57 protein-coding genes and 4 pseudogenes (2 of these 61 cut by a window edge) are annotated in these 55,120 nt (G+C 71.8%); 23 read left to right on the forward strand and 38 right to left on the reverse strand.

Going from position 1 to position 55,120, the window contains the following annotated elements; genetic code table 11:
- Positions 1 to 34: the final stretch of a DinB family protein gene (locus OG357_RS36795; protein WP_329625233.1), read on the forward strand. Its footprint begins 515 nt before the window's first position; 34 of the gene's 549 nt are visible here — the last part of the coding sequence; its start codon lies off the left edge, out of view; it ends in the stop codon at positions 32 to 34.
- Here OG357_RS36795 and OG357_RS36800 read toward each other — a convergent pair.
- From OG357_RS36800 to OG357_RS36810, 3 genes are read right to left on the reverse strand one after another with little or no spacing between them, the layout of a single operon-like run.
- Positions 27 to 512, reverse strand: a complete 486-nt coding sequence (locus tag OG357_RS36800) for a GNAT family N-acetyltransferase (RefSeq protein ID WP_329625817.1) — start codon at positions 510 to 512, stop codon at positions 27 to 29. The genes OG357_RS36795 and OG357_RS36800 overlap by 8 nt on opposite strands.
- 11 nt (positions 513 to 523) lie before the next feature.
- Positions 524 to 886, reverse strand: a complete 363-nt coding sequence (locus tag OG357_RS36805; protein ID WP_329625234.1) for an ArsR/SmtB family transcription factor — start codon at positions 884 to 886, stop codon at positions 524 to 526.
- Positions 887 to 924: 38 nt separating this feature from the next.
- Positions 925 to 1,980 carry a flavin-containing monooxygenase gene (locus tag OG357_RS36810; protein WP_329625235.1) on the reverse strand — a complete coding sequence of 352 codons (1,056 nt, stop codon included), beginning with the start codon at positions 1,978 to 1,980 and terminating at the stop codon, positions 925 to 927.
- 102 nt (positions 1,981 to 2,082) lie between these two features.
- Here OG357_RS36810 and OG357_RS36815 point away from each other — a divergent pair, with 102 nt between their 5' ends.
- The 3 genes and pseudogenes from OG357_RS36815 to OG357_RS36825 all read left to right on the forward strand — a co-directional run.
- Entirely contained in the window at positions 2,083 to 3,459 is a 1,377-nt protein-coding gene (locus tag OG357_RS36815) for an NAD(P)-binding domain-containing protein (protein ID WP_329625236.1), read from the forward strand.
- 32 nt (positions 3,460 to 3,491) lie between these two features.
- Positions 3,492 to 3,968 carry an ArsI/CadI family heavy metal resistance metalloenzyme gene (locus OG357_RS36820; protein WP_329625237.1) on the forward strand — a complete coding sequence of 159 codons (477 nt, stop codon included), beginning with the start codon at positions 3,492 to 3,494 and terminating at the stop codon, positions 3,966 to 3,968.
- A 7-nt stretch (positions 3,969 to 3,975) separates the two neighbouring features.
- Positions 3,976 to 4,155 (forward strand): annotated as a pseudogene (locus tag OG357_RS36825) (MFS transporter); the annotation flags it as partial.
- Positions 4,156 to 4,235: 80 nt separating this feature from the next.
- Here OG357_RS36825 and OG357_RS36830 read toward each other — a convergent pair.
- From OG357_RS36830 to OG357_RS36845, 4 genes are all read right to left on the reverse strand, one after another.
- Entirely contained in the window at positions 4,236 to 4,565 is a 330-nt protein-coding gene (locus tag OG357_RS36830) for a hypothetical protein (RefSeq protein WP_329625238.1), read from the reverse strand.
- Positions 4,566 to 5,235: 670 nt separating this feature from the next.
- The gene (locus tag OG357_RS36835) at positions 5,236 to 5,454 is read right to left on the reverse strand and encodes a hypothetical protein (protein ID WP_329625239.1); all 219 of its coding nucleotides are present in this window, start codon (positions 5,452 to 5,454) and stop codon (positions 5,236 to 5,238) included.
- A gap of 357 nt (positions 5,455 to 5,811) precedes the next feature.
- Positions 5,812 to 6,177: a DUF6193 family natural product biosynthesis protein gene (locus tag OG357_RS36840; protein WP_329625240.1), complete on the reverse strand. Its 366-nt coding sequence runs from the start codon at positions 6,175 to 6,177 to the stop codon at positions 5,812 to 5,814.
- Positions 6,155 to 6,814, reverse strand: a complete 660-nt coding sequence (locus OG357_RS36845) for a hypothetical protein (protein ID WP_329625241.1) — start codon at positions 6,812 to 6,814, stop codon at positions 6,155 to 6,157. The genes OG357_RS36840 and OG357_RS36845 overlap by 23 nt, the downstream gene beginning before the upstream one ends.
- A gap of 138 nt (positions 6,815 to 6,952) precedes the next feature.
- On the opposite strand from OG357_RS36845, the pseudogene OG357_RS38900 reads away from it, so the two are divergent.
- Positions 6,953 to 7,074 (forward strand): annotated as a pseudogene (locus OG357_RS38900) (IS701 family transposase); the annotation flags it as partial.
- Positions 7,075 to 7,161: 87 nt separating this feature from the next.
- Here the strand turns inward: OG357_RS38900 and OG357_RS36850 are convergent.
- From OG357_RS36850 to OG357_RS36860, 3 genes are all read right to left on the reverse strand, one after another.
- The gene (locus tag OG357_RS36850) at positions 7,162 to 8,340 is read right to left on the reverse strand and encodes a GTP-binding protein (RefSeq protein ID WP_329625242.1); all 1,179 of its coding nucleotides are present in this window, start codon (positions 8,338 to 8,340) and stop codon (positions 7,162 to 7,164) included.
- A gap of 5 nt (positions 8,341 to 8,345) precedes the next feature.
- Positions 8,346 to 8,516: a 50S ribosomal protein L32 gene (gene rpmF, locus OG357_RS36855; RefSeq protein WP_329625243.1), complete on the reverse strand. Its 171-nt coding sequence runs from the start codon at positions 8,514 to 8,516 to the stop codon at positions 8,346 to 8,348.
- Between the two features lie 245 nt (positions 8,517 to 8,761).
- Entirely contained in the window at positions 8,762 to 9,307 is a 546-nt protein-coding gene (locus tag OG357_RS36860) for a MarR family winged helix-turn-helix transcriptional regulator (RefSeq protein ID WP_329625244.1), read from the reverse strand.
- Positions 9,308 to 9,433: 126 nt separating this feature from the next.
- Here OG357_RS36860 and OG357_RS36865 point away from each other — a divergent pair, with 126 nt between their 5' ends.
- On the forward strand, positions 9,434 to 10,009 hold the full coding sequence (locus OG357_RS36865) for an NADPH-dependent FMN reductase (RefSeq protein WP_329625245.1): 576 nt from the start codon (positions 9,434 to 9,436) through the stop codon (positions 10,007 to 10,009).
- Between the two features lie 109 nt (positions 10,010 to 10,118).
- Here the strand turns inward: OG357_RS36865 and OG357_RS36870 are convergent, their stop codons facing one another.
- Positions 10,119 to 11,336, reverse strand: a complete 1,218-nt coding sequence (locus OG357_RS36870) for an MFS transporter (RefSeq protein ID WP_329625246.1) — start codon at positions 11,334 to 11,336, stop codon at positions 10,119 to 10,121.
- Positions 11,333 to 12,730, reverse strand: coding sequence for an NAD(P)-binding domain-containing protein (locus OG357_RS36875; RefSeq protein ID WP_443066780.1), 1,398 nt, complete (start codon positions 12,728 to 12,730; stop codon positions 11,333 to 11,335). The genes OG357_RS36870 and OG357_RS36875 overlap by 4 nt, the downstream gene beginning before the upstream one ends.
- A 126-nt stretch (positions 12,731 to 12,856) precedes the next feature.
- Here OG357_RS36875 and OG357_RS36880 point away from each other — a divergent pair, with 126 nt between their 5' ends.
- Together OG357_RS36880 and OG357_RS36885 are read left to right on the forward strand one after the other, a co-directional pair.
- Complete coding sequence (locus tag OG357_RS36880; protein ID WP_329625248.1) at positions 12,857 to 13,216, forward strand: ArsR/SmtB family transcription factor; 360 nt, start codon at positions 12,857 to 12,859, stop codon at positions 13,214 to 13,216.
- A complete protein-coding gene (locus OG357_RS36885) occupies positions 13,213 to 13,713 on the forward strand; it encodes a GNAT family N-acetyltransferase (RefSeq protein ID WP_329625249.1) in 501 nt (166 codons plus the stop codon). Before OG357_RS36880 ends, OG357_RS36885 begins: the two co-directional genes overlap by 4 nt.
- A gap of 32 nt (positions 13,714 to 13,745) precedes the next feature.
- On the opposite strand, the pseudogene OG357_RS36890 reads toward OG357_RS36885, so the two are convergent.
- The 3 genes and pseudogenes from OG357_RS36890 to OG357_RS36900 all read right to left on the reverse strand — a co-directional run.
- Positions 13,746 to 14,089: pseudogene (locus tag OG357_RS36890) on the reverse strand (NAD(P)-binding domain-containing protein); the annotation flags it as partial.
- Entirely contained in the window at positions 14,086 to 14,856 is a 771-nt protein-coding gene (locus tag OG357_RS36895) for an MIP/aquaporin family protein (RefSeq protein ID WP_329625818.1), read from the reverse strand. The gene OG357_RS36895 and the pseudogene OG357_RS36890, both read right to left, overlap by 4 nt.
- Before the next feature lie 40 nt (positions 14,857 to 14,896).
- The gene (locus OG357_RS36900; RefSeq protein WP_030842180.1) at positions 14,897 to 15,211 is read right to left on the reverse strand and encodes an ArsR/SmtB family transcription factor; all 315 of its coding nucleotides are present in this window, start codon (positions 15,209 to 15,211) and stop codon (positions 14,897 to 14,899) included.
- Between the two features lie 79 nt (positions 15,212 to 15,290).
- Between OG357_RS36900 and OG357_RS36905 the strand changes: the two genes are divergently transcribed.
- Positions 15,291 to 15,641, forward strand: a complete 351-nt coding sequence (locus OG357_RS36905; RefSeq protein WP_329625250.1) for a three-helix bundle dimerization domain-containing protein — start codon at positions 15,291 to 15,293, stop codon at positions 15,639 to 15,641.
- Positions 15,642 to 15,651: 10 nt separating this feature from the next.
- Positions 15,652 to 16,068, forward strand: a complete 417-nt coding sequence (locus OG357_RS36910) for an arsenate reductase ArsC (protein WP_329625229.1) — start codon at positions 15,652 to 15,654, stop codon at positions 16,066 to 16,068.
- Positions 16,069 to 16,170: 102 nt separating this feature from the next.
- Here OG357_RS36910 and OG357_RS36915 read toward each other — a convergent pair whose 3' ends face one another.
- The 4 genes from OG357_RS36915 to OG357_RS36930 form a co-directional block, all read right to left on the reverse strand.
- A complete protein-coding gene (locus OG357_RS36915) occupies positions 16,171 to 17,013 on the reverse strand; it encodes an alpha/beta fold hydrolase (protein WP_329625251.1) in 843 nt (280 codons plus the stop codon).
- An 88-nt stretch (positions 17,014 to 17,101) separates the two neighbouring features.
- Positions 17,102 to 17,797, reverse strand: a complete 696-nt coding sequence (locus tag OG357_RS36920) for an alpha/beta fold hydrolase (RefSeq protein WP_329625252.1) — start codon at positions 17,795 to 17,797, stop codon at positions 17,102 to 17,104.
- A 141-nt stretch (positions 17,798 to 17,938) separates the two neighbouring features.
- On the reverse strand, positions 17,939 to 20,209 hold the full coding sequence (locus OG357_RS36925; RefSeq protein ID WP_329625253.1) for a helix-turn-helix domain-containing protein: 2,271 nt from the start codon (positions 20,207 to 20,209) through the stop codon (positions 17,939 to 17,941).
- A 65-nt stretch (positions 20,210 to 20,274) separates the two neighbouring features.
- Entirely contained in the window at positions 20,275 to 21,531 is a 1,257-nt protein-coding gene (locus OG357_RS36930; protein ID WP_329625254.1) for an FAD-dependent monooxygenase, read from the reverse strand.
- Positions 21,532 to 21,742: 211 nt separating this feature from the next.
- On the opposite strand from OG357_RS36930, the gene OG357_RS36935 reads away from it, so the two are divergent.
- A complete protein-coding gene (locus OG357_RS36935; RefSeq protein WP_329625255.1) occupies positions 21,743 to 22,636 on the forward strand; it encodes a LysR family transcriptional regulator in 894 nt (297 codons plus the stop codon).
- Positions 22,637 to 22,664: 28 nt separating this feature from the next.
- On the opposite strand, the gene OG357_RS36940 is transcribed toward OG357_RS36935, so the two are convergent.
- Complete coding sequence (locus tag OG357_RS36940; protein WP_329625256.1) at positions 22,665 to 23,408, reverse strand: FAD:protein FMN transferase; 744 nt, start codon at positions 23,406 to 23,408, stop codon at positions 22,665 to 22,667.
- A gap of 1 nt (position 23,409) precedes the next feature.
- Positions 23,410 to 23,616: an FMN-binding protein gene (locus OG357_RS36945; protein ID WP_329625257.1), complete on the reverse strand. Its 207-nt coding sequence runs from the start codon at positions 23,614 to 23,616 to the stop codon at positions 23,410 to 23,412.
- On the opposite strand from OG357_RS36945, the gene OG357_RS36950 reads away from it, so the two are divergent.
- On the forward strand, positions 23,606 to 23,923 hold the full coding sequence (locus OG357_RS36950; protein ID WP_329625258.1) for a hypothetical protein: 318 nt from the start codon (positions 23,606 to 23,608) through the stop codon (positions 23,921 to 23,923). The genes OG357_RS36945 and OG357_RS36950 overlap by 11 nt on opposite strands.
- A 28-nt stretch (positions 23,924 to 23,951) precedes the next feature.
- On the opposite strand, the gene OG357_RS36955 is transcribed toward OG357_RS36950, so the two are convergent.
- Positions 23,952 to 25,322, reverse strand: coding sequence for a ferredoxin reductase family protein (locus OG357_RS36955; protein WP_329625259.1), 1,371 nt, complete (start codon positions 25,320 to 25,322; stop codon positions 23,952 to 23,954).
- A gap of 184 nt (positions 25,323 to 25,506) precedes the next feature.
- On the opposite strand from OG357_RS36955, the gene OG357_RS36960 reads away from it, so the two are divergent.
- From OG357_RS36960 to OG357_RS36980, 5 genes are all read left to right on the forward strand, one after another.
- Positions 25,507 to 26,196 (forward strand): response regulator transcription factor, encoded by a 690-nt coding sequence (locus OG357_RS36960; protein WP_329625260.1) that lies wholly within the window; start codon positions 25,507 to 25,509, stop codon positions 26,194 to 26,196.
- Positions 26,193 to 27,626, forward strand: a complete 1,434-nt coding sequence (locus OG357_RS36965) for a sensor histidine kinase (protein ID WP_329625261.1) — start codon at positions 26,193 to 26,195, stop codon at positions 27,624 to 27,626. Before OG357_RS36960 ends, OG357_RS36965 begins: the two co-directional genes overlap by 4 nt.
- Before the next feature lie 276 nt (positions 27,627 to 27,902).
- Positions 27,903 to 28,508 (forward strand): (2Fe-2S)-binding protein, encoded by a 606-nt coding sequence (locus OG357_RS36970; RefSeq protein ID WP_329625262.1) that lies wholly within the window; start codon positions 27,903 to 27,905, stop codon positions 28,506 to 28,508.
- A gap of 7 nt (positions 28,509 to 28,515) precedes the next feature.
- Entirely contained in the window at positions 28,516 to 29,490 is a 975-nt protein-coding gene (locus OG357_RS36975) for an FAD binding domain-containing protein (protein WP_329625263.1), read from the forward strand.
- A complete protein-coding gene (locus tag OG357_RS36980) occupies positions 29,490 to 31,637 on the forward strand; it encodes a xanthine dehydrogenase family protein molybdopterin-binding subunit (protein ID WP_329625264.1) in 2,148 nt (715 codons plus the stop codon). The genes OG357_RS36975 and OG357_RS36980 overlap by 1 nt, the downstream gene beginning before the upstream one ends.
- Before the next feature lie 42 nt (positions 31,638 to 31,679).
- Here the strand turns inward: OG357_RS36980 and OG357_RS36985 are convergent, their stop codons facing one another.
- The gene (locus OG357_RS36985; protein ID WP_329625265.1) at positions 31,680 to 32,108 is read right to left on the reverse strand and encodes an ester cyclase; all 429 of its coding nucleotides are present in this window, start codon (positions 32,106 to 32,108) and stop codon (positions 31,680 to 31,682) included.
- A gap of 260 nt (positions 32,109 to 32,368) precedes the next feature.
- Between OG357_RS36985 and OG357_RS36990 the strand changes: the two genes are divergently transcribed.
- Entirely contained in the window at positions 32,369 to 32,575 is a 207-nt protein-coding gene (locus tag OG357_RS36990; RefSeq protein ID WP_329625266.1) for a three-helix bundle dimerization domain-containing protein, read from the forward strand.
- A 67-nt stretch (positions 32,576 to 32,642) separates the two neighbouring features.
- Here the strand turns inward: OG357_RS36990 and OG357_RS36995 are convergent, their stop codons facing one another.
- The 13 genes from OG357_RS36995 to OG357_RS37055 form a co-directional block, all read right to left on the reverse strand.
- Positions 32,643 to 34,013, reverse strand: coding sequence for a sialidase family protein (locus OG357_RS36995; RefSeq protein ID WP_329625267.1), 1,371 nt, complete (start codon positions 34,011 to 34,013; stop codon positions 32,643 to 32,645).
- Between the two features lie 188 nt (positions 34,014 to 34,201).
- Positions 34,202 to 34,747: an MOSC domain-containing protein gene (locus tag OG357_RS37000; protein WP_329625268.1), complete on the reverse strand. Its 546-nt coding sequence runs from the start codon at positions 34,745 to 34,747 to the stop codon at positions 34,202 to 34,204.
- Between the two features lie 7 nt (positions 34,748 to 34,754).
- A complete protein-coding gene (locus OG357_RS37005) occupies positions 34,755 to 34,988 on the reverse strand; it encodes an acyl carrier protein (RefSeq protein WP_329625269.1) in 234 nt (77 codons plus the stop codon).
- A 1-nt stretch (position 34,989) separates the two neighbouring features.
- Positions 34,990 to 36,018, reverse strand: coding sequence for an NAD(P)H-dependent flavin oxidoreductase (locus OG357_RS37010; RefSeq protein ID WP_329625270.1), 1,029 nt, complete (start codon positions 36,016 to 36,018; stop codon positions 34,990 to 34,992).
- On the reverse strand, positions 36,015 to 36,908 hold the full coding sequence (locus tag OG357_RS37015) for a hypothetical protein (protein WP_329625271.1): 894 nt from the start codon (positions 36,906 to 36,908) through the stop codon (positions 36,015 to 36,017). Before OG357_RS37015 ends, OG357_RS37010 begins: the two co-directional genes overlap by 4 nt.
- Positions 36,901 to 37,830 carry a diiron oxygenase gene (locus tag OG357_RS37020; protein ID WP_329625272.1) on the reverse strand — a complete coding sequence of 310 codons (930 nt, stop codon included), beginning with the start codon at positions 37,828 to 37,830 and terminating at the stop codon, positions 36,901 to 36,903. Before OG357_RS37020 ends, OG357_RS37015 begins: the two co-directional genes overlap by 8 nt.
- Positions 37,827 to 38,783 carry an inositol monophosphatase family protein gene (locus tag OG357_RS37025; RefSeq protein ID WP_329625273.1) on the reverse strand — a complete coding sequence of 319 codons (957 nt, stop codon included), beginning with the start codon at positions 38,781 to 38,783 and terminating at the stop codon, positions 37,827 to 37,829. The genes OG357_RS37020 and OG357_RS37025 overlap by 4 nt, the downstream gene beginning before the upstream one ends.
- A complete protein-coding gene (locus tag OG357_RS37030; protein WP_329625274.1) occupies positions 38,780 to 40,114 on the reverse strand; it encodes an aspartate aminotransferase family protein in 1,335 nt (444 codons plus the stop codon). Before OG357_RS37030 ends, OG357_RS37025 begins: the two co-directional genes overlap by 4 nt.
- 110 nt (positions 40,115 to 40,224) lie before the next feature.
- Positions 40,225 to 40,749, reverse strand: a complete 525-nt coding sequence (locus OG357_RS37035) for a dioxygenase family protein (protein ID WP_329625275.1) — start codon at positions 40,747 to 40,749, stop codon at positions 40,225 to 40,227.
- A gap of 231 nt (positions 40,750 to 40,980) precedes the next feature.
- Positions 40,981 to 41,979: a phosphotransferase family protein gene (locus tag OG357_RS37040; RefSeq protein WP_329625276.1), complete on the reverse strand. Its 999-nt coding sequence runs from the start codon at positions 41,977 to 41,979 to the stop codon at positions 40,981 to 40,983.
- 31 nt (positions 41,980 to 42,010) lie between these two features.
- The gene (locus OG357_RS37045; RefSeq protein ID WP_329625277.1) at positions 42,011 to 42,961 is read right to left on the reverse strand and encodes an ROK family protein; all 951 of its coding nucleotides are present in this window, start codon (positions 42,959 to 42,961) and stop codon (positions 42,011 to 42,013) included.
- Positions 42,958 to 44,136: a zinc-dependent alcohol dehydrogenase gene (locus OG357_RS37050; RefSeq protein WP_329625278.1), complete on the reverse strand. Its 1,179-nt coding sequence runs from the start codon at positions 44,134 to 44,136 to the stop codon at positions 42,958 to 42,960. The genes OG357_RS37045 and OG357_RS37050 overlap by 4 nt, the downstream gene beginning before the upstream one ends.
- Before the next feature lie 469 nt (positions 44,137 to 44,605).
- Positions 44,606 to 45,403 (reverse strand): class E sortase, encoded by a 798-nt coding sequence (locus tag OG357_RS37055; RefSeq protein ID WP_329625279.1) that lies wholly within the window; start codon positions 45,401 to 45,403, stop codon positions 44,606 to 44,608.
- Positions 45,404 to 45,575: 172 nt separating this feature from the next.
- On the opposite strand from OG357_RS37055, the gene OG357_RS37060 reads away from it, so the two are divergent.
- Together OG357_RS37060 and OG357_RS37065 are read left to right on the forward strand one after the other, a co-directional pair.
- Entirely contained in the window at positions 45,576 to 46,766 is a 1,191-nt protein-coding gene (locus tag OG357_RS37060) for a serine hydrolase domain-containing protein (RefSeq protein WP_329625280.1), read from the forward strand.
- A 190-nt stretch (positions 46,767 to 46,956) separates the two neighbouring features.
- Positions 46,957 to 48,867, forward strand: coding sequence for an alkyl/aryl-sulfatase (locus OG357_RS37065; RefSeq protein ID WP_329625281.1), 1,911 nt, complete (start codon positions 46,957 to 46,959; stop codon positions 48,865 to 48,867).
- Between the two features lie 26 nt (positions 48,868 to 48,893).
- Here OG357_RS37065 and OG357_RS37070 read toward each other — a convergent pair whose 3' ends face one another.
- Positions 48,894 to 50,984, reverse strand: a complete 2,091-nt coding sequence (locus tag OG357_RS37070) for a SpoIIE family protein phosphatase (protein WP_329625282.1) — start codon at positions 50,982 to 50,984, stop codon at positions 48,894 to 48,896.
- A 133-nt stretch (positions 50,985 to 51,117) separates the two neighbouring features.
- On the reverse strand, positions 51,118 to 52,200 hold the full coding sequence (locus OG357_RS37075; protein WP_329625283.1) for a sodium:solute symporter family transporter: 1,083 nt from the start codon (positions 52,198 to 52,200) through the stop codon (positions 51,118 to 51,120).
- 26 nt (positions 52,201 to 52,226) lie between these two features.
- Here OG357_RS37075 and OG357_RS37080 point away from each other — a divergent pair.
- The 3 genes and pseudogenes from OG357_RS37080 to OG357_RS37090 all read left to right on the forward strand — a co-directional run.
- A pseudogene (locus tag OG357_RS37080) lies at positions 52,227 to 52,451 on the forward strand (aldehyde dehydrogenase family protein); the annotation flags it as partial.
- Between the two features lie 27 nt (positions 52,452 to 52,478).
- Positions 52,479 to 53,357 carry a zinc-binding dehydrogenase gene (locus OG357_RS37085; protein ID WP_329625284.1) on the forward strand — a complete coding sequence of 293 codons (879 nt, stop codon included), beginning with the start codon at positions 52,479 to 52,481 and terminating at the stop codon, positions 53,355 to 53,357.
- Positions 53,358 to 53,421: 64 nt separating this feature from the next.
- On the forward strand, positions 53,422 to 55,120 hold the 5' portion of the coding sequence (locus OG357_RS37090; RefSeq protein ID WP_329625285.1) for an ATP-binding protein. It continues 1,481 nt past the right edge of the window; the window shows 1,699 of its 3,180 coding nt (coding positions 1-1,699); its start codon is at positions 53,422 to 53,424; its stop codon lies off the right edge, out of view.

Below are 55,120 nucleotides of genomic sequence, written 5' to 3' on the forward strand. Positions count from 1 at the left end.
ACTCACCCTCGGCGGCGGGAAAGCGTTCAGTTGATCGCCGGGCTGCGGCGCTCCAGCAGGACCACGTCACGCCAGCGGCCGTGGTGCCGGCCGATGCGCTCACGCGTCCCGATGACCCGGAAGCCGGCCCGTTCGTGGACGGCGAGGCTGGCGATGTTCTCGGGGAAGATGCCGGACTGGATCGTCCAGATCCCGGCCGACTCCGTGGAGTCGACGAGCGCCTTCAGGAGCGCGGAGGCGACACCCCGGCCCCGGGCGTCCGGGTGGACGTACACCGAGTGCTCGACGACGCCGGCGTACGCGCACCGGTCCGAGACCTTGGTGGCGGCGACCCAGCCGAGCACCCGGCCGTCCTCGTCGAGCGCGGCGAAGCGGTGCTCGGCCAGCTTGGCCTTATCGAACTGCTCCCAGGTCGGGGCGGTGGTCTCGAAGGTGGCGTTGCCCTCGTCGATCCCTGCCTGGTAGATCGCGATGACCTCGTCGGCGTGGTCGGCGGTGAGCGGCACCACCATGGCGGCGGCGGTCACGCGGCGGCGGCCTTGGTCAGCAGCTGGCCCATCGCCGCGAGGACGGCCGGCTCGACTCGGTAGTAGACCCAGGTGCCGCGCCGCTCGGAGGAGAGCAGCCCGGCTTCCTTGAGCTTCCTCAAGTGGTGGGAGACGGTCGGCTGCGAGACGCCGACGTCGGAGATGTCGCAGACGCACGCTTCGCCGCCTTCGTGCGAGACGACGGCCGAGAACAGCCGCAGCCGGACCGGATCGCCCAGGGCCTTGAACATGACGGCGGTCCGTTCCGCCTCCTCCGCCGTCAGAGGCCGCTCGGTCAGCGGCGGGCAGCATGGCTGGACGGCGGGCTCCAGCAGCGGCAGCGTTCTCATATTCGACATGCGTCTATGTTGACACATGTCGAAGCAGGAGTGCAGGGTCACGAGCGGCGCAGTTGCCCGGTCAGTCGCCGTGCGGCGCGCCGGGCGTCGCGGCCGACTCCGCGGAGGGAGGCGGAGGACAGGCTCCGCTGCCACTCCAGCCCGAGGTGGGCGAGGCGGGGGTGAGCGAGTGAGGCGCCGTCGCGGTGGCGTGGCCGGCCGTCCTCGCCGAGGGCGTCGAGCGGAGCGAGGTAGTCGAGGTCGGGCCGGTAGCCGGTGGCCAGGACGATCGCGTCCACACCCTCCTTCGTTCCGTCGGCCCAGGCGACTGTCGGGCCGTCGACGTGCGTGAACATCGGGCGGCGGTCCGGTGCCTGCGCGGCGAGGGCGGCCCGGTAGCGGCCGTCGTCGATGACCGCCATCGTGGCCGGCCTGCGCTGGAAGCGGGCGAGCGGCGCCGAGTCCAGCCCTGTGGCGTTCAGCCAGAAGTGCAGGTCCCGCCCGAGCGGTCGCTGCGGGAACCACCGCACCGGTGCGCGACTGGCCAGGCTCACCCGGGCGACCCGCGCGAGCTCGACGGCCACCTGCACCGCCGAGTTCCCGGCGCCGACGACCACGACCCGCTGCCCCGAGAACGGCTCCGGCCTGCGGTACTCCGAGACGTGCAGCACCGTGCCGGTGAAGGTGTCGAGCCCGGGCAGGGCGGGCCGGTTCGGCCGGCCGAAACCGCCGGTGGCCGTGACGACCGCCCGTGCCCCGAGCTGCCGTCCGTCCACCGTCCGCAGCGCGAATCCCTCCCCGTCCGCACGTACGGAGGAGATCTGCCGGCCGGTGCGGATGTCCGCGTCCAGGCGCTCGGCGTACCTGAGCAGGTAGGCCACCACCTCGTCCCGGTGCGGATACCGGTCCGGGTCGCCGCCGAACGGCAGGCCCGGCAGTGAGCTGTGCCGAGCCGGAGAGAACAGGGTGAGGCTGTCGTAGTACCGCAGCCACGACCCCGCCGCCTGCCCCGACGCCTCCAGCACCACAGGCGTCAGGCCCTCCCGCCGCAGGTGGTACGCCGCGGCCAGGCCCGACTGACCGCCGCCGATCACGGCGACGTCGACGTGCTCCATGAACAGCCTCCATTTTGATGAATGTCTATGTTGACGCTCATCGAATCAGGTGCCATGCTGAACCCGCAAGAGATCGACAGACGTCGAAGCAAGGAGATCGTCATGAACGCCATCGCCCGCGAGCAGCTGCCCGTCCTGGTCATCGGAGCCGGTCCCGCCGGTCTGGCCGCTGCCGCCCACCTCGTCGACCGCGGCCTTGAGCCCCTGGTCCTCGAAGCGGGCGAGCAGGCGGGGGCGGCGGTGCGCGAGTGGTCGCACGTGCGGCTCTTCTCCACCTGGGGAGAGGCCACCGACCCGGCCGCCGAGAAGCTCCTGGCCCCCACCGGCTGGGTGAAGCCGGACGCGAAGACGTACCCGACGGGCGGCGACTGGGCGGAGCAGTACCTCCAGCCGCTCGCCGACGCCCTGGGCGACCGCATCCGGCTCGGCGCCCGGGTCACCGGGGTCTCCCGCTCGGGGCGCGACCGGATCGTCGACGCCGACCGCGAGGACCAGCCCTTCACCGTCCACGTCACGTACACGGACGGCCGCGAGGAGCGGATCTTCGCCCGCGCCGTGATCGACGCCTCCGGCACCTGGTCCACCCCGAGCCCGGCCGGCGGCGACGGCCTCCCCGCCCTCGGCGAGCGCGCCGCGGCCGACCGGATCTCCTACCGCGTCCCCGACCTCAAGAACCCGGCGACCAGGGCCCGCTACGCGGGCAAGCGCACCGCCGTCATCGGCTCCGGCGCCTCCGCCTTCACCGCCCTCGCGACCCTCGCCGACCTCGCGAAGTCACAGGACGGCTCCGGCACGCACGCGACCTGGATCCTGCGCCGCGGCATCTCCGGCTCCACCTTCGGCGGCGGATCCGCCGACCAGCTCCCCGCCCGTGGTGCCCTCGGCCTCGCCGCCAAGGCCGCCGTCGACGAGGGTCACGCCGACGCCGTCACGGGCTTCCGGGCCGCGGCGTTCGAGCGCGACGGCGAGCAGCTCGTCCTGGTCGCGGAGGACGGCCGCCGTCTCGACCCGATCGACGAGGTCATCGTCCTCACGGGCTTCCGTCCCGACCTCTCCTTCCTCGACGAGCTCCGCCTCGGCCTCGACGAGCGCCTCCAGGCGCCGGTCGCGCTGGCCCCGCTCATCGACCCCAACCAGCACTCCTGCGGCACCATCTACCCCCACGGGGCGAACGAGCTCTCCCACCCGGAGGAGGGCGTCTATCTGGTCGGCATGAAGTCCTACGGCCGCGCCCCGACCTTCCTCGCCCTCACCGGCTACGAGCAGGTCCGCTCCGTCGTCGCCGCCATCGCCGGCGACCAGGAGTCCGCCGAGCGCGTCGAACTCGTCCTCCCCGAGACCGGGGTCTGCGGCGGCGCCGGCCTCTTCGACGACCAGTCGGCCGACGACACCCAGGCCGACGGCGGCGGCTGCTGCACGCCGGCCCCCGCGCTCATCCTGCTCGGCGCCGGTTCCCAGGCCACCGCCGGCGGCTGCTGACCCTGCCCAACCACCCACACCTGGAGGACACGATGTCCCGAGTACAGCTCGCCCTGCGCGTCCCCGACCTTGCGGCATCCATCGCCTTCTACACCAAGCTCTTCGGCGCCGAACCGGCCAAACTCCGTGACGGCTACGCCAACTTCGCCATCACGGAACCGCCGCTCAAGCTCGTCCTCATCGAAGGCACCGAAGGCGAGGACACCCGCCTGGACCACCTCGGCGTGGAAGTCGAGAGCACCGACGCCGTCCACGCCGCCACCACCCGGCTGAGCGGCGAGGGCCTCCCGACGAGGGAGGAGAACGACACCACCTGCTGCTACGCCGTCCAGGACAAGGTGTGGGTCACCGGCCCCGGCAGTGAGCCGTGGGAGGTGTACGTCGTCAAGGCCGACGCCGACACCCTGACCAAGCAGCAGGGCAGCACCTGCTGTTCCAGCACGTCGGCCACCGCCGAGAACGGCACGAGCGAGCCGGTCGCCGCCGCCGCCGCCGGCGGCTGCTGCTGACCTCGCGATGACCGACCTTCACACGCGCGGGGCCGCGACCGGAACAGGGGACCGGTCGCGGCCCCGCGCCGTCCTGCCCGCGCTCTGCGCCACCCAGATCACCGGCTGGGGCATCGTCTACTACGCCTTCCCGGTCCTCCTCTCCCGGATCACCGCCGACGCCGGCTGGTCCACGGGAGCGACAACGGGCCTACCGGATTCACCAGTTCACCGAGTCCCCCGGAGAACGCCGACGGAATCGGTGAATACGCCTGAGGGTTCGAGTGGTCAGGGCTTGAGGAGGGCGGCTGCCTCGCGGGCGGCGTCGATGGCTCCGGCGCGGGCGGCCTGCCGGTCGTCGTCGCTGCGGGCGTAGGCCACGGAGATGACCATGTTGCTGCGGCGGAAGAAGACCTGCGCGGTGATGTTCTTGCCGGGTACGGGCGGCCGGAAGCGGAGAAGGGCTTCGTCGCCGAGGCCGAGCAGGTCTTCCTGGGTGTCCTTCTCCCAGCCCAGTTCTCCGTCGGTGCGCTGCTCGCGCATGTCCTTCTCGGCCAGTTCGACGTTGAGGCGGCTGGCGAAGAGATGGACGTTGGCCCCGGTACTTCCCCTTCTCACGCGGGGCTGCCCAGGTGCAGGAGGCCACGTCCTCGCGTCCGCCGTACGCCTCGGGCACGAGCCGGTGGATCGTCTCGGGGGTGACGAGCTCGCAGAACCGCGGATCGGCCGTGAACTCGCCCTCCTGCTCGCCGTCCCACCACCGCCATGTCCAGAAGGCGGCCAGGGTGACAACGCCCGCGCGGTCCACAACTCCCTGCCCACGGCGAGCGACGCCTACCACCGCCGGAAGTATCGCTGAGAGCGGCGGAATCCGGCTCACCTTGCCGGTGACCGGCAGCTTCACCTGCCCCCGATCCTGCAGTGGAACCCTCTGTCCCTTCGTCCTTCTCCAGCCGAGAGTGCGTTCGTGAACTTTCTTCTCTTCCTGGCGTGCAGCTTCCTCGCCGGCGCGTTGCCGGCCCTGTGGGGAAACTGGCGGGACAGGTCGCGCGGGCGTGCCTTCGCCTCGGGCAGGGCTGTGGGGGTCCCTGCAGAGGTGGTCTGGCAGGCCGGTGACGGGACCCGGGGCGAGGGCCGGCCCGCACGGGGGGGATCTCTGGGTCGTCCACCGCGTCGACGAGCCGGTGCGCTTCGTGGCGGAGTCCGCTGTGCTCGCGGTGCCCCGCGGCGGGCGGGTCAGAGATGTCGTTCCCCTGCGTTCGGGCGGGTTCACGCGGCCGTCGTTCGTTCATCGGAACACCGTGGTGTACGAGGTGCCGGGGATGGGGCGCGTACTGGAGATCACCGTGGAACGGCCGTCGACGGGGATCGTGACGAAGGCGCTCAGCGATCCTGGCGACGGCGAGCCGACGCCCTCCGGTTCTCGCTGCGGAACCACGTACGGATGCCCGGCTTCGCCGCGCTGCTGCTGACCGGCGCGCTCGCCCTGGGGCTCTTCGGCGTGCATACGTTCGGCCTGGGAAGGGACGTCACCGCGGAGGTCACCGGCGTGCGGGATGCCGAGTGTCAGGTGAAGTGGCAGGACCCGTGGGACGCGAGCCGTACCCAGCACGCGCGAGTGGACTGCTATCAGGGAGAGCAGCCGGGTGACACGTTGCGGATCAGCGCCAGGCCATGGCCGGTCCGCGGGGAAGGAGCCGGTGACGCCCTAGGAGCTGTCCGGCCGATCATGGGACTGTTGCTGCTGCGGTCGACGAGGCCGGGATCACGTCGCACGAGGAACGCCTTGAGAGCGGACTCGCATCCAAAGGTCACCCCGACCTGCGCCGGGCGCGCGAGGCCGAGTCGGTGCTGTCGGTGTCCCTCACAGGTCGTCCGGGTTTCCGTCGACGGCCGGTCCGCAACCATCGGGCAGGTTGGCCACGATGAGTCCGACGGCTTCCTCCACAGTGTCCGGTTCGCCGAGCACCGTCTTGTCGGAGTGCCGGAACACATGGAACCCGCCGGGACGGGGGAACAGCGCGGCGACGTCATGGGTCCACGGGTATTGAGTGCACCGGCTGAAGTACAGCGCTCCGTGGCTGACCATGGGAAACAACTCCCCCAGCCGAGGGTGCGCGTGGGCCGCGCGCGGGATCGCGGGGTCAATGCGCCTCTCGCTCATTTCCAGGATTCTCCGCCACTCCGCGGCTACGATCTCCGACGCCTCACGCGGGGATTCGCTGTTCATCGTGCTCCAACGTCACGTGCGGGTCGATCTCGGGGATGTCGGGCTTCGGGCCTTGATCTCTCCTTGTACCGCCCTTCGTCTCCTCGTCGCGGGTATACCAGTGGATGTCGTCCCACGACCGCCCGTCCGGGTTCGGCTCGTTGTAGATGTTGAGTTCGCCCTCGCATACGACCACGTTCCGTGCGACCACGCTCATCTCCCAGGCGGTTCCGTTACCGTACTCGGGCTGGTTCCCGTCGACGGTCGAGAACGGGGAACCCTGCTTGACCGCCGTCTGGAAGGCGTCGACGATGTCGGCCGGAGTGTTCCAGTTGCCGCGTTCTCCCCTGCTGTTCAGCATGCCGTCGAGGGTGATGGAGAGCGTGGTGTTCTTGTCCGCGACGGAATTCATGACGTTGGACATCCATACCGGCACTTCGTCCACGACGGTTCCGTACGGCGGGCCGTTGTATGTGTGGGCTCCCAGGTCCGGGTCGACCTTACGGCCGCGCAGGTGGTCGACGAAGGCTTCGCTATGGTCCTCGATTCCCAGCACCACACTGTGCGGGTGCTCGCCCTTCCTGCGGTGTGGGCACCCCGTCTCCACCTCCTCCTTCGCCAGACCCATCGGGTCGATCCACCGCGTCGGGTTCTCCACGTACGAAACCGAGTTCGGCGCCGGCACGAGGCCGAGGGGGCCGGGGAGACGTATCGGCCCACCTCGCCCCGCCTGAGCGGGCGTCGCGAACGCGGTACACAGCCGCGGCGGCGACAGCCGGCGCCTTTCGGAGGTTCTTGGCACCGGGAAGGCCGCCGTCATTGGGTGATTGCCCGCCGCAATGTACGCCGGCCCGAGGAAGTCTCCTGCTGCATCGCCTACTGCCTGACGGCACCACCCTCGACCAGCCGGCGCAGGTCAGGTCGGTTCTCCAGGGTCTGGTAGAGCCGCTCGGGGAGGCCGGGCCGGACGGTGCCGTGGCTGCGACCACCGACCGGCCCGGAGTTTCAGGCCACTTGAGGTGTGGCGAGCTCGTGCTCGCAGGCGTCGTCGATTCCGTACGTCTCCCAGTCCGGGAAGTCGTCCACGGCGGGCGCGGCTTCGTCCGGGCCGAGCAGGCAGGCTTCGTGGGCCGCCCGGAGGGCCTCGGCGCGCAGGCCCGTGCCGATGAAGACGAGCTCCTGGCCCTGCGTGGTGTCCGGTCCGAGGGCGCCCGAGGGCTCGAAGCGGGCGACGGCGCCGGCCTGGGACCAGAGTCCGGTGACGCGGGGGCGGCTGGCGAGCCGGAAGAAGCCCTTGGAGCGCAGGATCTGTCCGAAGGTGCCGCTGTCGAGGCCCTTGGTGACGAAGGTCCACAGTCGGCCGGGGTGGAAGGGGAGGTCGGCGCGGAAGACGAGCGAGGAGATGCCGTACTCCTCGGATTCCGGGACGTGGTCGCCGTTGAGCTCCTTGACCCACCCCGGGGCCTGCTGGGCACGCTCGACGTCGAACAGGCCGGTGCCCAGCACCTGTTCGAGGGCCACCTGCCCGCGGACGGCGGGAACGATCCTCGCCTCCGGGTTCAGTCGCGAGAGTGTCGCGCGCAGCCTGGACGCCTCGGTCGGCCGCACCAGGTCGAGTTTGTTGAGGACGATGACATCCGCGAACTCGAGCTGGTCCATGAGGAGGTCGCTCACGGTGCGCTCGTCGTCCTCGTACGGGGCGAGGCCGCGGGCGGTGAGTTCGTCGCCGCCGGCGAGCTCCGGCAGGAAGTTCGCGGCGTCCACGACGGTGACCATGGTGTCGAGGCGGGCGAGGTCGCTCAGGGTGGCGCCGTCGTCGCGCGGGAACGAGAAGGTGGCCGCCACGGGCATCGGCTCGGAGATCCCGCTGGACTCGATGAGGAGGTAGTCGAAGCGCCCCTCGCGGGCCAGTCGGTCGACCTCCTCCAGCAGGTCATCGCGCAGGGTGCAGCAGATGCACCCGTTGGTCATCTCTACCAGGCGCTCCTCGGTCCGCGACAGCGCCGCCTCTCCGCCGCGCACGAGGGCGGCATCGATGTTGACCTCGCTCATGTCGTTGACGATGACCGCGACGCGCAGGCCTTCGCGGTTGCCGAGCACGTGGTTGAGCAGGGTGGTCTTGCCGGCTCCGAGGAACCCGGACAGGACGGTGACGGGCAGCAGGGCGGGCTTCGTGGCGGTCATCCGGCTCAGCCCTCAGGGTGCAGCAGGCCGCGTTCGTACGCCTTCACCAGGCGCTGCGGGACCTGGTACACGGAGCCGTCGACCGTGATCGGGACGAGCTGCGCCGTCGTGGCCTTCCACTGGGCCCGGCGGTGGCGGGTGTTGCTGCGGGACATCTTCCGCTTGGGGACGGCCATCGGGATCTCCTGAGGTGTCGAGGGTGTTCGGCGTGAGCCTATATGAAAACGACGACCGTTTTCAATTAGCTGGAAATTCGCTGGCGGTGAGCTGTGCGGAGTCCAGGGGGCCGCCCATGCAAGGGGCGTCCAGGCCTACGCCGGTGCGCGGCATCCGGGCAGTTCGGCCACCGACGTGACGGTGGCAGACGGTGTGAGCCGCTCGGTCGGTGGCGGAGCCACGGCGAACGACACTCGGCGGGTCCTCAGGTGGACTGCCGGCCGGGTGCATCGTCGCGGCGGTCGGTGTCGGTGTCGGTGTCGGTGTCGGTGTCGGCGTCGCACGGCTTGAGGTCGCCGAGGCTGCGGGCGACTCGTTGCAGCAGGGTGCGGAACAGCTCGCGGTCGTCCTCGTCGATCGCGGAGAGGAGCCCGTCCTCCGCCTCTCGCACCCGCCGTTGTAGCTCCCGGGCGGTGTCGATGCCGTGACCGGTCGCGACGATCTTGCGTCGGCGCCGGTCGGCAGGGTCGAGCCGGCGCTCGACCAGCCCGGCAGCCACGAGCTCGTCGATCAGGTAGGTCATTACGGTGCGGTCGATCCGCAGATAGCCGGCCAGGGCAAGCTGATTGGGTGCGTCCCCCTCGACTACGGCGGCGAGCGTCTGGTAGCCACGCGCGCCCTGCGGGACGCTCTCGAGCACCGCGGAGACAGCGGCGCGATAGGCATGCGCCACCGCCATCAGCGAGAACCCGAAGTCCTCGGTGAGGTCGCCACACCCGGCGACTGACGCGGTCGGCGTGCTGCTGCCCATGACAGGAATCATACCTTTCGACCCGTTGTTGAATAGATCGTCTGCCTGGCAGACCATCTACCGGGCAGCACACTTCCGCAAGGTGCCTCGAAACAAGCACCGCGAACGAGGAAGGCCAGGCCCGTCATGCTCAAGATCGGCATCATCCTCGGCAGCACCCGTCCCCACCGCAACGGTGAACAGGTCGCCCGCTGGGTGCTCGACATCGCATCACGCCGCACCGACGCCGAGTTCGAACTCCTCGACCTCCGCGACTACCCACTGCCGCACCTCGACGAACCCATGCCGCCGTCGCTCGGCCATTACCAGAACGAGCACACCCGGCAGTGGGCGGACAAGATCGCATCATTCGAGGGGTTCGTCATCGTGACGCCGGAGTACAATCACGGCATCCCGGGCGTGCTGAAGAACGCCCTCGACTTCCTCTACGCCGAGTGGAACAACAAGTCGGTCGGCTACGTGTCCTACGGCGGCGTGGGCGGAGTCCGTGCGGTCGAGCAGCTGCGCCTGGTCGCCGGCGAGCTCCAGATGGCCGACGTACGCCAGCAGGTCCCGCTGTCGCTGATCACCGAGTTCGAGAACTACCGGGTCTTCAAACCCGGCGACTACAACCTGCCGGCCCTGAACGCGATGCTCGACCAGGTCATCGCCTGGAGCACCGCACTCGCGCCCCTGCGTACGGCCGCGACCGCCGCAGCCTGACCGGGCTCGCTGCAGCGCCTACCTCGCCTTCCGGTACGGGCCTGCCGAGTCGTCCTGGTAGGGGCGGTGAGCAGTGATCGACAAGGGTGCCCTCCGGTAGACCCGGCTGCTATCTCGGACCCGTTCTCATCGCCAGGAGGGTTGCCACGACTGAGCTTCCGGCCAAGGCGAGGAAGAGGCCGCTGTAGCCGCCGAGGGGTCCGGCGAGGATGGCGCCGGCCCAGGGCGCAAGGGCGGCGGCGATGGTGGCCGGGGCCGTGAGGAGGGCGGAGAGGCGGCCGTAGTGGGTGGCGCCCCAGCGATCGGTGACCGCGGTGGCCTGGAGGAGGGTGAGGTTGCCGCGGACGACTCCGGCGAGGACGGAGAGCAGGACCAGGAGCGGGAGGGGGCCGGGGACCAGGGCCAGTGCCGCGGTGGTGGCGCCGCCGAGGGCGATCAGTGCGGCGGTGCGGGTGGTGACGGTGGTGCGGGCGGCGAGGGCGGCGTAGAGCGTGCGGCCGAGGGTCTGGCCGGCGCCGCCGAGACCGAGGGCCCAGGCTGCGGCGGTCGGACTCGCTCCGCGTTCTTCGAGGAGGGGTACGAGGCCGATGACGACCGCGTACATGGCGAAGCCGGAGAGCGTGAACGCGAGGGCGAGCAGGACGAAGGGGCTGCTGCGGGCGGTGTCGTCCTTCCCGGTCGGCTGTTCGGGGCCGGGACCCGGGGGCGGGGGTGGCCAGGGGGCCCGTAGGGCGAGGGCGTGGGCAGGGATGGTGACGAGGGCGAGGACGCCCGCCAGGACGACGTACGTGCTGCGCCAGGTGAGGTGTTCGGCGAGCGCGGCCGTGAGCGGGGCGAAAACGGTGGAGGCGAGGCCGCCGGCAAGCGTGACGATCGTCAGGGCCCGGACGCGATCGGGCCCCCACCACCGGGTGAGGGCGGCGAAGGCGGGGTGGTAGAAGGTGGCTGCCATCGCGATGCCCGCGAGGGCCCAGGCGGCGTAGAAGGCAGGCAGGTTGGGGGCCGCCGCCACGGCGAGCACGGCGACCACCGCGAGGACGGAGCCCGCCGTCATGACGAGGTGCGGGCCGCGCCGGTCCAGGATCCGGCCGATGGGCACACTTGCCGCCGCCGAGACGAGAAGGGCCAGCGAGAACGCACCTGTTGTCGCGCCGACGGACCAGCCGGTGTCGGCGGTCATGCGGGAGAGCAGAACGGGGAAGGCGTAGTAGACGATCCCCCAGCCGGTGATCTGCGTCAGGCAGAGGGCGGGGAGCACGGCGCGGGGCCGCGACCCGTCCCCCGTTCCGGTCGCGGCCCCGTCCGTACGGGTGTCGAGGTCGGTCACGAGCCGCAGGAGGGCGCCGGGGTCGTGGTGCCGAGCGGGATGAGCGCGGGGGCGGGAGCGCAGCAGCTTCCGCCGTCCGCGGTCTGCTCCGTGTCCGGCTGGTCGAAGAGGCCGGCGCCGCCGCACACTCCGGTCTCCGGGAGGACGAGTTCGACGCGCTCGGCCGACTCCCGGTCGCCCGCGAGGGCGGCGACGACGGAGCGGACCTGCTCGTAGCCGGTGAGGGCGAGGAAGGTGGGGGCGCGGCCGTAGGACTTCATGCCGACGAGGTAGACGCCCTGTTCCGGGTGGGACAGCTCGTTCACGCCGTGGGGGTAGACGGTGCCGCAGGAGTGCTGGTTGGGGTCGATCAGCGGGGCCAGTTCGACCGGGGCCTGGAGGCGCTCGTCGAGGCCGAGGCGCAGCTCGGAGAGGAAGGAGAGGTCGGGGCGGAAGCCGGTGAGGACGACGACCTCGTCGACCGGGTCGAGCCGGCGGCCGTCCTCGGCCACGAGGACCAGACGGTCGCCGTCGCGCTCGATCGCCTCCGTACGGAAGCCGGTGACGGCGTCGGCGTGGCCCTCGTCCACCGCGGCCTTCGCGGCGAGACCCAGTGCGCCGCGGGCGGGGAGCTGGTCGGCCGTGCCGCCGCCGAAGGTGGAGCCGGAGATGCCCCGGCGCAGGATCCACACGGCCTTCGCCCCCGCGCCGTCCTCGGCCTTGGCAAGGTCTGCGAGCAAGGCGAGGGCGGTGAAGGCGGAGGCGCCGGAGCCGATGACGGCGGTGCGCCTGCCCGCGTAACGGGCTCGGACGGACGGGTCCTTGAGGTCGGGGACACGGTAGGTGACGCGGTCGGCGGCGGCCTTCTCGCCAAGAGCGGTGAGACCGGACGCGCCTGCCGGGCTCGGGGTGACCCACGTGCCGGAGGCGTCGATCACCGCGCGGGCGAACAGCCGCTCCTCCCGGCCGTCGGCGTGGGCGACGTGGACGACGAACGGCTGGGCGTCGCGGTCGGCGTCCACGATGCGGTCGCGGCCGGCGCGCGAGACGCCGGTGACCATGGCGCCGGTGCGGACGCGGTCGCCGAGGACGTCGGCGAGCGGCTGGAGGTAGTCGGCCGCCCAGTCGCCGCCCGTCGGGTACGTCGTCGTGTCGGGCTTCACCCAGCCGGTGGGGGCCAGGAGCTTCTCGGCAGCCGGGTCGGTGACCTCGCCCCACGTGGAGAAGAGACGGACGTGCGCCCACTCGCGTACCGCCGCACCAGCCACCGGCCCCGCCTCGAGAACCAGCGGTTCGAGGCCACGCCCGACGAGGTGGGCGGCGGAGGCCAGGCCGACGGGCCCGGCCCCGATGACCACGACGGGCAGCTGGTCGGTGGCGGTGGTGTTCACGACGATTCCCCTTTGTTTCGACATCTGTCGATCCCTTGTGCCGCAAGCATGGCACCTGCATCGACACTCGTCAACATAGACATTCATCGAAGTGGAGCGGATCCCGGGCACCCCTTGGGCGCCTGGTTCGATGTGTGTCAACATAGATACATGTCGAATGCTGCGCTGCCGCTCCTTGAGCCCGAGGTCGCCCCCTGCTGCCCGCCGCTCACCGAGCGCCCGCTGAACGCCGAGGAGGCCGAGCGGACCGCGAAGATGTTCAAGGCGCTCGGCGATCCGGTCCGGCTGCGCCTGTTCTCGGCGGTCGCCTCGCACGAGGGCGGCGAGGCGTGCGTCTGCGACATCTCCGACGTCGGCGTCTCGCAGCCGACCGTCTCCCATCACCTGAAGAAGCTGAAGGAGGCCGGGCTGCTCTCCTCCGAGCGGCGCGGGACCTGGGTCTACTACCGCGTCGAGCCCGCCGTCCTCGCTGCAATGGGTGCGCTCCTCACCAAGGCGGCCGCCGCATGACCGTCGCGACCACCGTCGTCGTGCCCCTGACCGCCGCACACGCCGACGAGGTCGTCGCGATCTACCAGGCCGGCATCGACGAGGGCAACGCCACCTTCGAGACCACCGCCCCCACCTGGGAGCAGTTCGACGTGGCCAAGCTGCCGGAGCACCGCTTCGCCGCCCTCGATGCCGACGGGACGGTGCTCGGCTGGGTCGCCGCCACCAAGGTCTCCGACCGGTGCGCGTACGCGGGCGTGATCGAGCACTCGGTGTACGTGCACCCCGACGCCAGGGGCCGGGGCGTCGCCTCCGCGCTCCTCGTCGCCCTCGTCGACTCCACCGAAGCGGCCGGCATCTGGACCATCCAGTCCGGCGTCTTCCCCGAGAACACCGCCAGCCTCGCCGTCCACCGGCGGGCCGGCTTCCGGATCATCGGCACCCGTGAACGCATCGGCCGCCATCACGGCGTCTGGCGCGACACCGTCCTCATCGAGCGCCGCAGCACCGTGGTGTGAGCGCGGCGGCGGTACTCAACGGCGTGGAGTTAGGCGCCCTTGAACTCCGTACGGCCGGGGACGGGGATGGACGGGCGCCACCAGGTGCCGGTCGCGCTGATCACCGTACGGGCCCGCCGGCTGCCGGCGTCGGCCTCCACGCGCAGGAACTCGCCGTCCCGGTGGACCGCTTCGACCCTGACCGATCGGACGACGGGAAGCTCGTACCGCCGCTCGTAGTCGGTGAGGTACGAGACGACGTGCGCCGCGTCCCGGTACGTCTCGCCCGACTGCGGCGGCGGATGGCGAAGTCGAGGTCGAGGCGGCGCAGGTGGTAGCCGGCGGCGAGCCCGGTCTGGCCGCCGCCGATCACCACAACGTTCGCGACCTGTGTCACTCGGTGGTCGTCTTGCCGCGCATGAAGATGATCGCGACCAGGGCCAGTCCCGCGACCGCTCCGATGATCTGCATGCCGATGAATGCGGGGACGGAGGCGGGAGCGATGCCCGCGAACGTGTCGGTGAAGGCGCGGCCGATCGTCACGGCCGGGTTCGCGAACGAGGTCGACGAGGTGAACCAGTAGGCCGCGCCGATGTACGAAGCCACGGCGACGGGTGCGAAGCGGAGCCGGTCGGTACGGGCCAGGCCGAAGATCAGCAGGATGAGGCCGGCCGTCGCCACGACCTCGCCGAGGAGCAGGTTGCCTGCCGAGCGGTCGTGCGTGGACCACTTCACCAGCGGCTCGCCGAACATCGCGTCCGCCAGCACCGCGCCCGCGATCGCGCCGACGACCTGTGAGGGGACGTACACGGCGAGCTCGCGCCCGTTCACGCCCGCGCCTCCACGGCGGGCGGTCCACCACTCGGCCAGGGTGACGGCCGGGTTGAAGTGGGCACCCGACACCGGGCCGAGGAGCGCGATCAGGACGCCCAACCCGAAGACGGTGGCGGTGGAGTTCGCGAGGAGCTGCAGGGCGACGTCGTCGGTGAGGTCGGTGGCCTGGATGCCGGAGCCGACGACGATCGCGACCAGCGCGGCGGTGCCGACGAGCTCGGCGGCCGCGCGGGCGACGAGCGGGGTACGGGGCGGGGTGGCGCCGGGCGCGGGCTGCGGCGACGTGTCGGTAGCTATGGCGTCGCTCGCGGCGGGCTTGGTGGCGGTCACGGGCAGGGTCTCCTCGGGCAGGTGAGGCAAGGGGGGAGGGTCAGGGACAGGAGCGCTTGAAGTTCGCCTCGGCGGTAAGGCGCGCGGTCTGCGCGAGTGCGGCGAACTGCCCGGCGAGCTGCTCGATGACGTCCGGCTTGAGCCGGTAGTACGTGAACCTGCCGCAGGGCTCGGTCTCCACGACCCCGGCCTCGCGCAGCACTCTCAGGTGGTTGGAGAGGTTGGTCTGCTTGGCACCGGTCTCCTCCACCAGGTGGGTGGTGCAGAGCGTCTCGCGGGCGAGCAGGGTCACGATCTGGAGGCGCAGGGGATCACCCAGAACCCGGATCAGATCAGTATCGACTGACGTCATCATGTGCTGATACTCTCACATCACCCGGAGCTGATACCAGCCTGGGCTGATCTCTTTGAACCCGCCGAAGGGGGTTCTCGCCATGGCCGAGTCCTCGTACCCGGTCCTTCCCGACGAACGTCTCGCGGCCGGTGTCGCCCGCCTCGCCGTGCGTCACCAGGGCCGGTACTCCGTGGAGACGGTACAGCGGCTGATCGCCGACTCCTACGAGCAGCTCGCCGCGAACGCGCACGTCCGCACCCACCTCGTCGTGCTCGCGGAGCGGTTCGCCGCCGAGCGCCCGGACGCACTGGTGCACCCCGAGAACCCCATCGCCACCGGTGGCCGGCCGCGGGATCCGCGACGCCATCGACACCCGTATCACCACCCTGCTGGACACCCTGTCCGGCACCTGAAGCTTCCCGTCCCCGCGCCATGCTCCATCCCTGCCTAAGGAAGAACCGATGACCGCTCCGCTCGCCTCCGTGCTCTTCGTCTGCGTCCACAACGCCGGCCGCTCCCAGATGGCCGCCGGGTTCCTGAACCACCTCGCCGGCGACCGCATCGAGGTCCGCTCCGCCGGCTCGATCCCGGGCGACCAGGTCAACCCGGCCGCGGTCGAGGCCATGGCCGAGGTCGGCGTCGACATCTCCGACCAGAAGCCGAAGGTGCTGACCACCGAGGCCGTCCAGGCGTCCGACTACGTCATCACCATGGGCTGCGGCGACGCCTGCCCGATCTTCCCGGGCAAGAAGTACCTCGACTGGGCCCTGGAGGACCCGGCCGGCCAGGGCGTCGATGCCGTCCGCCCCATCCGCGACGAGATCAAGGTCCTCATCGAGGGCCTCATCGCCGAGATCGACGCGAAGAAGGAGGCGTGACCTCAGTGACCGACCGGCCACAATTGTGAGCGGGCGCCGGCCGCGTTGGTACGGGCTCGCCTCGGCCCCCTCAGGGCCGGGCCGAGGCGAAGCCGTCGAGTGTTAGCCGGTGGTCCGGGCCGCGGCCTCGATGAGGCGGGTCGTGGTGCGCGGATGGCTGATCATGGCGACATGGGACGCCCCCCGCGCCTCGACGACGTGGCGGGCGCGTGCCCGGTCGTAGAAGAAGCGCTGCAGGGCGGGCGGAATGGCCTTGTCGGCGTCGGCGACCAGGCCCCAGGAGGGGATGGTGCGCCAGGCGGTGGAGGCCGTGGGGTCGGTGAAGCAGGTGGCGCTGAAGGGGCGTTGGGTGGCCTGCATGAGCCGGGTGGTGGCGACCGGCAGGTCGGCGGCGAACGCGGCGCGGAATCTGTCGGCCTCCAGATACAGGTCGACACCCGTGGTGCCGTCGGGGGCGTCGTAGGGGACGCCCCGAGTCGCGGCCTCGATGATGCTGCCGGGGTATTTGTTGATCAGTACGCCGAGCTGCTCGCCCTTGTCGGGGACGAAGGCGGCGACGTAGACGAGTGCCTTGACGTTGGAGGCACCGGCGGCGGCGTTGGTGATGGTGGCGCCGCCGTAGGAGTGGCCGACCAGGACGACCGGGCCGCTGATCGAGCGAAGGACACTGGCGATGTAGGCGGCGTCGCCGGGCAGGCTGCGCAGCGGGTTTGCGGGGGCGATCGTCGGGTAGCCGGCGTCCTGGAGCCGCTCGATGACACCGTTCCAGCAGGAGGCGTCGGCGAATCCGCCGTGCACCAGCACGACGGTCGGCTTGGCCCCGGCCCCGGCCCCGGAGGGGGCGGCGGCGGAGGCTGCCGAGGAGAGCGGTCCCAGCAGTGCTGCCGTGCTCGCCACCGCGGCGCTGCCGGCGAGGACTCGACGGCGGGTGAGCTCAGGATCCATGGGGACTCCCAGAGTGGTCGGGGTGGAGTGTCTCGTCCGGTCGCGGGTGTCGGCCCGAGAGTTCGGCGCGGAAGCCGAAAGGCAGTCCCTAGGGGGTGCTGACGCCGTGCGCGGCCTGCGCGATGACGGCGGCCACGACCGCCGGGCGGGAGACGTAGACGGCGTGGCTGCCGGGGGTCTCGGTGACGATCGCGCCGGCGCGCTCGGACATGGCGCGCTGAGCGGCCGGCGGGATCATGCGGTCGTCGGTGGCGACCAGGTACCACGACGGCTTGCTCTGCCAGGCTGGTTCGGAGACCGCCCCTTCGAGGGCGTCGACGCCCCAGGGGACCTGGGAGTCGGCCATGAACGCGGCCGTCGATTCGGGGACGTCGGCGGCGAAGGAGACTGCGAACCTGTCCCGGTCCAGGAGCAGGCGGCCGTCCGTGGGCGGCAGGATCGGCGGAACCGGCGCACCGGGCGGCGGGTCGGCGATCAGGGAACCGACAGACTCGCCCTTGTCCGGTGCGAAGGCGGCGATGTAGGCGAGCGCGGCGACGCCCGGGTGGTTGCCGGCCTCGGTGATGACGACCCCGCCGTACGAGTGGCCGACCAGCACGGCCGGGCCGTCGAGGCGGTCGAGCACCTGGTGGGTGGCGGCGACGTCGCCGGCCAGCGACTCGGTCGGGTTCTGGACGACGGCCACCCGGTAGCCGTCGGCGGTCAGGTGGTCGTAGACCTCCCGCCATCCCGACCCGTCCACGAAGCCACCGTGCACGAGCACGATGTTCCTGATGGTTGCCATGGGCATCTCCGCTCTGGCGGGACGGGCCCGATGCCCGTCCGGCGCCTCCATCCAAGTCGTCCACGGGGCCGGTGAACACGCAGAGCAGCATGCAGAGTTGGCGGCCGACGGCCGACGGCCGTGCCCTTCGTCCCGTCCGCGTCAGGCCGTGCCGGTCACCAAGGCCCGGCAGCGGCTGCTCGCCTCGGTGTCGCCGATCGACGCGAAGATCTGCGCCGCCCGCCCGTAGGCACGGTCGCTCTCGTCGGTGCGCCCCTCGTCGGCCAGCAGGGAAGCCAGCGTCTCCAAAGCGTCCGCCTGCCGGTAGTCGGATGCCCGGAGCTTGTCCACCAGATCGATTCCCTCGACGAGCGCGGTGATCGCCTCCGTACGACGACCGAGGTACCGGAGACAGGAGCCGATGCGCAGCAGCGCCAGGGGCCGACTGTGCACGACGACGCTCGGTGTCATCCCCGACTCGGGGTCATCCAGCACGGCGAGCAGTTCGAGGTAACGCTCCAGAGCCTCGGCGTAGCGCCCATCGTCGAAAAGGCACCTGGTGATGGCGGCGTTGCTCTGGACGTAGGAGTCGATGTCGCCGATGGCCTGGAACATCTCGGCCGCCCGGGAGGACGACTCGATGGCCTCGTCGTGTCGGCCGAGCATGAGGAGTGCGTCAGCGGTGTACTCGTGTGCCCAGGCGATCTGCGAAGTGGCATCGGACCGGGTGGCCAGCTCCCGCGCCTCGGCCGCGTACCGCAGGACGGCCCCCGGGTCACCGGGCGGCACCGAGTGGACCCAGGCCAGATAGTTCAGCTGGGTGGCCTGCTGCGCCAGGTCCCCGAGGGCGGCCGCGGCCTCCGCACCCAGCGTGAAGACCTCCTGCCAGTGCGGGCTGTGCAGCCACCGGTCGGAGAACCAGTGCATCGACTCCGCGCAGTCGAGGACGAGAGAGTGCCGGCCGCCGCTTCCCGCCGCGGCCCGCATCGCACCCAGCCAGTTGTCCACGTTCACCCGCAGCCACCCGTCGGCCTCCTCCTCGGAGGACAGGACGGCGAGCTCGGGATCGGACCGGTCGGGACGGCCGTACCCGGGCTCGAACCACCGCCCGGACAGGGTGGCCATCCGCAGCAGCCACGACGTCACCCGTTCCGTCAGTGCCTGCCGCCCGGCCTCGGACTGCTCCTCCAGGAGCCGGTCGCGGGCGAACAGGCGGACGAGGTCATGGAAGCGGTACCGGCCGTCGGTGCTGTCCTGCAACAGTCCGAGGTCGACGAGCTCGTCGAGTGCGTCCCAGGCGTCCGCGATCGGTGTTCCCCCGGCGACGGCCGTCAGAGCGGCGTCGAAGTCCCGTCCGGGTACCACGGCGAGGCTCCGGAACACCTGGCGTGTGGAGTCCGCGAGTTGCTCGTACGACAGCCTGAACGCGTTGGCTATCTTGAGGTCGCCGGCCTTGAACTGCTCAAGCCGCCGCCCCTCGTCCGCCAGCCGGGCGATGAGCTGGGCGGCATCCCAGTCCGGCCGGCTCAGCAACCGGTTCCCGATGATCCGCAGTGCCAGGGGCAGCCCGCCGCACAGCTCGGCGAGCCGGGTGAGCGTCGGCACCTCGTCGTGCGCGGAGCGTTCGCCGAGAATCCCGGTCAGCAGCTCCGTGGACTCCGGCACCTGAAGGGGGCCCAGGACGAGTCTGCGGACCCCTTCCAAGCCCGCCAGTAACCGCCGCGTGGTGATCAGTGCCCTGCTGGTACCCCCTCCCGGCAGCAGCGGACGTACCTGTTCCTCCGACGCGGCGTTGTCGAGGACGACCAGCACGCGCCTGTCCCGCAACAACGACCGGTACAGGGAGGCGCGTTCCTGGAGATCGCCCGGGACCTGCTGGTCGGCGACACCGAGCGCGCGCAGCAGTTGGCGCAGCGCGTCGTCGGCGGTCACCGGCCGCCGGGACATGCCGAACAGATCGAGGAACAGCACCCCGCCGGGGAAGCTCGGCCGCACCGTATGGGCGGCACGGACGGCCAACGTGGTCTTCCCCAGGCCGGCGGAGCCGGTGATGAGCCCCACCACACCGACACCCGGCGAACGCTCGGCGTACACGAGCTCGCTCAACCAGATCAGTTCCCCGGCGCGGCCGGTGAAGTCCTCGACGATCCGCGGTAGTTCGCACAGGCCGCCCCGCCGCGCCCAGTGGTCCCGCAGCCGGCCGTCGCGCGCCAGCGCGATCAGCCGCTCGCGGCCGCCGTCATCCAGCTTCAGTGCATCCGCCAGGGCGGTGACGGTACGGGCCTGAGGGCCCTTGCTCCGTCCGCGCTCCATGTCCGACAGCGTCCGGGCGCTGACGCCCGAGACCTCTGCCAGCTGCTCCAACGTCAGCTGTGCCGCGCGACGGTGACCACGCAGCACCTCCCCGAAACCCGGACGGCCCGTACCCTCCATGCAGTCACACTCCCGATGAGCGGCGAAAGCACGGGCCACAGGCCGTGCACGGACAGATGCGGCCCTCAGTGCGCCGGATCCGTGGCCCCGCGCGGGACCGTCCAGGACGAGTGGGTGTTGACCTGGACCACGGTGGCCCGGGTCAGCTTCCGGTAGCCGGTCGCGATCGTCTCGGCCTGCCCGGCGGGCAGTGCCCCGCCGTGGGCCTCGGTTCGCGCGATGATCTCTTCCGGTCCGAGGTTCCGGTTGGCCAGCACCACCGCGTTGACGGCCGGCCGGCGCACCCGGTCGTAGCGGCGGAGTGCGGTCACGGGGTCGTTCTCCCGGGCCAGGCACCAGGCCAGTACACGCGTGTCGACGACGGACTGCGATCCGCCGTTCATGCCCATGGGGAACATCGGGTGTGCGGCGTCTCCGAGCAGCGTGACGCGTCCGAAGCTCCAGCGCGGCAGGGGATCGCGGTCGATCATCGGGTACTCGAAGATCGCTGAGGAGCGCTCGGCGAGCGTCACGACGTCGATCCACGGCAGGTTCCAGGACGACAGCCCGGAGCGAGCCTCTGCTGCCGTGATGCGACGGGCGGTGCCGTCCGGGGGAGGGGCGGAAGGTCCATGCCGAACCTCCAGCACCCAGTTCATCAGGGCCTCGCCGCCGGCGGTCGCCGCGTCCTCGATCGGGTAGGCGACGAACTTCTCGCCAGGGGTGCCCCCGGCCACCACGATCGAACGGCCGTCGAGGACGGGCGGGTGGGGTGCGACGCCACGCCACATGTGGACGCCGTTCCACCGCGGGACGTTCTCGTCCGGGTAGAGCTGGGCGCGGACGGCGGAGCCGATGCCGTCGGCGCCGACCAGCACGTCTGCGTCCTCGACCACCGGTAGCCCGCTCGACCGGTCCAGGAAGCGGGCTCGGACGCCGCCCGCGGTCTCCTCGAACCGCTGGAACAGCAGGCCGGTGCGGACCGCGTCCGGGCCCAGGCGCTCCCGTACGGCCGCGAGCAGCAGCATCTGCAGCCGGCCGCGGTGGACGGAGTACTGCGGCCAGTGGTAGCCGGCCGCCCGTCCCAGCGGCTCCTCCCAGACCACCTCGCCCGTCCGGTCGCGATAGCTCAGCCGACGCGGGGGCAACGCGGCGGAGGCCAGCTTGTCGCCGAGGCCGAGTTCGGAGAGCTCCCGGACGGCGTGCGGCAACAGGTTGATCCCCACGCCGACCGCTTCGACCGTCCGTGCCGCCTCGTGCACCTGTGGCTCGAAGCCGGCGGCGTGCAGGCTCAGAGCACAGGTCAGCCCGGCGATGCCTCCGCCGACCACGGTCACTCGCATGCGTCTGCCTTCGCCCTTCGCCGCGGCCACGGGGCCGGCCGACCGTCTGTCACCAGCCTCGGGACACCGGCCGCGCATGTCCAATACACAGCGGTGATGCCGGCTGTCACGATCACTGATCGCACCGGTCGTTCGTACCGGGCCCGCCTCGGTTCCGCCCGCGGCTCACACAATTCAGGCGTACACCGCCGGAGTTGATATTTTGGCGGTCATGGAGCTCCGTACACTTGAGTATTTCGTCGCGGTGGCGGAGGAGCGGTCGTTCACCAGGGCGGCGGCCCGGTGCCATGTCGTGCAGCCCGCGATCAGTCAGCAGATCCAGGCCCTGGAGAAGGAGTTGGGCGAGCCGCTGTTCGAACGGCGGCCCCGGCAGGTGGTTCTCACCTCCGGCGGCGCCGCCCTGTTGCCGCACGCCCGCGCCTGCCTGGCGGCGGCCGCGTCGGCCGTCCGGGAGTTCGCCGACCGTTCCGGTCTGCTCAGCGGCTCGTTCGCGTTGGGGACCGTCGGCGGGCTGGAGGGCACCATCGTTCCCCGGCTGCTCGGGGAGTACCACCGCCGGTACCCGAGGGTCGCGGTGAAACTCCTCGGGGCGTCGAGCCCGTCTCTCCTCGCGAAGGTGCGTGCCGGGGAGATCGACGCGGCCGTGGTCGCGGGACCGCCGGACGGTGAGCCCGCCGGCGTCGCGTCGCGGGTGCTCCTGGAGGACCGGATCGTTGCCGTCCTCCCGGCCGGAAGCCGGCCAGCGGACCGTCCGATGACCCTCGACGAGGCGGTCCGGAACCCGGTCATCAGCTACAGCCCCGAGAGCGGAGTGCACGCGTACATCCGGGAGGCCTTCGCCGAGCAGGCGCTGCGGTTGGACATCGCGTACGCGACGAACGACGTCGCCCTCCAGGTCGCGCTGGTCGCGGAGGGGATCGGTGTCGCCCTGACCTCCCACGCGAGTCCCGTTCTCACCGCCGACCCGCGGTTCGTCGTCGTGCCGCTGGAGCCCGCCATCCGGTTGCGGAAGGTGTTCGTCTGGCGCGTGGGAACCCGGCAGAGTGCGCCGTTGCGGGCCTATCTCGACCTGTGGACGGAGCTGTCCCACCGACCGGGGGCGTGACGCCGTTCCCTTGATCAGGCGGCGTCGATCAGGCGGCGCCGCCCACGGGGGTGCGCGGCGTGGGCAGCCCCGGCGTGCGCAGGACCTTCCGGGCCGCGTCGACGGCGAACACCTCGCAGTCCGGCCGCCCGGCCGCCCACGCGACACCCTCCGCGCCCAGCGCGAACGCCGCCGTCGCCGTCGCGTCCGCCTCCGTGAGCGTCGGCGCGACGACGGTGACGGAGAGCAGACCGGTGGCGGGGAGACCGGTCCGGGCGTCGAGGATGTGGGCGCCTCGCTCGTAGTTTCCGGAGGTGGCGACCGCCGCGTCGGTCAGCTCCAGGACCGCGCAGACCCGGCCCGCGTCCCCGGGGTGGCGAATGCCCACCCTCCAGGGGCCGCCGGCGGCAACGATGTCGCCGCCGGCGGTCAGGCAGAACTTCCGCACCCCGGCCGCCGTGAGCAGCTCCGCGGCGCGCTGCACCGACCAGCCCTTGACGACGGCGCACGGGTCGAGCCCCCGGCCCGGCAGCCGTACGTCGAAGGCGCCGCCACTCGCTCTGCGGTACTCCTCGCACAGCTCCAGGACATGGGCGAGGTCCGCGCTGACATCGGCGGTGCCCAGCTCGCCCCGGTTCAGGCGGGACACCTCGCTGCCGGGCTTGAACGGACTGAACCGCGCGTCGACTTCGCGCAGCCAGGCGAAGACCGCGTCCGCGGCCCCCTCGGGGACGTACGCGTCGTCGATGCGCAGGGAGACCGGCAGGCCCATGACGTGCTCGACCCGGTTCACGTCAGGCGCCGCTCTTCAGATCGAGGGCCGCCTGGAGGGATTCCCGGTAGCCGTCGCTGGTGATCGTGGCCCCCGTCACCGCGTCGATGTCGGCGCTCTGCGCTTCGAGAGTCGCCTCGACCAGCTTCGGGAGGGCCGCCGTGGTCTGCGGGTGCGGGGGCGCCTTGAGGGCCCGGACCGCAGTGATCCGGCCCGCGGTGAGTGTCACTTCGACCTGGACGTCACCCTTCTCGGTCGGGACCGTCGACCCGGCTATCACCTGGGGGCCGGGGGCGGCGCTCGTCGGCGGGGCGGACGATCCGGGCGACGAATCCGGCGGTGCGGAGGAGTTCGATGAGGAGTCCGATGAGGACGCCGGCGGAGCGGCCGAGTTCGACGAGGGCGCGGGCGGGGGCAGTGCCTCCGCCGGGCTCGGCGGTGCCGGGGCGGACGAACCGATCGACGGTGTGTACCGCCAGATCGGGATCAGGGCCGCGACGGACAGGACCAGAGCGGGCAGTGCTCGTTTCACGTGAGTTCCTCGTTGTCTGCTGTGTCGCTGGTTCAGCCGGCCAGGCTGAAGCGTTCGAAGTGGACCTGCCGCTTGGGTACGCCGAGTGTGCGCAGGCCGCGCAGTACGGCATCGGTCATGCCGGGCGGGCCGCAGACGTAGATGTCGCGTTCGGCGAGGTCGGGGACGAGCGCGGACAGCGCGTCCGGCGCCAGCGGGTCGGGGGCCGGCGGGCCGCTGATCACATGCAGCGACGCGCCCTTGGCGGCGGCGAGCTCCCGCAGTTCGCCGTAGAGGACCGCGTCCTGCGGGGCGGAGACGCGGTAGACGAGCACGGCATGGCCGTGCAGCTCCTCCATGAGCGCGCGGATCGGGGTGATGCCGACACCGCCCGCGATCAGCAGGGTGTTCGGACGGGTGCGGTGGAGCGTGGTGAAGGCGCCGTAGGGGCCTTCGGCGAAGACCCGGGTCCCCGGCTCCAGGTGGCGCAGGGACGCGGACCCCGCGCCGGACGCCTTCACCGTCAGCCGCAGGTGGGTGCCGTCGGGAGCGGCCGACAGGGAGTACGGGTTCGCCTGCCACCAGCGGTCCTTCGTCAGGAACCGCCACAGGAAGAACTGGCCGGCGAGGGCAGGGAGCCGGTCGAGGTCGCGGCCCGTCAGGTAGACGGAGACGACGTGGTCGGACTCGGGCACGACCGCCGACACGCGCAGCCGGTGCCGGAGGTTCCGTCGGAGGGGGAGCGCGACGCGGCCGGCGAACACCGCGCCGAGCGCGCAGCCCCACAGGCCGTACCAGTACGCGGTGGCGGTCGGCGACGTGGTGAACGTGGTGCCCGCCGCGACCTGGTGGGTGAAGGCGAGGACCACCGCGACGTAGGTGTAGAGGTGGATGAAGTGCCAGGTCTCGTAGGCGAGTCGACGCCGCGCCCAACGGGCCGAGGCCCCTCCGACGACCAGGATGAGGACCATCGCGACGATCGCCCGCAGCACGCCCTCCGTGGTCTCGGCCAGATGGATCAGCTGGTCGACCGGGCCGAGCGAGGAGGACTGGGCGTAGCCGAAGGTGATGAAGACGCCGTGGCCGACCAGCGTCCACAGCAGCCCGAAACCGGTGACGCGGTGCCAGGCGGTGAGACGGTCCATGCCGACGCGGCGGTCGAGCCACGGCAGCCGGGCGACGAGCAGCAGCTGGAAGGCCATGAACAGGGCGCCGTAGAGGCCGAAGAGACGGCCGAGCACGATCAGTGCGTTGGAGGCAAAGCCCGCCTGGGAGAAGAAGTACGCGACAGCCGCCGCGTTCGCGGCGAGCAGGGCGTACAGGCCGGCTCGGGCCACCACCCGGGGGCGCAGCGCCGAGGGGGGAACGGGCGGTGCCGGCGTCGGGGACGGCGGCGCGGATGTCGCGGGGACGGCAGCGGTCACGGGCCGGAACCTCCTGGATCGCACTGATCGAGTGATCGAGTGATCGAGTGATCGAGTCGTTGGAGAGAGCTTGACCGCCGGGACCTGTCGATCCCCTGTCAGGAGACTTTCAACTCCGTATCGAAGTGCCCCGGCCCTGATCAGCGGGGGCCACGCCGCCGCGCGCGTGCCGCAAGATGGGCGGGTGGAGAAGATACGCGTGCTGGTGGTGGACGACGACCCTCCGATCGCCGACCTCGTCGCGACGGTCGCCCGCTACGAGGGCTGGGACGCCGTCACGGCCAACTCGGGGAGGGAAGCGCTGCGGCTGGCCGCCGATCTTCCCCCGGACATCGTCGTCCTGGACCTGATGCTGCCCGACATCGACGGATTCGGCGTGCTCGACGGGCTGCGCGCGGCCGGGACGATGGTCCCCGTGGTCTTCCTCACCGCGCGCGACACCGTCGCCGACCGGGTCGCGGGGCTGACCCGCGGCGGTGACGACTACCTGGTCAAGCCGTTCGCCGTGGAGGAGCTGATGGCCCGGCTGCGCACCGTGCTGCGGCGCAGCGCCGGGCCGGGATTCGAGCGGTCCGTCCTGCGCGTCTCCGATCTGACGATGGACGAGGACACACGGGAAGTACGGCGCGGAGAAGACCGGTTGACGCTCACCCCGACCGAGTACGAGGTGCTGCGCTACCTCATGCGCAAGTCGCCGACCGTGCTCACCAAGGCACAGATCCTCGACCACGTGTGGGAGTACGGCTTCGGCGGCCGCTCCAACGTCGTGGAGCTGGTCGTCAGCCGGCTGCGCCGCAAGCTCGACGCCACCGGCAGCCCGCTGATCCACACCGTGCGCGGCTTCGGCTACGTGGTCAGGGAGATCGCCGTATGAGCGCGCGACTGCGCGACACGTACGGCAGACTCCGCCTCGGAACCCGGCTCGCGCTCGGCCTCGGCGTGCTGTCGCTCGTGGCGTTCGCCGTCCTCGGCACGGCCCTGACCGCGTACATGCGCGACTACCTGGGACACCAACAGGTCGCCCAGCTGAAGCTCGTACAGAACATCCAGGCCAAGGACGCCGCCCAGCACGGCACGGTCAAACGACAGCCGTACTACGGCTGGTACACGGCCGTGTACGACGTCCGCGACGGCACGGCGGCGCTGCGCCGGCCCGCCGACGTGCCGGACGACACCGAAGGGTTCACCGCCCTCGCCCAGGCGCGCGCCGACTCCGCAGGCGATGTGACGAGCACCGCGCAGATCGCCGGGAAGGGCGCCTACCGGCTGCGGGCCTGCGAGGTCGTGCCCGGAGTCGTCCTGGTCAGCGCCGCCCCGATGGCGGAGATCGAGGACACGATGGACCAGCTGATCACGGTCCAGGTGATCGCCTTCACGGTCGCCCTGCTTGCCCTCGTCGTCTTCGGGCGGATCCTGCTGCGACGCGGCCTGAAACCGCTCAGCGACATGGCGCACACCGCCCACGGCATCGCCTCGCACGACCTCACCGAGTCGGCGGCCCGCCTGCCGCTGCGCGCCGACCGGTCCGGCGGCGGACCCGAGGTCGAGGAGCTGCGCACCGCCTTCAACACCATGCTGGAGCACATCGACGACTCCCTGGCCGTGCGCGCCGAGGCCGAGCAGCGGCTGCGCCGCTTCGTCGCCGACGCCTCGCACGAACTGCGCACCCCGCTGATGTCGGTACGCGGCTACGCCGACCTGTTCCAGTACGCAGCCGCCAACGTCCCCGAGGAGCGCGACAGGCACCTCGCCCGACTGCGCTCCGAAGCCGCCCGCATGGGCGTCCTCCTCGACGACCTGCTGCTGCTCGCCCGGCTCGACGCCGCGGAGGTGGACGCGCCGCTGCGCCTGGAACCGTGCGATCTGGCGGACCTCGCCCGGCAGGCCGCCCACGCCTTCCGCGCCGCCCACTCCGGCCATCCGCTCACCCTCGACGCCGGGTCCCGACCGCTGCCCCTGAGCCTCGACCCCGTCCGCATCCGCCAGGTGCTCGACAACCTGCTCACCAACGCGGCCGTCCACACGCCCACGGGGACACGCGTGTCCCTGACGGTGGGCCTGACGCCGGAGGCCGCCCGGGTGGTCGTGGCCGACACGGGGCCCGGCATCGCGGACGCCGACCAGAGCCGGATCTTCGACCGCTTCTACCGGGTGGACAAGGCCCGCAGCCGCGAGAGCGGCGGCAGCGGTCTCGGCCTCGCGGTGGCACGCTCCCTGGTGGCAGCGCACGGCGGCACCCTGACCCTGCGCAGCGAACCGGGCGCCACCGCCTTCGCCCTGGAACTCCCGCGCGCGGAGCTCTAGTCGCCGCCGAGCCTGTCGACGGCGTCGCACCTGCGCCACGTAGTCGTACGTACGCTTCGGCCTCGTGCGCACCCGTCCGCGTCGGCCAGTGGGAGCACCGCGCTGCCCACGTCGGCTGATTGTTCGGGAGGATGCCCCGGCTCCACTGCTACAGTGCGTGACTGTCCTTTCGCTTTGAGTGGTCACATGGGTGGTTCGGCGAGTCCTCCCAGGCCGCTTGAGACGTGCGGTCATCGGCGCGGACCCTGCGGTCCCGGTCACCGGAAGGCGTGGTTCATGTCAGGTGGGTTCGGTGGAGCGTCCGCCATCGGACGGCGGCGTTTCCTGGTGGTGTCGACGTCTGCCGTGGGGTTGACCCTTCCGGTTCCCCGGTCCGCGTCCGGTGCTTCCCCCGGCCCGGTCCCGGCGAGCTCCGCCACGACGTCGACGGTCGGGCTCACCGTCAACGGGGTACGGCGGTCAGCGGTGGTGGACAACAGAACGTCGCTGCTCGACCTTCTCCGGGAGCACCTGGGGCTGCCCGGTACGAAGAAGGGCTGCGACCAGGGAGCCTGCGGGGCGTGCACGGTCCTGGTGGACGACCGCCGCGTGAACTCCTGCCTCACATTCGCCGTCATGCACGACGGCGCGCACGTCACCACGATCGAGGGACTCTCGCGCGGCGGCGAGCTGCATCCCCTCCAGCAGGCGTTCATCGACCACGACGGGCTGCAGTGCGGGTACTGCACGCCGGGCCAGATCGTCTCGGGGGTGGCCTGCATCGCGGAAGGGCACGCCCGCTCCCGGGAGGAGATCCGCGAGTGGATGAGCGGCAACCTCTGCCGCTGCGGCGCGTACACGAACATCGTCACGGCGATCGAGCAGACGGCGAAGGGTGTGTGAAGCGAACGTGTACCCCTTCGTCTTCAGCAAGGCGGCGACCGAGAGCGCCGCGCTGGCCGCCGGAGCCGACGGCGCCCGCTACATCGCGGGCGGCACCACACTCGTCGACCTGATGCGTGAGACTGTCGAACGCCCCTCCCGCCTGGTCGACATCAACGGTCTCCCGTACCGGGACATCACCGTGTCCTCCGAAGGCCTGCGGGTGGGTGCCCTGGTCCGGATGAGCGAACTCGCCGCGCATCCGGACGTACGCTCGCATTACCCCGTCATCGCGCAGTCACTGGAACTGGGCGCCTTCGCGCAGCTGCGCAACATGGCCTCCATCGGCGGGAACCTCATGCAGCGCCCCCGGTGCCCCTACTTCCGGGACGTGTACTCGGCGTGCAACCGGCGGTCGCCCGGCACGGGGTGCGACGCCGTCGACGGCGACAACCGGATGCAAGCGGTCCTGGGAGGCAGCGCGCACTGTGTGGCCACACACCCGTCGGACCTCGCCGTGGCTCTCGTGGCCCTGGACGCCGTCGTCCATCTGCGGAGCACGGCGGGTACCCGCGCGGTCCCGGTCGCGGAGTTCTTCCTGCGGCCGGGGAACACCCCGCACCGGGAACAGGATCTGAGGCCGGGTGAACTCATCACCTCCGTACACGTCCCCGCCGGCCCCCATACCCGGCGGTCGGGGTACCTCAAGGTCAGGGACCGCCAGTCGTACGAATTCGCCCTCGCGTCGGCGGCGGTGGCACTCGACATCAGAGGCAGTGTGATCCGGGGCGCTCGCGTCGCCGTCGGCGGCGTCGCCACCGTGCCGTGGCGGCTGCCGCGGGTGGAACGGGCGCTGGTGGGCGCGCGTCCCGGCCGCGCGACGTGGACGGAGGCGGCCGCCCGTGCCGCTGACGGCGCGCGGGCACTGTCCGGCAACGCGTTCAAGATCCGGCTCCTGGAGCGGACCGTGCGCCGGCAGTTGACGACGATCGGAGGACTGTGATGGCCGGCGACGTCGTGGGGCAGGCGCTCTCACGCGTCGACGCCCGGCTCAAGGTCACGGGGGCCGCCACGTACGCCGCCGAGCACCGCCTGGAAGGTCTGCTGTACGGCGTCATCGTCAACGGCACCGCGGCCCGCGGCAGGGTCTCCGGCATCGCCACGGACGCGGCCCGCGCCCATCCCGGCGTCCTGCACGTCCTTACCGACTTCAGCTCCTTGAAGCTCGCCCACTCCTCGACCGAGCTGGTGTTCTACGGCCAGCCGATCGCCGTCGTGGTCGCCACGACGGCGGAGGCTGCCGCCCACGGCGCGTCCCTCGTCGAGACGGCCTACGACCGGCAGCCCGCCACCACCGATCTCGACGACCCCCGCGCAACATCGGTCACGGCGCCGTCGAACCCTGACTACAGCCGTGGCGACCCTGACGGTGCCTTCGGATCGGCGGAGGCCAAGGTGGACCTCGAGTTCACCATCAGCCGGGAGAACCACAACCCGATCGAGCTGCCCTCGACCATCGCCCGGTGGGAAGGCGGCAAGCTCACGCTCTGGGACAAGTCCCAGTGGGTCCAGGGCGCGGCCCGCACCGTGGCCGGCGCGCTCGGCGTCCCCGAACAGGACGTCCGGGTGCACTGCGAGTACGTCGGCGGCGGGTTCGGCAGCGCGATCCGCGCCTACGACCACGTCATCCTGGCCGCGTTCGCGGCGCGGCAGGCCGGACGACCCGTCAAGGTCGTCCTGTCGAGGCGCCAGTTCTTCTACGGCACCGGCTACCGGCCCGCCAGCCGGCAGCGCCTCGCGCTCGGGGCCGGCACGACGGGACGCATCGACAGCCTCATCTACGAGGTCCGCACGGAGACTTCGCGCTACGAGCAGTACCAGGAGGGGCTCACCGACCTGCCGAAGTTCCTCTACGGTGTCCCCCACACGCAGACCCGGTACCGGCTCACCGCCATCGACACCCAGTCGCCGGCGTCCATGCGCGGCCCGGGCGTCGTGAGCAGCGCCTTCGCCCTCGAAACCGCCGTGGACCAACTGGCGCACGACCTGGGCATCGATCCCATCGAGCTGAGGCTCCGCAACGAACCCACCCGGGACGAGGTGACGCGCCTGCCCTTCTCCACTCGCCGGTTGCGCGAGTGCTATGAACTCGGTGCCCGCCGCTTCGGGTGGGCGCGGCGGGGTGCAGCACTCGGCGGCCGCACGGACGGCGACCTGCTGATCGGCATGGGCATGGCCACCGCCGCGTACCACAACAACCGCCGCGAGGTCGGCTCGCGCGCTCGGGTCGACGCGGACGGAACGGCGACGGTGGCGACGGCGACCAGCGACATGGGACCGGGCACGACGACCTCCGTCATGCAGGTCGCCGCAGACGCGCTCGGCCTGCCCGCGCGGCAGGTCACCTTCCGGCTGGGGGACTCGGCCTACCCGGTCGCTCCGCCGCACGCCGGCGCCACCACCATGGCGAGCGTGGGGTCCGCGGCCCACAGCTCCTGCACGGCCCTGCGGAACAAGTTCATCGGCATGGCGGTGGCGGACACCGCCTCGCCCCTGTACCGGGCCGATCCCGCCAAGGTGGCGGTCGGTGACGGCCGGCTCACCTCCGGGGAGAACGGCGCCGCCGACACCTATCGCGCGATCCTGGGCCGCGCCGGCCTGCCCGGCCTGGAGGCAACCGCCACCTGGGGGCCCGGCGACACCGACACGAGGATCTCCACTTACGGCTACGGCGCCGTCTTCGCCGAGGTGTCGGTGGATCCGCTCCTCGGGCTCGTCCGGATCCGCCGGATGTTCGCGGCCTACGACGTGGGCCGCGTGGTCAGCCCCAAACTGGCCCACAGCCAGGCCATCGGGGGCATGGTGGGCGGGATCGGGATGGCCCTCCTGGAGGGCACGGTCACGGACCACCGCGACGGCCGGATCGTCAACGCGGGCCTGGCCGACTACCTGGTCCCGGTCAACGCCGACGTTCCCGAGCTGGATGCCGCGTTCATCGACACCGAGGACCCCCTGGCGGATCCCATCGGGGTCAAGGGACTGGGGGAGATCACCATCGTGGGAGTCCCGGCCGCCATCGGGAACGCGATCTTCAACGCCACCGGCAAACGCCTGACGGACCTGCCCATCAGACTGGAGGCGCTGCTCTGAGCGACGTCCGATCGCGGCCATGACGCCCCCTCCGCAGGCGCGTCAGTGCCCGGCGGGAGCGGGCGAGATCTGTTGCATGAGGCTGAGCAGGTCCGGAGCGACCCATTCCTCGGCGATCTGGTCGCCCTCGAAGCGGTAGACCTCGACGCTCCGGAAGCCGACCTGCCGGCCCGTCGCCTCGAACTGTTGGAACGCGCCCTGGTGCGTGCCCTGGAAGTGGACCAGCACCGTCACCTTGTCGCCGACGCCGAACATGTCCTGGACGTTGATCTTCAGGTCGGGGAAGGCGTCCTTCATGATCTTGGTTCCCTGCTGCCAGATCTCCCGGCCGTGCAGCGGGTCGGGGCATCCGGGGACGTTGGCGACGAAGTTCTCGGTCAGCATCTGTGCGGCCTCGTCGAAGTCGCCGCTCTCCACAAGGTGGTACGCGGTGCGCAGCAAGGCCATGTTCTTCTCGACGGTGGTGGTCATCTCAGAGGTCCTCTCGGAGCAGCGTCCCGAAGTCTCGGTGATGACTTCGGGCCGGGTGCCACTCAGTAGAAACCCTGACGTCGCGGCAAGGTCAAACAGACCGCCGAACGAAGGACGCCGCCCTTCTGCTCGGTACCGGAGTTACGGAAGGCCGTCAGGGCAGTGGACGGGTCCCGAGTCGGCCGAAGACCGGCTTGCCCGCTGGGCGGGGTGCGGCACAGTGGAGGGAAGTCCCGTCCCACGGAGGAAGGCCGTCCCCGATGCCGGAGGAATCCGATGATGCCGTCGCTCTCCGGCACGTTACGGAGCGACTTCTGGAAGTGTTCCCCGGCCTGGATCCCGGCATCGTCCGGGACGCGGTCGACACCGCCTACGCGGACCTCCGGTACGCCCGCGTGCGTACGTACCTTCCCGTCCTGATGGAACGGCGCGCCCACGACCTGCTCTCGGCGGCAGACCAGGAGTAAGGGGCAGTTCCCCGCCGGTGCAGCGACGATCCTTCCGAGCGTCCATGCTCGCGGTGGAAGCACAGGATCAGCCGGTGACCGTGTCCGGATCGTCGAGCTCGTGCAGGCCTGCCGGGTCCTCGTCGGTCAGCACCACTCCCGTAGCAGTGACCAAGCGCTGGCCGTGGCCCCGATGGACGCACAGGAGTTGGTCGCGGGTGCCGGTCCGGTCGCGGTACGCGGCCAGGGCAGGGCCGTATTTGCTGCTGTGGTCCGGGACCTCGGCGTCCGTGCTCCACCGCGTGCCGTCGTAGGAGGACCACCACAGCCGCTGGCGAGCGGGGTCGCGGTGGACGCAGATCAGCTTGTCGTCGAAGACGGCCAGGCCGATGTTGCTCCGGGTACGGTGCCCGGGCAGCGCGCCCTCGGAGGTCCAGGTTTCGCCGCGCAGCCGGCTCCAGTGGATCGCCCCGTCCTTGGGGTTGCCGTGGAGCAGGTGCAGGGCGCCGTCGTACACGGCGAGCGCCGGGGACCTCGTGGTGGCACAGCCGGGGACGGGTTCAGGGGTGGTCCAGGTGTGGCCGTCCCGGCTGGTGGTGACCATGATCCGCTGGCCGGCCTCGGCGTAGGCGAGGTGGAGGGCGTCCTGGAAGACGGCCAGCGCCGGGCCGTAGACGCTCTCGGCGTACGGGACCGGCTGGTCCGGGCCCCAGGCGTCGCCGTCGTACGAGGTCAGCGCCATGCCCCAGGTGCCCGAGCCGCCGCGGTGCGCGCAGTACAACCGGTCCTCGTACACGGCCAGGGCAGGGCTGCCCAGGGTGTGATGGGAGGGGAAGGGCCGGTCCTCGGACCAGCTGCCGTCAGCGCGGTGCGCGGTCCACCACAGCTCGGGGTCGTCGCCCCGGCCCTGGTAGACGCAGTACAGGTCGCCGCGGAAGACGGCCAGGGCGGGGGTCTCGGAGGCGTAGCAGGCCGTGAACTGTCGCTCGGCTCCCCAGCCTGCGTCCGGTGCGAACACGCTGAACCACAGGCCGGTCTCGCGGGGTGGGGCGTCGAGGGCCACGGGAGCGAGGAGTGTGGGTGCGGCCCACGGAGAGGTCAGCTCGCATCCGGCGCCCCGGGCGGTCGCCCGGATCCGTTCGGCGCGTTCGGTCAGTCGCGCGCCGACTGCATCGGCGAGGTCCTCGGGCAGGGCTCCGGCGAGCACGTCCTGGACCAGGCCGGGGAAACCGCTCATGGGGCCGGTGCCGTCGGGGCGCACGAGGCGGTCGACGGACCCCGGGTCGAGGCGGAGGGTGAAGCCCCACTCCAGCAGGCGGACGGACACGCTTGCTCCCGCCTCGGCGAGCGCCTTGGCCGCCCGTTCCGCGCGTTCCACGGCCTGGGGCGACGGGGTGTCCGCGCTGGGGCCCGGTGTGGTGCTGTTCTTCCGCCTGGGGTCGGTGCCTTCGATCGCCATGCTGTCTTCCTGTCTGCAGGGCCGCGGGCCGGGCGGCCCGCCCTCCGCGTGGTGCGTGGGCGAGCCGTCCGGGTCCCCGGACATGGACGCTTGCGGCCCGTTCCTCGCGTGCTTCACGCCGGTGTGCGGGCCTTCTGGTGATGCGGGGGATGCGCCGGCGAGGACGAGTGGCCGTCGGCCGCGTGCCGTCAGCGAGCGTGGGTGGACGGCGAGGGCGATTGCGCGTCGTGCGGAGGCGGGTGGATCCGGTCGCCGACCCTGATCGTCCCGCCGTGGACCACTTCGGCCCGCAGCCCGCCGCGGTGCAGCAGGCCCCGGATCAGGCCGGGGCGGACGAGTTGTTCGAGGCGGGCGCAGGGTTCGCTGAGTCTGAGGCCGCGCAGGATCACTGTCCCGATCCGGAACTCGTGGTCCACCAGCGGGTTGAGCCGGATGTCGCGGCAGACCAGGTTGCGGCGGCATTCGGCGGGGGCGAGGAGGATGTCGTGTTCGCGGGCAAGGGCGTCGAGGGACTCGGCCTCGATGAGGGTGATGGCGCAGACCCCGGAGGCCCGTCCGGTCCCCCGGCGGCGAGGTCGGGGGCCTTCGCCCGCCCAGTAGTTGCGGTCGCCCACCAGGCCCCGGCCGGTCACCGCGCGGACCTGCGCGAGGGGGAAGGTCGGCTCACCGGGGTGCGCGGCGAGGTGCAGGGAGGCGACCAGGCCGGGACCCGGCGGCGGCGAGGCCTGTGCCATGGGCGCTTCACCCCTTCAGGAAGTGTTCCGTAAGGGAACGGAGGGTACGGAACTGGTTCACGTCGATCCGGTCGAGGCTCAGCTCCCGGCCGATCAGGTCCTCCAGCAGCAGGATGAACTCCATGAAGCCGAGCGAGTCGATCAGCCTGCTCTCGATCAGGTCGAGGTCGTCCGGGATGTCTCCGACGGTGGGGTTGCGTTCGCGCAGCCAGTCCACGATCGGCTTGGTGACGTCGGCCATGTCATGTCTCCTGGATCCGATGAGGCGCTGGGGGCGTGCTCGTGTGCGAGCCGGCGCGGAGGACGAGGGCGTCCTCGTACTCCTGGCGAATCCGGGCGACGGTGGCGGCGGCCGGGTGCGTGGTGGTGACTCGGGTGCAGGACCGGCCGCAGTACATGGCCATCTCCTCGATGCGCCCGGTGGTGGCGGCGCCCGGGGCCGCCGCGCTGTAGCGCGGTACCGGGTACGGCCGGCCGTCCACCCGGGCGGTGGCGATGAAGGCGGCTGGGGCGCGCTCCGTGGCGGTGGTGAGGGAGTTGCGCAGGACGCGGTGCGGGCGGTGCGGCCAGCCGATCTCGAAGAGGGAGGTGACGAGGGTGTCCTCGGCCACCGCCTCGACCACGCGCCGCTTGAACTCCGGGTGCGCGGCGGATTCCGTGGCCGGTACGAACAGGGTTCCGGCCGTGGCGCCGTCCGCGCCGCGGGCCACCGCGTCGGCGAGGTCCCCGCCGGTGGCGATCCCGCCGGCGACGGCGAGGACGGCGTGCGGGTGGCGGGCCCGGACAGTGGCCAGCAGGGAGGCCGCAGGCTGCTCGCCGAGCAGGTGGCCGCCGGCCTCGGTGCCCTGGAGGACCAGAACGGCCGCTCCCCGTGCGAGGGCGGTGTCGGCGTCGGCGGAGGTGCCGACCTGGACCACCAGCGGGCGCCCGGCGGCCCGCACGGCGTGGGCCGCGTCGTCGGCGGGAAGCCCGAAGGCGGTGACGAAGCCGTTGCGGGGAAGCTCGGGCAGGACGGCCCGGAGCTGCTCCAGGCAGCGGTCCGGTCCGGTGACCTCGGGGACGACGTTCACCCCGAAGGGGCGGCCCCCGGTGGCGGCCGCCACCTCCCGGACCAGTCGGGCCGCCCGCGCGGGTGGTTCCTTGTACAGGGCGAGGGTGCCGCCCGCTCCGGCCCGGGACACTTCGGCGCACAGGCCGGGACCGGCGACGGCCCCCATACCGGCCTGCAGAAGGGGCAGTTCGAGCCCGAGCAGGGCGGCGAGCCGGGTCACGAGCGTTCCCCCGCCCGCCGTACCGCACGGTGTGCGGCGGTCAGGTCGCCTTCGAACAGGTCGCCCAGGGCGTGCACCCAGCGCTCCAGGCCGAAGGCGACGCAGCCGGTGAAGGCCGGGCGGCCGGCATGGCCGATCGCGCGGCGCTCGCCGAAGAAGTTGCGGTGGTTGTTGGTGGAGGCGATGGCGGTGCCGTCGGTGTGCAGGTACTCCTCCTTGACCGGGGCGAGCAACTGCATGACGGTGCGGGCGCCGTCCTTCTGGAAGAAGGGGTCGGTGGCGGGCCGCCGGTCGAGGGTGAGGCCGAGGGAGGCGCCGAAGGCGAGGATCCGCTCCCGGTGCCGGTCGAGGTGGGTCCGCACGGCTTCGGCCGAGCCGACGCACACGAGCTCCCGCATGGTGAACCCCCAGAGCCTGCGCAGTCCGTCGTGGCAATCCTCGTTGCGGAAGCACTGTGCGACGGTGCTGACCAGGACGGGGGTGTCCGTACTGCTGCCGGTGAGGTGCACGAAGCAGCCGTAACAGGCCGCGGAGGGCAGGAGGTGGGTGGCGTCGGCGAGGTCGGAGGCGGGCAGTGCGGTGGCCGCAAGCGGTCCGGTGACGTCGTACGGGCTCGTGGCGAGGGCGGCCAGTCGGTCGGGGCGGATCCGGGCGACCGGGCTGCCCAGGTGCGGAAAGTTGCGGAAGTAGTCCAGGGTCCGCAGGTCGTCGACCCGCAGCAGCGGGGGGTAGCTCTGCTGCCGGGCCCCCGCCTCGGCGCCCCAGCGCGTGAACACCGCGTCCAGCGCGGCCTTCAGCACGACGGCCGGTTCGTCGAGGGTCACCAGGCCATCCCGCACCGACCAGCCGGCCCCGGTCGCCCTGGGGGTCATGCGGTCGGTGTCAGGCATCGAACACCCCGATCCGGCGAAGGAAACCGGTCGTCTTGTGGAGGACCCTGGTGTGGGCGACCTGCCGCGCCGGGTGGGCGAGCAGCCGGCTACGCAGGGCGTATCCGCCGGGGAGGCCGGCGTCACGGTAGACGGCGGGACTGTAGAAGGACCCGATGCTGATGGCGAGGTAGCGGTCGAGGTAGGCGCGCAGGTCGTGCCGGGCCGCGTCGTCGAGGCCGCTGCGGAGGAGGCGCTCCCACAGCAGGTGCACCAGGCGGCAGCCGAAGGCGATGTGCCGGGACTCGTCCTGGTGGTGCAGCCGGTTGATGTGCCGGATGGTCGGGTGCAGCCGGTCGTCGGCGGCCAGGTGGACGTTGTAGTGGTCGACGATCTGCTCGAAGATCAGGATCCGGGCGAAGACGAGGAAGTTCTCGATGTCCGGGTCGCGCGGGGCCTCGGGCAGCTTGACCGACTTGTCGGGGTAGATCTTGTCGGCGTACTTGAGGCAGAAGGTGGCGAAGAACCACATGTGATCGTTCTCCTCACCGACGAAGTGGTGGAAGAACTCGGAGGGCAGCTCGAAACCGGGCGTGTGGATGCGCCGGGTGACCTCGATGAGCAGCTCGCGGATGCCGTGCACGTTGAGGCTGTAGAAGTTGACGCTCTCCCACCTGCTCAGGGCCCGGAGCTGGGCGGGGCTCAGCTCGTCCATGAGCTCCGTGCCGTGGACGGAGAGCAGTTCGGGGGACATCCACAGGCCGTCGGTGGGGATCGCGGGCGGCCAGTCGAAGGTGGTGAACGGGTTGTAGTAGTCCGCGGTGGCCTTGTCGGAGAGCCGGTCGAGCAAGGCCCTGAACTCGGTGTCGTCGGGGCCTGCGGCCGTGGTGGTGGTGGCGGCCGTCGTCCCGGGCGGGGCGGCCTGGGGGCGCATGGACGTCATCCCTTCCACCGGACCGATGCCAGCAGGGCCCGGTGGAGTTCGGGAGTGGACGCGGCCACGCAGGACCGCTGGTTGGCGACGCCCAGGTCGGTCAGGACGGTGTCGCCGAGCGGCTGCCCGTAGGCGTCGGTGATGACCGCCCCGGCCCGCTCGGCGAGGAAGACGGCCGCGGCGATGTCGTACGGGAACAGGTGCAGGACCCGGCCGTTGCCGACGCGCTCGAACTCGGGCAGCAGCGCCGGATCGTCGCGCAGCAGCCGGTTGCCGATGTCCACGTAGGCGTCGAGCTGGCCGGTGAGCAGCCGCGAGATCGACCAGGTGGCGCTGTTGAAGACGAAGACCCCGCCGGTGTTGGCCGAGCGGTCGATGAGGTGACCGTACGCCTCGGTCATCAGACGGGCCGGGTGGCCGTTGAACTCCAGGGACCAGAACATCCGTGCCGGGTCGGTGGTGCGGGTCAGCGCCGGGACGGGGTGGTCGTAGCCGTGCGCGGTGATCCCCGGCGTCACGAGGTCTCCGTAGAGGTAGGCGCCCGTGCGCAGTTCCATCAGCAGCGCGTGCTCGACGTCCGCGATGCGCGGGCGCCCCGTCATACGGGCGACCGCGACCGAGACGGTGGCCGACTCCAGACCGGCGACGGCGGGCCGGGTGCCGTCGATGGGGTCGACGACCAGCAGATGGGCCGGGTCCGCGCCGTGGTACCGCAGTCCGCGGTCCTCGGAGTAGACGGCGACGGGCAGGTCGTGGCCGGCGATGTACTTCCAGACGGCTGCCTCGGCGACCTCGTCGAGGCCGAACTGGGCGTCCCCGCCCGGAGAGAGGCCCCGTACGAGCCGGCTGCCGTGCTGGTGCCGGGCGGCCAGTACGGCCTCGCGGACGGCACCGGCGAGGCCGGTCACGTACGAGCGCATGGCCTCGGCGGACGGCGGGCCGCCGTGCGTGGGGGCGGTCACGCGGCGGCCTCCTCTGCGAAGAGCGCGTCGAGCCGGTCGCAGAGCAGATCCGCCTCCTCGCGGGTGAGGATCAGCGGCGGCCGGATCTTGATCACGTTGCCTCGGCCGTAGCGGGAGGTGCGCAGGACCAGGCCGTGGTCCATGCCGCGCCGGGCCAGTGCCTGGGCTCGTTCGTTGTGCGGGCGCCCCCGGTCGTCGCCGATCTCGATCCCGATCATCAGGCCGAGGCCGCGCACGTCCACGACGGCCTTGTGCCGTGCTGCCAGCGCGCCCAGTCGTTCCATGATGTGGGCGCCGACCTCGCGGACGTTCTCCAGGAAGCCGGGGCGGCCGATCACGTCCAGGGTGACGACCGCCGCGGCGGCGGCGAGGACGTTGCCGCCGTACGTGAAGGAGTGGTGGTCGCTGCTGAGCCCGGACATCCGCTCGTCGGCGACGATGGCCGCGACCTGCGCACCGGAGCCGCCGAGGCCCTTGGCGGTGGTCAGGATGTCGGGCCGGACCCCGTAGTGCTCGGCGGCGAACATTCGGCCGATCCGGCCGATGCCGGTCTGGATCTCGTCGAAGACGAGGGCGATGCCCCGTTCGTCGCACAGGGTGCGCAGGGCGGGCAGGTATCCGTCGGGGGGCACGATGTTGCCGCCGCTGCCGGAGACCGGTTCGACGACGACGCAGGCGACGCTGCCGGAACTGGCGTGGTCGAGGAAGTCGTTGATGCGTTCGACGCACAGCATGCCGCAGCTGTCGGGTCCCGCCTGGCCGTAGAAGCAGCGCAGGCAGTAGGGGTCGGGCACCTGGAGCACGCCCGGCATCAGGTGGGGGAAGGGTTCCTTGCGGAACGACTCGCCCGACATGGTGGTCGTCATCATGGTCTGGCCGTGGTGGCTGCGGAACAGGGTGACGACGTCGCGACGGCCGGTGGCGAGCTGCGCCATCTTGACCGCGCCCTCGTTGGCGGTGGAGCCGCCCGACACCTTGAGGTGCACCTTGGTCAGGTTCGGCGGGGTGACGTCGACCAGCCGCCGGACCAGCTCGTTGACGGGGGCGGTCTGGAAGGTCGAGGTGGTGTGCACCAGCCGTTCGGCCTGGTCGCGCATGGCCTTGACCACTTCGGGGTGCCCGTATCCGAGGCTCAGGTTGAAGGTGCCGGACGCGCAGTCGAGGTATTCGTTCCCGTCGGTGTCGTACAGGTGGACGCCCTCACCGTGGTCCATCTCGTACGCGGTGACCGGGTAGTACAGGTGCTTCTGTACGTAGCTCAGGGCATCGCCGCGGACATCGCTCCGGGCGGTGCCGTTTTTGTCGCCCTGGGCACGTATCAGGTCTGCCATGTGTCTCCTGTCGACTTCCGTCCCGCGGACTAGAAGGACGGCGGATGGCGGAATTTCTGGGTTGCGGAACAGGAGGCCTTCCGCTTCCTCCAGGGAATGCGGGACGAAATTCACACGTCCAGGACGAAGGTGAAAGAGGCGTCCCAGCCCTCGGGTGTCTCCCGCACGTCCATCAGGCATTCTGGCCGGAAATACTTGTCGAGGTGGTTCCGGCGTTCGCCCGGGAAATACAGCATCGTGGTCAGGACGATGCCGCCGGGCGGCTGCACCTTCACGTGCACGTGCCGCGTCCGGCCCGGGTACATGGCCGGCAGGACGGTCTCCAGCCGCCACTGCCCATCGGCGTCCGCGAACTGGTGGCCGCGCAGCCGGAAGCCGTCGTCGTAGACCCCCTCTGCCCCGACCTGCCAGAAGTCGAGCAGGGTGCCGCCGACGGGCTTGCCTTCAAGGGTGCGTACCGCGCCGTGCAGCAGCATCGGGACACCCTCTTCCAGGTCTCCCCGGAAGGTGGTTCGCAAAGGAGTGTCGGGCTTGTAGTACGGTCCCTCGCGCAAGGCGGGCGTAGGCGGAGTCCCGTTGCAGCGAACCGTTGGAGTGATCGTCTTCAGGGCATTTTCCGGGCTTCTGTTCGGCACGGCGGAATTCCCCCTCAATAAAGGATCATCTTTCTTTTCGACCCAGGCAGACTAACCCGCGTCTCCGGCACTGAGAAGAAGACCGTGCGTCGCTTCCCCGCCATTTGTTCGACATGTGTGGCCGAGGTCTGATGATCCTTTTGCGCAGAAGTTGCTTCCTGTGAAAAAGGAGGTGAGTGGGTCGGAAGGGAGAAAGGGGCGAAGGGCGGCGCGCCACCCGTCCGGTCGTGGTCAGTACCGGACGGCGGCGGCCCGGTGCAGCGCCGTGCGGGTGCGGGCGAAGTAGGCCGGGTCGGGCGGTGCGGTGAGGATGTCCGCGAGCGCGAAGAGGTCCAGCGTCCGGCTGATCCGCAGCCAGTCCCCGGGCAGTCGTCCGCTCCCGGCCCGGAAGCCCTCGACGAAGCCCGTGGCGAAGGCGGGCGGGTACTCGTGGGCGAAGCGCAGCATGTTCCCGACGTCGAAGAGCGGGGAGCCGCTGAAGGCGAGCTCCCAGTCGAGCACGGCGGCTACCTCCCATCGCCCCGCGCGCCGTTCGACCAGGAGGTTCTTCGGGTTGAAGTCACAGTGCACCAGGCTGCGTTCACCCACCACGGCGGCGAGTGTCCGGGCTCCCTGTCGGGCCAGTGCCCGGAGTACGGCCGCGTCCGTGCCGTTCAGCGGCCCGTCCGCGGCGGCGGCCAGACAGCGGTCGACGAAACCGGGCAGGTCGCCCAGCGGGGGCGTGCCGTCCGGAGCCGGAACGAGGGAAGGGTCGGCGAAGGCGCCCGGGCGGGGCAGGTTGACCCGGCCGATCCGCGCCAGCACCGCGCCGACGGCCCGACCCAGTTCCCGAGCCTCGCCGCTCGCCGGTCCGTCGGCGAGGACCTGGCTGAGTGGGATCCCGTCCATGAACCGGTAGAGCATGGTGGGGCGGCCGGTGGCCCGGCCGTGGGGATCGGCCGCGACCACCGCGGTCACCGGAACGGTGTGGGCCGCCACCCGGCCGAGGACGGCGACCTCCACGGCGCAGGTGTTACGTGGGACCCGGCCGTAGTGAGGCCGGTAGCGGCGCAGGACGTAGCGCTCCGTGCCCGGCGCGCTGGCCGGCCGGGCCGTGAGCAGGGCCATGTCGTTGGTGAACCCGCCGGGCAGCGGGTTCACCTCGTACAGGCGGGCCCCGGGCAGGGCGTGCCGGATCAGCCAGGTGTGCGTGGCCGGATCGAGGAGGCCCACAGGGGCGGGGCGCGTCACACCGGCCAGCCTGCCCGGCCCGGGCCCCGCCTCATGCGTACGTTCCCTCCGGCGGCCCAGCGCCTGGGCGTGCGTGCTGCTTCGCGGCAGTGGCCGCGCCGGCGGCCAGGACCAGTCCGCCGGCCGGTCCGGCGAGCCGGCCGAGCCGAGCCGGGACCACGAAGTCCTCGGCCGCGTGCTCGGGCAGCCCTGGATAGCCGGCCAGCGCTGCGGACAGTTCGGCGCGGAGCAGTGAGAACAGGCCGGGGAGCTCCGCGACGCCGCCGCCGATCACGATCCGCTGGGGCGCGGTCGTGTAGACGATGTTGCGCAGCCCCGCGGCCAGGTAGGCCGCCTCCAGCCGCAGCGCCTCGCGCAGGGTGGCCCCGGTCAGTTCTTCGGCCGGGGTGCCCCAGCGGGCACCCATGGCCTCGCCGCCGGCCAGTCCTTCCCAGCAGTCGCCGTGGAAGGGGCAGGAGCCGGGGAACGCGTCGCCGGCGATCCGGGGCACGGCGAGGTGCCCCATCTCGGTGTGGACCAGGCCGCTGACCACCTTGCCGCCGATCACCGCGCCGCCACCGATGCCCGTGCCGACGGTCAGATAGACGTAGGTGTCCAGGCCGCGTGCCGCGCCCCAGCGGCCCTCGCCGAGAGCCGCGCCGTTGACGTCCGTGTCGATGCCCACCGGGACGCCGAGTGCGGCGGCGACGGTGCCGGCGACGTCCACCCCGGACCAGCCGGGCTTGGGAGTGGCCGCGAGATGGCCGAACTTCGCGTGTCCCGGGCGCAGTTCGAGAGGACCGAAGGAGGCGATGCCGACTGCGTCCAGCGGTCCGGTCGCCGCGGCCCGTTCCTCGAAGAAGGCGATGGCCCGGGCCAGCGTGGGGGCCGGTTCGCCGGTCGGGAAGCGGATCTCGGCCTCGATCCGGTCGGGGGACGAGCCGACCAGGCAGACGAACTTGGTCCCGCCGGACTCGATCGCCCCGAACCGCGGCGCGCTCACGCGCCCACCGGCCAGCCGTCGGCGCCGACGGGCCCGGAGCACGAGCGGATCACCACCTTGAGCGCGTCGTAGCGGGGAGGCGGTCCGGGCACGCGGTCGCCGCCGACCGGGTCGGCCGCGTCGGTCCTGCCGCCCGCGTCGGGTCCGCGGGCCTCGTCGCCCCGGATGAGTCCGCCGAGTGCGGCGAAGGCGTCCTCGTACCGTTCGAGCGGGAACTCGTGCGTCACCAGCCGCTCCAGAAACGGCACCTCTCCGGTCCCGGACTTCGGACCGGAGAGTTCGACGGCCAGATCCACGGCGACCGGGAAGGTGTCGGCCCGGTAATCACCGGCACCGATCAGCCGGATGCCCCGGTTGGTGAGGCGGAGGGGGCGCAGCGGCACGGCGTAGGTGTCGTCGAAGCCCATCACCACGATCCGGCCGCCGTCGTCGACCAGCCGCAGCGCCGCGTCGAGGCCGACACCGGTGGTGTCGAAGACGAGGGAGGGGCGCTCACCGTCCGACCCCTTCAGCACTGCTTCGGCCGGGTCCGTACCGGCCACGTCCACCACGTGCGCGAACTGTTCGCGGGCCCGCTTCAGCCGGTAGCCGTCGGGTTCGGCGACGGTGACCCGGCGCGCCTGGCGGGCGGCGACCAGTGCGGTCAGCATCCCGATCGGGCCCGCGCCGAGCACCACGACGGTGTCGTCGAAGGAGACGGCCGCGGCCTCGACGTTGTTCAGGACGCAGGCGAGCGGTTCGATCAGGACCGCGCTGCGGAAGGACAGCCCGGCGGGAACCCGCACGACGAAACGTTCCGGCAGGGTCACGCTCTCCGCGTACGTGCCGTCCCGGTCGACGCCGACCTCGGTCCCGGCCTTGTGCCGGCAGAAGTTGGTCGCTCCCCGACGGCAGGGGACGCACCAGCCGCAGTACAGCGTGGGGTTGACCACGACCCTGTCCCCGACCGCGACCGAACGCACCTGTGGCCCTGTCTCCCGCACCACACCCACCGACTCGTGTCCGAGCACCACGCCCGGCCGGGCGGGGAACCGCCCGAGCAGGATCTTGCGGTCCGTACCGCAGACCCCCGTACCGACGACGTCGACCACGACGTCATCACCGTTCAAGAGCTGTGCGGCGGGACGATCCTGCAGTGCGGCGGAGCCGGGACCCACATAGACGAGAGCGCGCACGAAACCTCCCCATCAGCGTTGGGAAGGCGAAGCTAGCCCAGTCGAACACGACTGGACACAACGCCTCTGAGCCACTTTCGCGACCACGGCTGTCCGAGCCACCGCGCGGTGCCTCTGGTCCGGCCGCAGCGCTGACTGGTCAAAGCTCCGTGCGCGACTCGTCCCGTTCCAAGGGCCCACTTGCGTCCAGGCAGTGCCTGAATCCGAAATTGGCTCGTAGCAAGCGTCACGGCTGACGACCACGGCAGCGTCAGCAGCCGTGTTTGTGCCCGGGTCAGGGCGCGCGTTCTCTTCGAGGGGTTGGTCGGCCACGTGCATGCTTGCCTCTGCGGTGGCGATCCCGGCCTCGGAGGCGGGTGCCCCGAGGGCTCGGTACGACAGGGGGCGTGCGTGCTCACCCATGCCTCGATACGGGCGAACGCCACGTCGACCCGGGCCTGCTCGCGACGGCCTATCGTGCACGAGCTCGTCAGGCCGACCGCGTCGAGGTCAGGACGCCGATCTTGTCGATCCGGTGCTCGGGGTTGTTCTGGGCGTCTCGCCAGAAGTTGCCTGCCGCGTTGTCCTCCGGGGTCGCGCAGGTGGAGAGCGTGATCATGGCCCGGGTGGGCTTCTCGCCGGGCTCACCCGGGACCGCGGCCCGCTGCTCGGCGAGTGAGCGGGCGGAGCGGAAGGACGTGGTCCGGGTCTCGACGATCTCGTAGGTGTAGACGGTGCCGTCAGCGGTGACGTGCACCAGGTCCCCCACCTCGACCGAGGGCAGCTCACGCAGGGGCCCGCCGGCCGAGAGCCGGTGCGCGGTCACCAGATAGTTGCCGATCTCGCCCGGCCCCACGCCGCCGCGCTCGCCGTACGGACTCGCCGCCACGCCACGATCCTGGATGCGGGTGCCCGCGCGGTCGTCGGTCGTGCCCTCGTACGGAGTGACGTCCAGGTTCTCGACGCCGATCGACGGTATGGACATCTCGGCGGCGACGGGGCCCCGCGGCGAGGGAGCCGGCGACGTGGCCGGAGTGACCGAGGCCGTGAGGGGAGGGGCCTCGGCCGAGGGGACCGAGGGGGCCGATGACGAGGTCGAGGGGACCACCGATGTCGGGCCGTGCACGCCCGGGGACGTACCGCTACCGTTGCCGCCCGCGCAGCCGGTCAGCGCGGCGACGACCGCGACCACTGCGGCGGCCCCGGTGACGGCGGCGAACAGAGGCCGACGGGGGCCGCGGCCTCCGTGCCGGCCCTTACGCACGGACCCACCACGCTTGGCAGCCATACCCCCAGGATGGCCCACGCCCCACTCACCACGCCACGGCACCCGCGGGCCCCGCGGTGTCTGGGCCGGATGGAGCATCGGGCCGGGCGGGCCCCGGCGGTGCGGCCGATGCTGGGGCGGACCCCCTTGAACCGGGTACCCGTCCACCCGGCACCATCGTGAAGGAGCTCCAGTGTCGGCACCCACTCACGTCCGTTCCCGCTCGCGCGCACGTCTACGGCTGTCCGTCGCCGGCCTGGCCGCGTCCGCGGTGCTCGGCGCCCTGGTCCAGCCCGCACAGGCCACGGGCACGCCGGCCCCCCACGACAAGGCTCTGCAGAAGCAACTGAACGACCTCGTCCGTACGGCGGGAGGGCCGCCCGGAGTGATCGCGCTGCTGCGGCAGGGCGACCGGACGAAGGCCTACCGGGCGGGCGTCGCCGACACGAGCACCGGCCGTCCGCCCCGTCCGTCCGACCACATGCGGATCGCGAGCGTCGCCAAGGCCTTCAGCGGGGCGGTCGCCCTGCGCCTGGTGGACCGGCACAAGCTGGACCTCGACGACACGATCGGCGAGCTCCTGCCGTCACAGCCCGCCGCATGGCACCAGGTGTCGCTCCGCCAGCTGCTCAGCCACACCAGCGGGCTGCCCGACTTCTCGACGGCGCCGGCGTTCCTCGACATCCTGCGGGAAGACCCCAGGCACCAGTTCGACTCCCGGCGGCTGCTCGACTTCATCGCCGACAAGGAGCTGCTGTTCCCGCCGGGATCGAAGTACGAGTACTCGAACTCCGACAACATCGCCGTCGCGCTGATGGCCGAGGCGGTCACGGGACAGCGGTACGAGCGGCTGCTCGACGAGCTCGTGTACCGGCCTCTCGACCTGCGGCGGACCAGCCTCCCCGAGGGCTACCGGCTGCCGAAGCCTTACCTGCACGGCTACGACGTGACGCCGCCCGCCCCGCCGGAGGACATCAGCGAGGTCCTCGGCGCGTCGGGCGTCTGGGCCTCCGGCGGCATCGTCTCGACGCCGAAGGACCTCAACGCCTTCGTCCGCGCCTGGGCCGGCGGACGCGGCTTCCTGAAGGAGGAGACGCGCCGCCAGCAGCGGACCTTCATCCCCGGTGCCGCCTCGGAGCCCGCCGGTCCCGGCGTCAACGCGGGAGGACTGGCGATCTTCCGCTACACGACGCGGTGCGGCACGGTCTACGGCCACACCGGCAACTTCCCGGGCTACACGCAGCTCGCGGTCGGCACGGCGGACGGCAAGCGGGCCCTCACGTTCTCGATCAACACCCAGACCAGCAAGAGCGTCAAGCCGGACCTGCTGGCCAAGGTCCGCGCCGTCCAGGAGGACTTCGTCTGCGCCCTGCTCAAGCACTGACCCGGCCCCGACCTCGGCCCCGACCCGACGTCGGCCCCGACCTCGGCGGGAGTCGGGAGTCGGCGGTCGGTGTGCATCCGGGTGCACCCGAACGGGCGAACCCGTCTCGCCGACCGGTGGCCCCTGCCCGAGGCTCGGAGCCAGGGCAGGCCGGAAACCGCCGGCCTCGCCCCTGACGGAGAGGAAGACCATGGCCGACTCGTCCAAGCCCGCCAGCACCGCGACCGCGGCCGTCAACCGGGAGGCGCTCGCCCGGTACGCGATGGAGGACCGGCAGGACTTCGCCGACCGGGACCGCGGCTTCCTCGCTCCGCTGCCCGACAAGCTGTACGGCGGGGACGGCCGGGTGATCTTCGACGCGGCGCGGTTCGACTACATCGGCGACGACGTACCCGCCCCGGACACGGTGAACCCGAGCCTGTGGCGGCAGTCGCAGCTGATCCGGAAGGGCGGCCTCTACAAGGTGGTCGACGGGGTCTACCAGGTACGCAACAACGACATCGCGAACCTCACCGTCATCGAGGGCGAGACGGGTCTGGTCGTCGTCGACTGCATGGCCTCCGTCGAGGCCGCCACCCAGGCCATGGGCATGATCCGGGAGCACGTCAGCGACAAGCCCGTCGCCGCCGTCATCTACACCCACACCCACATCGACCACTACGGCGGTGTCAAGGGCGTGGTGAGCGTCGAGGACGTCGCCTCGGGCAAGGTGCCCGTCATCGCGCCGGGCACGATCGCCTCCTTCGACAAGCACGCGATCGGCGAGAACGTGATCGCGGGCAACGCCATGTCACGGCGGGCGTCGTACGCCTTCAACAGCCTGCTCGACCACGGTGAGACCGGTTGCGTCACCTGCGGCATCGGCATCTCCACCGTGCCGGGCGTCACCGTCTCGTACATCTCGCCGACCGACCCGGTCACGAAGACCGGCGAGAAGCGCGAACTGGGCGGCCTGGAGTTCGAGTTCCTCTACGCCCCGGACACCGAGGCGCCCGAGGAGATGCACATCTGGGTCCCGCAGCTCGGGGCGCTCACGTGCGCGGAGAACGCCAACCACTCCCTGCACAACATCCAGACGCTGCGGGGCGCGCGGACGCGTGACGCCCGGAACTTCGCCCGCTACCTCGACGAGACCCTGGAGCGGTGGGGCGACGAGGCCGAGGTCCACTACGGGCCGCACACCTGGCCGGTCTGGGGCAACGAGCAGGTCACCTCGTTCCTGGAGTCGCAGCGCGACACGTACAAGTACATCCACGACCAGGCACTCCGGCTCGCGAACAAGGGATACACCCCGCTGGAGGCGGCCGAGGTGGTCGAGCTGCCCGAGGAGCTGGGCCGCAAGTGGTTCAACCGCGGCTACCACGGCACGCTCCACCACGACGTCCGCGCCGTGTTCACCAAGGAACTCGGCATGTGGGACGGCGATCCCGTCTCCCTCCACCCGCACCCCCCGGTCGAGACGGCCCGCCGCCTCACCGACCTGATCGGCCCCGAGAGGATCCTCGCCGAAGGGCGGCGGGCGTTCGACGCGGGCGACTACCGGTGGGCCGCCCAGATCCTGCACGCCCTGGTGTTCGCCGACCCGGAGCACACCGAGGCGAGGAACCTGCAGGCCGACGCCTACGAGCAGCTCGGCTACCAGGCCGAAGGGCCCCAGTGGCGCGGCATCTTCCTCACCGCCGCCAAGGAACTCCGGGAGGGCGTCGTGCCGGCGGCGTTCGCCACGGCCAGCCCGGACTCGATCCTGGCCATGCCGATCGACATCCTCTTCGACTACGTCGCCGTCCACCTCATCGGCGACAAGGCCGCCACCGCCGACTTCCGCGTCGACTTCCGCTTCACGGACACCGGGGCCGAGGAGACATGGACGATGTGGGTCCGCCGAGGCGTCCTCAACGCCCGCCGCGGCCCGTCGCCCGACACGCAGCTCACGGTGACCGGCCCCAAGGCGGCCCTCGTCGCCACGCTCCTCAAGCCGGCGGGCGCCCCGCAGCTGGCCCGGGCCCGGAAGATCACCCTGGACGGGGACGAGACCGTGTTGCAGACACTCGCCGGGCTGCTCGACGAATTCGACCCCGACTTCGCCATCGTCACGCCCTGACCACCGGAGCCGCCCCGACCCACCCGTCAGGGCAGCTCCTGCTCCGTCCAGATCGTCTTGCCCCGCGGTGTGGGCCGGTGCCCCCACCGCTGGGTGATCTGCGCGGTGATGTAGAGCCCCCGCCCGCCTTCGTCCGTGTCGTCGGCGTACCGGAGCTGGGGCGCCGTGCTGCTGTCGTCGGTGACCTCGCAGATGAGAGCGCGGTCACGGATCAGGCGCAGCTCGATCGGCCCCGTCGCGTACCGGACCGCGTTGGTGACGAGTTCGCTGACGACGAGTTGGGTGGTGAAGGCGAGTTCGCCGAGGCCCCAGGCCGTGAGGCGCTCGGAGACGAGCCCGCGGGCGGTCGCGACGGTCGCCGGTTCGTTGGCCAGCTGCCATGTGGCCACGTGCTCGGAGTCCAGGAGGCGCGTGCGGGCGAGCAGCAGGACCGCGTCGTGCCGCGACAGCCGGGCGGTGAGGATCCCGAGGAGTGCGTCGCACGTGGCCTGCAGACTCCGGCCCTCGGTCCGGAGCTCGTCGCGCAGGCGGTCGAGCCGCTCGTCCGTGGTGGCTTGGGCGGCCTCGCGAAGCGCCGAGTTGTACAGGACGAGGACGCTGTCCTCGGGGAGGGTCCGCCGCACCGCCGTGTACCGGGCGACGCCCTGCCCCAAAGCCGGTCCGTCGGGGATGTCGACGAGCTCCATCCTGCCGTCCGGGTAGGCGACGACCGGCGGGGGATGGCCGGCGGTCGACATGACGCACTCTCCCGTGACGGGGTCGTACACCACGATGAGGCAGCTGGCGCGCATGGGCCCGTCCTCGGGACCGCCCTCCGTGAACCCGCCCATCGCGCCGCCGAGGCGCGTGACGAGGCCGTGCAGACGCTCCAGCAGCTCGTCGGGCGGCAGGTCGAGATCCGCGAGGGCGCCGATCGCGGCGCGCAGCTCTCCCATCGCGGCCACCGCGTGAAGGGTCCGCCCGGCGGTGTCTCCCACGACGAGCGCGACACGCGCCCCGGACAGCGGGATGACATCGAACCAGTCCCCGGCGGCGCCCGACGGCAGATAGCTGTGCGCGGTCTCCACCGCGGCCTGCGAGGGGACCTCGGGTGGCCGCAGCCCCAGCTGGAGGACGCGGGCGGCGGACGTCTCCCGGGCGTACAGCCGTGCGTTGTCCAGACAGAGCGCGGCGCGGTCCGCCAGCTGGACGGCGAGCGCGAGATCGTCCTGCTCGTACGCGGGCGGCCCGTGCAGCCGGTAGAAGCAGCCCAGTCCGAGGACGACGCCCCTGGCGGACAGCGGAACGATCATCAGGGACTGCACCCCGGCCGACAGGAGCCGCTCCCGCAGCTCCGGCTCCTCGCCGGCCCACCCCCGGCCCGCGGCCAGGCCGGTGACCAGGCGCGGCCGCAGGTCGGCCAGAGCCTGCTGGTACGCCGGACTCAACGAGACGTCGCTCATCTGACCCACCGCCGCGCCACCCCGCTGCCGGTCGTCGCCGTCGGCGCGTCCCACACGACGGAGAGGCAGGTTCCGGGCCGCCGGGCCGGGTACGGGCGCGTCGCCGCGCAGCACCGAGTCGATGACGTCCACGGTGACGATGTCCGCGAGGTCCGGTACGGCGACGGCGGCGAGTTCCCGGCCGATGCCGAGGACGTCCAAGGTGGCTCCGAAGCGGGCGCCGGCCTCGTCGAGCAGACGCAGGCGCGCCTGCGCCCGATGACGCTGCGTGACGTCGAGGGCCACGGCCGCCAGGCCCAGTACGGCACCGTCCTCGTCGTGCAGGCGGAACCAGGAGACGGACAGCACGGCGTCACGGTGGGAGTCCCCGGCATTCCGGACCGGCATCTCGATGCCCCGCGCCGGCTGCCCCGTCGCCAGAACCCGCCTCGCGGCCCGGTCGGCCGCCTCGGCATCCTGGATGCCGAGGCGCCGCAGTACCTCGATCAGGGGCTGTCCGGTCACGTCCCCGAGCGGGAACAGCCGGGCGAACCGTGCGCTCGGCCGGAACCGTACGACCCGGAGGTCCGGGTCCAGCACGTGCAGACCGAAGGGGAACTCCGAGAACACGGCGTCCAGCACGGCCTTGTCGAGCGCCGGGCCCGCCGAGCGGCCCGCATCCTGAGAGCGGCCCATCACACCCTCTCCCGCCTTGCCCGATCGTCCGGGGCAGCCCCTTCGATTACAACACCACGTGGGCGATCGGCCAGCCGGCGAGTTCGGCCCGGGGAGGGTTCATGCGCGGCCCACTGGGCATCGTCCTGCGACGTCACCGCACAGGGGCGTCCGAGGTGACGGCTGCCGCCAGGTCCGCGTACCCGCAGGCCGCGCCGGATCCGCGGTCGAGGACACTGCCGAGCCAGCCGAGCGCGAAACCGGCGGGAATGGTGACGAGACCGGGGTTGACCAGGGCCGTCGCATGGAAGTCCAGGCCGGGGAAGGCTGCCGAGGGCGAGCCGGAGAACAGTGGGGAGACGGCCAGCAGGGCGAAGGTGAGAGCACTCGCCCCGTAGACGGACCACAGGAGGCCCCGCCGGGTGAAGCCGCGCCACAGGAAGGTGTACACGAGGACGGGGGCGAGGGCGGAGGCGGCGAGCGTCATCGCCAGGGTCGAGAGCACGAGCAGGTTCCAGCCGGCGGCGGGCAGGGACAAGCCGACGGTGACGGCGCCCACCGCGGCCGCCGCCCAGCGGGCGTGGCGGTCCTGGTGGGGGACCCTTTCGGTACCCGGCCGGGGGCGGCGAGGCAGCAGGTCGCGGGCGACCGAGGCCGCGGCGGCGAGCGTGACGTCGGCGACGGTGGTCAGGGCGGTGAGGAACACCGCGCTGAAGACGGCCGAGACGAGGAGGCCGCCGGGGCTGAGCGCCTGGGTCACCAGCAGCAGGGAGATGCTGCCTGTGGGGTCGGCCCCGCTCAGTGCCGGGCCGCCGAGGACGGCGGCCGCGCCGAGACCGACGACGAGGAGCAGGGCCGAGATCGCGATCAACTGCCCGACGGCCCAGCGCATGGCCGTGCGCGTCGCCCGGCCGCCCGGCGCGCCGAGGACCCGCATCGTGACGTGCGGCAGGCAGCACACCGCCAGCGCCACGGTGACGAGCTGACCGAAGCGGTTCGCCACCGCCATCGGACCGCTGCCGTACTGGACGCCCGGCCCCAGGAAGGCGTCGCCCAGGCCGCTGCCCGCGGCCGCCGCGCCCAGCAGCCGGTCGGGGTTCCAGCCGAAGCGGTCGAGTACGAGGAAGGCCGCTCCTGCCATCACCGCGAACAGGACCACCACCTTGACGAGCTGCACACGGCCGGTCCCGCGCACCCCGCCGCTCACGGCGAGCGAGACGACGAGACAGCCGATCACGAGGATGCACGCCGTCTTCGCCCCCGTACGGCCTCGCCGGCACCGTCTGGGCGGGCACGGACGAGCACGGCACCGAGATCGCCCGGCGCATCCGCACCGGTACCTACTCCGTCAACTGCCAGCGCTTCGACGTCGCCGGTCCGTTCGGCGGCTACAAGAACTCCGGGATCGGCCGCGAGTTCGGCCCCGAGGGCTTCGCGGCGTACCAGGAGACCAAGACGATCCACCTGCCCGCCCCGGCCCGGTCCTGACCCCCACCGCACCACGAGGAGCACACGATGCACGCAGCAGTCCTGCACAAGACCGGCGACGACACCCTCGACGTCGTCGACGTCGAGCCGGTGTCCTTCGGCCCCGGCCGGGTCCGGGTCAAGATGCACAAGGCCGGGCTCTGCCACTCCGACCTGTCGGCCATGAGCGGTGTGCTCGCCCACCCCGCCCCGTTCGTCCCCGGCATGCTGGGCGCCGGCACCTTCGCCGAGGAGACCGTGATCGCGGCCTACGCGGCGATCCTGATCCCCGACGACGTGCCGTACGACATCGCCGCCCTCATCGGCTGCGGTGTCACCACCGGAATCGGAGCCGCCCTCAACACCGCCAAGGTGAAGCCGGGTTCGTCGGTCGTCGTGATCGGCCTCGGCGGCGTCGGCATCAGCATCCTCCAGGGCGCCAAGGTCGCGGGCGCGGCGCGGATCATCGCTGTGGACCCGACCCCCAACCGCCGGGAGTGGGCACTCGCGTTCGGCGCCACCGAGGCCATCGCCCCCGAGGAGCTGCCGGAGACCGTCAAGCGGCTCACCGGAGGCTTCGGCTTCGACTACGCCTTCGAGGCCGTCGGCAAGGCCGGCACCCTGCGCGCCGCCTACGACGCGACCCGCCTCGGCGGCACGGTCTGCCTCGTCGGCGCCGGCTCGCGCACCGACATGACCGACATCAGCATGGCCGAACTGGTCCTCAACGAGAAGGCGATCCTCCCCTCGTTCTACGGGGGCGCCGACATCCGCCGCACCTACGCCACGATCATCGACCTGTGGCGCGCGGGCCGCATCGACCTGGAGGCGATGATCACCCACCACGTACCGCTGACGGACATCAACGAGGCGATCCGTCAGATGCACACCGGCGAGGCACTGCGCACGATCAGCGACATCGCCTGAGCGACCCTCCCGGGGACGTACGTCACCGTCGTGCGCGTGGTTGATCATCGCTAAGGTGTGCGCCATGCCAGGACCGGCCGAGACCCCGCGCGCTCCACGGCTGACCCTGCACCTCCTCGGGGGGTTCGGGGCGGTCCGTGACGACGGCGTGGAGATCCCCCGGCGATGGCGGCGCAGCACCGCGCAGACGCTGGTCAAGCTGCTCGCCGTGGCCCCGGGGCGGCGGCGCCATCGCGAGGAGGTGATGGAGCAGCTCTGGCCGGACGTCCCCATGGAGTCGGCCCTGCGGAATCTGCGGGTCACGCTCCATGCCGCGCGCCACGCCCTGGAGCCCGAACTCGCGCCCCGCACTCCGTCGTCCTATCTGGTGGCGGAGGGCGAGGCGCTCTTCCTGGCGGCGGACCGGGTACGGGTCGACGCCGACGAGGCGGAGGAGTCCGCCCGCGCCGCGCTGGCTTCGGGCGAGGCCGATGCGCTCGGCGCGGTCCTGGCCTCCCTGGGCCGGGAACTTCTCCCCGAGGACCGGTACGCGGACTGGGCGCGGGAACGCCGCCTCCGTATCGAAGTGCTGCGCGAACAGCTCGTACGGGCCCTGGCGGAGCGGCTGTTGGCCGACGGCCGCACCGACGAGGCGGTCGGCGTGCTGCGCGAGGCGCTGGACCGCGTCCCCGCCGACGAGCGGCTGCACCTGCTGCTGGCGCGCACCTGGTGCGCCATGGGCCGGCCACGCCAGGCCATCCGGCAGTACCACGCCTGCCGTGAGGCGCTCTCCGAGGAACTGGGCGTGCGGCCGGGCGCCGAGCTGGAGGCGCTGCACCGCACCGCCCTGGCCGCGCTCGACGCCCGGGCCGTCGCCCCGTTCGCCCGCACCGAGCCGGAACCCGCGCCGCTGCCGCCCGCGATCCGCCGCCCCGAACGCCTGCCGTTGTTCGGCCGCGAACGCCCGCTGGAGCTCCTCGTCGAGCACGCGTGCGGGTCCGCGCCCGCCGGGGCCGCCCCGCTCGTCGTGGTACGCGGCGAGGCGGGCATCGGCAAGACCCGGCTGGTCGCGGAGGCGGCACGCCGTGCGGCGGCGGAGGGTGTGTGCGTGCTGTGGGGCACGAGTCACGAGGCCGAGGGACAGACGCCGTACGGGGTCTTCGCCGACGCGCTGGACGGCCGGCTCGCCGGGTGCGGGGTGGCGGAGCGCTCCCGGGTGAGTGCCGAACACGTCGGGCTCGCCGCCCTGTTGCCGTCCCTGGGCGGCGGGCCGGCGGCCGCCGCGAGCCCGGAGGAGGAGCGCGCCCGGCTGTTCCGGGCCGTCGCCGGGTTCCTCACCGACCTCGCTGCGGCCCGGCCGGTCCTCGTGGTGCTCGACGACGTCCACGCGGCCGACCCGGGTTCGCTGAGCCTGCTGCACTTCCTGGTGCGTACCACCCAGGACAGGCGTTGGCGGTTCATCGCCACCTGCCGTGACGACACCCTGGAGCCGGACGACGTGCGGCGGCAGGTGCTCGACGGGATCCTGCGGCAGCGGATGGCGGTGGAAGTCGACCTCCTGCGTCTGAGCCGCGCCGACTGCGCGGGACTGGCCGCCGCAGCCACAGGCCACACCGGCTCCGGCTCCGGCTCCGGCTCCGGCGCCGCGGAGCTGGCCGAGAAGCGTCGCACCGCCTCCCGCGTCTTCCGGCTCTCGCTCGGAAACCCGCTGTTCGCCCTGGAACTGACCAGCACTCCGGGAGCGGACCTGGAGCGCATGCAACCACGGCACCGCACCACCGTCG

It is taken from the genome of Streptomyces sp. NBC_01255, from assembly GCF_036226445.1.
Taxonomy (GTDB): domain Bacteria; phylum Actinomycetota; class Actinomycetes; order Streptomycetales; family Streptomycetaceae; genus Streptomyces.

Coding starts and splice junctions, on each gene's coding strand:
- OG357_RS36800 (WP_329625817.1), bottom strand. CDS start 512: ATGGTGGTGCCGCTCACCGCCGACCACGCCGACGAGGTCATCGCGATC.
- OG357_RS36805 (WP_329625234.1), bottom strand. CDS start 886: ATGTCGAATATGAGAACGCTGCCGCTGCTGGAGCCCGCCGTCCAGCCA.
- OG357_RS36810 (WP_329625235.1), bottom strand. CDS start 1,980: ATGGAGCACGTCGACGTCGCCGTGATCGGCGGCGGTCAGTCGGGCCTG.
- OG357_RS36815 (WP_329625236.1), top strand. CDS start 2,083: ATGAACGCCATCGCCCGCGAGCAGCTGCCCGTCCTGGTCATCGGAGCC.
- OG357_RS36820 (WP_329625237.1), top strand. CDS start 3,492: ATGTCCCGAGTACAGCTCGCCCTGCGCGTCCCCGACCTTGCGGCATCC.
- OG357_RS36835 (WP_329625239.1), bottom strand. CDS start 5,454: ATGCACGCCGAAGAGCCCCAGGGCGAGCGCGCCGGTCAGCAGCAGCGC.
- OG357_RS36840 (WP_329625240.1), bottom strand. CDS start 6,177: ATGAACAGCGAATCCCCGCGTGAGGCGTCGGAGATCGTAGCCGCGGAG.
- OG357_RS36850 (WP_329625242.1), bottom strand. CDS start 8,340: ATGACCGCCACGAAGCCCGCCCTGCTGCCCGTCACCGTCCTGTCCGGG.
- rpmF (WP_329625243.1), bottom strand. CDS start 8,516: ATGGCCGTCCCCAAGCGGAAGATGTCCCGCAGCAACACCCGCCACCGC.
- OG357_RS36860 (WP_329625244.1), bottom strand. CDS start 9,307: ATGGGCAGCAGCACGCCGACCGCGTCAGTCGCCGGGTGTGGCGACCTC.
- OG357_RS36865 (WP_329625245.1), top strand. CDS start 9,434: ATGCTCAAGATCGGCATCATCCTCGGCAGCACCCGTCCCCACCGCAAC.
- OG357_RS36875 (WP_443066780.1), bottom strand. CDS start 12,730: ATGTCGAAACAAAGGGGAATCGTCGTGAACACCACCGCCACCGACCAG.
- OG357_RS36880 (WP_329625248.1), top strand. CDS start 12,857: ATGTCGAATGCTGCGCTGCCGCTCCTTGAGCCCGAGGTCGCCCCCTGC.
- OG357_RS36885 (WP_329625249.1), top strand. CDS start 13,213: ATGACCGTCGCGACCACCGTCGTCGTGCCCCTGACCGCCGCACACGCC.
- OG357_RS36900 (WP_030842180.1), bottom strand. CDS start 15,211: ATGATGACGTCAGTCGATACTGATCTGATCCGGGTTCTGGGTGATCCC.
- OG357_RS36905 (WP_329625250.1), top strand. CDS start 15,291: ATGGCCGAGTCCTCGTACCCGGTCCTTCCCGACGAACGTCTCGCGGCC.
- OG357_RS36910 (WP_329625229.1), top strand. CDS start 15,652: ATGACCGCTCCGCTCGCCTCCGTGCTCTTCGTCTGCGTCCACAACGCC.
- OG357_RS36915 (WP_329625251.1), bottom strand. CDS start 17,013: ATGGATCCTGAGCTCACCCGCCGTCGAGTCCTCGCCGGCAGCGCCGCG.
- OG357_RS36920 (WP_329625252.1), bottom strand. CDS start 17,797: ATGGCAACCATCAGGAACATCGTGCTCGTGCACGGTGGCTTCGTGGAC.
- OG357_RS36925 (WP_329625253.1), bottom strand. CDS start 20,209: ATGGAGGGTACGGGCCGTCCGGGTTTCGGGGAGGTGCTGCGTGGTCAC.
- OG357_RS36930 (WP_329625254.1), bottom strand. CDS start 21,531: ATGCGAGTGACCGTGGTCGGCGGAGGCATCGCCGGGCTGACCTGTGCT.
- OG357_RS36935 (WP_329625255.1), top strand. CDS start 21,743: ATGGAGCTCCGTACACTTGAGTATTTCGTCGCGGTGGCGGAGGAGCGG.
- OG357_RS36965 (WP_329625261.1), top strand. CDS start 26,193: ATGAGCGCGCGACTGCGCGACACGTACGGCAGACTCCGCCTCGGAACC.
- OG357_RS36970 (WP_329625262.1), top strand. CDS start 27,903: ATGTCAGGTGGGTTCGGTGGAGCGTCCGCCATCGGACGGCGGCGTTTC.
- OG357_RS36980 (WP_329625264.1), top strand. CDS start 29,490: ATGGCCGGCGACGTCGTGGGGCAGGCGCTCTCACGCGTCGACGCCCGG.
- OG357_RS36985 (WP_329625265.1), bottom strand. CDS start 32,108: ATGACCACCACCGTCGAGAAGAACATGGCCTTGCTGCGCACCGCGTAC.
- OG357_RS36990 (WP_329625266.1), top strand. CDS start 32,369: ATGCCGGAGGAATCCGATGATGCCGTCGCTCTCCGGCACGTTACGGAG.
- OG357_RS36995 (WP_329625267.1), bottom strand. CDS start 34,013: ATGGCGATCGAAGGCACCGACCCCAGGCGGAAGAACAGCACCACACCG.
- OG357_RS37000 (WP_329625268.1), bottom strand. CDS start 34,747: ATGGCACAGGCCTCGCCGCCGCCGGGTCCCGGCCTGGTCGCCTCCCTG.
- OG357_RS37005 (WP_329625269.1), bottom strand. CDS start 34,988: ATGGCCGACGTCACCAAGCCGATCGTGGACTGGCTGCGCGAACGCAAC.
- OG357_RS37015 (WP_329625271.1), bottom strand. CDS start 36,908: ATGCCTGACACCGACCGCATGACCCCCAGGGCGACCGGGGCCGGCTGG.
- OG357_RS37020 (WP_329625272.1), bottom strand. CDS start 37,830: ATGACGTCCATGCGCCCCCAGGCCGCCCCGCCCGGGACGACGGCCGCC.
- OG357_RS37030 (WP_329625274.1), bottom strand. CDS start 40,114: ATGGCAGACCTGATACGTGCCCAGGGCGACAAAAACGGCACCGCCCGG.
- OG357_RS37055 (WP_329625279.1), bottom strand. CDS start 45,403: ATGGCTGCCAAGCGTGGTGGGTCCGTGCGTAAGGGCCGGCACGGAGGC.
- OG357_RS37065 (WP_329625281.1), top strand. CDS start 46,957: ATGGCCGACTCGTCCAAGCCCGCCAGCACCGCGACCGCGGCCGTCAAC.
- OG357_RS37070 (WP_329625282.1), bottom strand. CDS start 50,984: ATGGGCCGCTCTCAGGATGCGGGCCGCTCGGCGGGCCCGGCGCTCGAC.
- OG357_RS37085 (WP_329625284.1), top strand. CDS start 52,479: ATGCACGCAGCAGTCCTGCACAAGACCGGCGACGACACCCTCGACGTC.